This window comes from Stenotrophomonas sp. C3(2023), from assembly GCF_032911385.1.
Taxonomy (GTDB): Bacteria; Pseudomonadota; Gammaproteobacteria; order Xanthomonadales; family Xanthomonadaceae; genus Stenotrophomonas.
Window position 1 is genome coordinate 1,329,637 of the sequence record NZ_JAWJLO010000001.1, and the last position, 52,218, is coordinate 1,381,854.

Genomic DNA, 52,218 nt, shown 5'->3' on the forward strand with positions numbered 1-52,218 from the left:
CAGGAGGTGCCGGTATCGGTCGGGGTGGTGCAGGGCGAGCGCATGCGCGAATACACCGCTGGCGGTGACGACACGCTGCTGGCGCTGTCCGGCAAGGTGCCGGGTTTCTACGCAGAAACCACCACCGGTCGTATCTTCCCGCGGTTCTACATCCGTGGGCTGGGCAACATCGACTTCTACCTCGGCGCTTCGCAGCCAGTGTCGATCATCCAGGACGACGTGGTGCTCGAGCATGTGGTGCTCAAGTCGAACCCGGTCTACGACGTGGACCAGATCGAAGTGCTGCGCGGCCCGCAGGGTACGCTGTTCGGCCGCAACACCACCGCCGGCATCGTCAAGTTCGACAGCATCAAGCCGAGCCAGGACCCGGGTGGCCGGGTCAACGCCAGCTACGGCACTCACAACAGCGTGGCCATCGATGGTGGCATCGGCGGTCCGATCAACGACATCGCTGCCTTCCGTGTGTCGGCGCTGTACCAGCACCGCGACGACTACGTCGACAACACCTACGGCGGCCCCAGCGCCGACGGCACGCGCACCCCGCGCCGGAATGCGATGGGCGGCTTCAACGACCGCAATGTGCGTGCCCAGCTGCTGCTCACCCCCACCGAGCAGTTCTCGCTGCTGGCATCGGCACATGCGCGCGACTACGAAGGGACCTCGACCCTGTTCCTGCGCCAGGCGCTGCGCAAGGGCTCCAACCGCCCGACGGGCTCGCGTGACCAGGTGGCCTATGACGAGGCCAACGACAACCCGCAGGCGTATGAAACCTACGGTGGCTCGCTGAAGGCGACCTACGATTTCGGCGCCATTGAGCTGACCTCGATCACCGCCTACGAAACCACCAGCGGCTACAGCCGCGGCGATACCGACGGCGGCGCGGCGGCGAACTACCCGGTCAATGGCGTGGCCAACGGCTACGGGCAGTCGATGGGCCAGGTGCGTGATCTCGACCAGTGGACGCAGGAAGTGCGCCTGGCCAGCACCGGCGATGACCGTCTGAAATGGCAGGTGGGTGCCTTCTACTTTGACAGCCGCGACGTCACCGATTTCTACCAGCGCGCCTGGTTCCTGCAGGGCGCGGCGCGCAACCCGAACAACTGGGTCCGCCTGCGCAACACCAACACGTCCTGGGCTGGCTTTGGCCAGCTCAGCTACCAGCTCACCGACAAGCTCAGCCTCACCGCAGGCTTGCGCCAGACCCGCGATGAGAAGCGCACGCGGCTGCTCAAGACCGCCGATACCGCCGCTGGTGTGGTGACCTACCGCGGCCGCACCGACGTCACCCTGAGTGACACCACGCCGAGCTGGGACGTCAGCGCGATGTACCAGATCAACAGCCAGGTCGGCGTCTATGCCAAGGTCGCCCGCGGCTTCCGCGGCCCGACCATCCAGGGACGCTCGGCGGTGTTCAACGCCGACTTCACCACCGCCGATTCGGAAACCATCCTGTCCTGGGAAGCAGGCGTGAAGAGCAGCCTGTGGGACAACCGCCTGCGCCTGAACGCCACCGCGTTCACCTACACGGTCAATGACATCCAGCTCAACGGCAACGACTCTGACGGCAACGGCGTGCTGTTCAACGCCGACAAGGCGCGCGCCTACGGGCTGGAGGCGGACATGGAGCTGCGGCCGATCCCCAACCTCACCTTGAGCGCCGGTGTGAGCCTGCTGCACAGCGAGATCAAGGACGACCGGGTCTACGCCCAGGTCTGCGCGTTGAACGGCGTGGTGGTGTGCACGGTGAACGATCCGACCATCAAGGTCGGTGCCAATACCTTTGCCCGGATCAACGGCAACCCGCTGCCGAACGCGCCCCGATACAACCTCAACCTGGCCGCGCGCTATGACATCCCGCTCAGCGATGCGAACACCCTGTTCGTCTCCACAGACTGGAACAAGCAGGGCTACACCAGCTTCGTGCTGTATGACAGCGCCGAGTTCAACTCCAAGGGGGATTTCGAAGGCGGCCTGCGCGTGGGTTACTCGGGCAACTACGGCGCATATGAAGTGGCGCTGTTCGCGCGCAACATCACCAATGAGAAGAACCTCAAGGGTGCGATCGAGAACTACATGGCCGCGGTGTACAACGAACCGCGCACCGTGGGCGTCTCGCTCAACGTGAACTGGTAACGGCTGGCACCCGGCACCCGCAGCAGCGGGTATCGGCCGAAGGTCCGGGGGACGACCGTTGGTCGTCGCCCACCCGTTCCGCGCTGCGCACGCCGGGCCTGGCCCGGCGCCACCGCTGCTGCGGGCCGATCGTGTGATCAACGCGTCGGCAGCAGGGGCTGCAGCCGTGCTTCCAGCTCCTGCTGACGCCAACCGGCGAGCGCGGCCGGCCACTGGCCGCTTTCCAGATAGCTTTCCAGATGCCTGCGCGAGGCCAGCACGCCGTCGGCCAGCTCCAGCTCCCGGCTGCGCTGGGCTACCGCATCCTGAAGCTTCTTCAGCGCCTGCTTGTTGCTGTCGCTGGCCGGCAGCGCGAGCGGTGCCTGTCCTTCATCCTCAAGCGGCGTCACCAGCGCCTGCCACACCGCGCCAGCCAGCTTGCGCGGAGCCTTCGGGAACTGCTCGAACAGTTTGCCCAGTGCAACCTCGTCCGCAGGGGGAACGCGCGCCAGCGTGGCGGCCAGTTCGTTGTCCAGTATCCAGCTGCGCGGGCGATCGCTGCTGCGGGCCTGACCATCGCGCCAGCGCAGCAGGCGCAGCAGCCGGTGCTGGGCCGGGGCGTCGAGAAACTGGGCCGAACGCATGGACAGGTGCGGCCAGCGGTCGTCATCATTGGCCACGGCGCCGAGCAGGCGCTCGCCGTCATCATGCAGCCACTGCGTGCGACCGAGCGCCTCCAGTTTCGCGCCGATCGCATCGTGCAGCGCGAACAGGTGCTCCACATCGTCGGCGGCATAGCGCAGCTGCGCCTCGGAAAGCGGGCGGCGCATCCAGTCCGAGCGGGTTTCGCCCTTGGCCAGGGCCACGCCCGTGATCTCCTGCACCAGCTTCTGGTAGCCCATGCCGGCCCCGATGCCGGCCAGTGCCGCGCCGATCTGGGTATCGAACAAAGGGCGCGGCATCACGCCGCAGGTGTGCTTGAACGCCACCAGATCCTCGCTGGCGCTGTGCATCACCTTGACGATGCGTTCGTCGGTCAGCCACGGACACAGCGCCTCGGCCATGCCTGGCGCCAGCGGGTCGATCAGAAGGATGTCTTCGCCGACCGCCATCTGTACCAGCGCGAGCTGTGGCCAGAAGGTCCGCTCGCGGATGAATTCGGTGTCCAGGCCGACACGCGTCGGGCCCTGCTGGTAGTAAACGTCCAGCGCTGCGGGGGTGTTGATCCAGATAGCCACGTGGGTTCGGTCTGCTGCTCGTGATTGCTCAAGCAGGGGAGAATAGCCTAACGTCGGCCAGCACCTGTGTTGAAGGAGTCCGTTTTGCCACTGCCGCGCCCGTTCCTGCTGCTGCCCCTGCTGTGCGCGCTGGGCGTGGCTGGCTGTGACACCGAGCCGCCGGCGAAGGCCGTGGCCGCGCGGCCTCCCGCTGCGGCTGCGGCCGGCGCGTCCGACGCCGAGGCAACCGGTACGGTCACCATCGCCGGTGACGGCGAGGCTGAGACGGTACAGCGCTGGACGCCACCTGCGGTGGTGATCGACCCGCAGCAGCGCCGCCAGGCCCGGCGGCAGGCCGAGCTCGCCCAGCGCGAGGGACGCTTGTATGCCAGCGCCGAGGACGCCATTCCGATCTGGCTGGCGCTGCAGGCGCTTGACCCGGATGACCAGGCGGCACGTCGGGGGCTGCAACGCGCCCGGCAGACCCTGCTGCTGCAGGCACGTGCACTGCTGCAGCGCCCGCTGCAACAGCGGCAGGCGTTGGCCGAGGCCGCGCAGATCGCACTGGTACTGCTCACCCTGGCGCCGCAGGAAGAACAGGTGCGCGCCCTGCAGGCCGATGTCGAGCGCCGCCAGCGGGTGGTGGCGTTCAACCGGGCCGGCGAGGATGATCTGCGCGCCGGGCGCATCGGCGAAAACGGCGACGGCGCGCTGCAGAACTTCCGCGAGGCGCTGGCGCTGGAGCCGGACGACGTGCGCGCGCGACAGGGCCTTGCCGCTGCCGAGAGCGGCCTGATCGCGCGCGCCGAGGAGGCGGCCCGCGCCGCTGATTTTGCGGCCGCCGGGGTCTGGCTGGCCGAGGCCAGCAACGTGCGCAGTGCCTCGCCGACCATCGCCGATGCGTTCGAGCGGATCGAGGTGATCCGCAGGCAGATACTGGCGCGTCTGCGCGACCAGGGGTTGGCCGACCTGGCTACGCCACAGGGCCTCAAGCCGGCGCGGGAAAAACTGGCCGAGGCGATGCGCATCGCGCTGCCGGGCGATGAGGCTGTGGCGTTGCTGCGCGAACGTATCGACCTGGCGACCTACTACGGCAGCTTCCGCCCCGGGCAGGTGTTCAGCGACCCGCTGCGCGACGGCGGGCTCGGGCCGGCAATGGTGGTGGTACCTCATGGCGGGTTCCAGATGGGTGCCGGGCTGACCGAGCCGGGCGCCAGCGATGCCGAACGGCCTGCCCATTACGTACGCTTCGAGCGCGGCTTTGCGATGGCGGCGACCGAGGTGACCGTGGCCGACTTCGCGCGCTTCGTCAAAGCAACCAACGCGCGTCCGCGCGCTACCCGCCGCGGCCACTCGGTGGTCTACGACGAGCGCAGCGGCAACTTCATCCGTCGCAGTGGCGTGGACTGGCGCTCGGATTACGACGGCGGCGCGGCGTTGGCCAACCAGCCGGTGATGCACGTAAGCGTGCGCGATGCCGAAGGGTACGCAGCCTGGCTGTCCGATCAGACCGGCTTTGCCTATCGCCTGCCCAGCGAAGCCGAATTCGAATACGCGCTGCGTGCCGGTCGCTCGGGCCGCTACCCATGGGGCAATGAGGGGGTGCCACCCGCGGACACCGGCAATTTCACCGGCGGCGACGATGTCTCGCCCTCGGGCAGGCACTGGGCCAATGCTTTTGTGGGCTATGGCGACGGCTACTGGGGCGCGGCGCCGGTGCGCAGCTTCAAGCCGAACCCGTGGGGCCTGTATGACATGGCCGGCAATCTCAGCGAATGGGTGGCAGACTGCTGGCACGCCAGCTACCGTCGGGCGCCGGCCGATGGGGCCGCCTGGTTCAATCCGGGCTGCCGGGCACGGGTGATCCGCGGCGGCAACTGGGCCAACTCGCCGGAGCAGACCCGCGCGGCCTGGCGGCAGTCGCAGGATTCGGACACCACCAGCGCACGCATCGGCTTCCGTCTGGTGCGCGGAATCTGAGCTAGGATGAGCGCGCTGCCCGCCGCCGTTGGCGGGCTCTGAGGACGATGCGATGGCCAACGACCGCTATTCCCGTTCGCCGCAGCCGCGTCGTCGTGGCCTGTTCGGCAACGTGCGCTGGGGCATCCTGCTGCTGTTCATCGGCTACGGGGCCTGGTACTGGTTTTCCAACCGCTCGGTGGACCCCTATACCGGCGAGTCGGTGCTCATCGACAGCGGGCTCGATGCCAGCCAGGAAAAGGCGCTGGGCCTGCAGGCCTACCAGCAGATTCTTGCGCAGGAGCGGCCGGTGGATCCCAGCACGCCGGTTGCGCGCGATGTGCGCGACATCGCCCAGCGGCTGATCGCCAAGGTCGACGTGGTGGAAACCGCCCTCGCGCAGGAGCACGGGCAGCAGGCACAGCATTTCTCGCGCGATTTCGACTGGGAAGTCAATGTGATCGAGTCCGAGCAGGCCAATGCGTTCTGCCTGCCGGGCGGCAAGATGGCGGTGTACACCGGGCTGATCCCGGTGGCGCGCTCGCGCGATGCGATGGCCGTGGTGATGGGCCATGAAATCACCCACGCCTTGCTGCGGCATGGCGCCCAGCGCATGGCGCAGCAGAAACTGACCCAGATCGGGCAGATGGCCGGCGCCGCCAGTGGCATGGACCCGCAGCAGCAGCAGATGGTGATGGCGGCCATGGGCTATGGCTACCTGCTGCCTTACGCGCGCACCCATGAGACCCAGGCCGACGAGGTCGGGCTGATGCTGGCCGCTGCGGCGTGCTTTGACCCGCGCGAGGCGGTGCCGCTGTGGGAACGCATGGGGCAGGCCAGTGGTGGCCGTTCGCAGCCGGAGTTCGCCTCCACCCATCCCAACCCCGGCACCCGTATCCAGAACCTGCAGGCCCTGATCCCCAAGGCCATGGAGTACCGCCAGCGCTTCTGCGAAAGCGCGCGCTGACGCGTGGCATGGTCGCGGGCGTCAGCGCCCGCCGGCCCGCTCAGCGGGCCAGCAGATCGATCACGCCGTCGCTCACCTGCGCCTGCAGGGCGTCACCGGGTTTGACATCGCCGACACTGCGCACCAGCACACCGTCATCCTGCCGGGTCACGATGCTGTAGCCGCGGGCCACCGTGGCCAACGGGCTGACCGCCTCCATCGAGCGGGCCAGGCCACGCAGGCGCAGCTGCTCGCGTTGCAGCTGGCGCTGCACGGCCGCCAGCGGTCGGTTGCCGACGGCCTGCAGCCGCTGGCCCAGCGCGTCGAGCTGGCGCTGCGGGTGATGCCCGCGCAGCACAGCGGCCGCGTGCCGCAGGCGTGCCTGGCGGTGCTGTTGTTGCTGCTGGCTGGCGGCGTGCAGGCGGCGGCCCAGCTCGGCGTGCCGCTGGCGCAGGGCCTGCAGCCGCGCCTGCGGGCTGAGTGCGTTCAGGCGCAGCAGCAGGCGGTCGGCCTGCTGCATTGCCTGGCCGAGCGCGTGCCGCTGCAGCTGCACCAGACGCGCGGCGTCACGACGCAGGCGCCGCACAAGGTCCTGCTGGTCGGGAACCAGCAGTTCGGCGGCGACCGATGGCGTGGGTGCACGAAGATCGGCGGCGAAATCGCTGAGGCTGAAGTCGGTCTCATGGCCGACCGCCGAAACCACGGGCGTCAGGCTTGCGGCGATCGCCCGCGCCAGCGCTTCGTCGTTGAAGGCCCACAGGTCCTCCAGCGAGCCACCGCCACGCGTCAGCAGGATCACGTCATAGCGTCCGCTCGCATCGGCGGCCTGCAGCAGGCGGGTGATCTGCGCAGCGGCGCTTGCGCCCTGTACCAGGGTGGGCAACAGCTCCACTTCCAACAGCGGGAAGCGACGTGCCAGCACGCTCAACACGTCGCGCACGGCGGCGCCGGTCGGCGAGGTGATCACCGCCAGCCGCTGCACATGGGCGGGCAAGGCGCGTTTGCGGGTTTCGTCGAACAGACCTTCGGCCTGCAGCCGTGCCCTGAGCTCCTCGAACGCGCGGCGCAGCGCGCCTTCGCCGGCCTCCTCCATGTGTTCGAGGACCATCTGGTACTCGCCACGGGCGTCGTACAGGGTGACCCGGCCGCGCACCAGCACGCGCATGCCTTCGCGCGGCACGAAGCGCAGCGCCTGCGCCTTCATGCGGAACATCGCCGCGCGCAGCTGCGCCCGTGCATCCTTGAGGGTGAAATACAGGTGTCCCGAAGCGGGGCGCGCCACACTGCCCAGCTCCGCTTCGACCCAGATCGCCGGGAAACTGCTTTCCAGCAGATCACGGGCCAGTGTGTTGAGCTGGCTCGGCGTCAGGATGTCGGGGGCGGGCAGGGACATGGGCAGGCAGTGCGGCAAGGCGGAAACAGACGTGCAGCATCGCACGTTGCCGTTGATCGTTCACCCTGACGCGTGCTGCGCCAATGCCCACTGCACGTGCTCGCGCACCACCGGGGAGGCATGGTCGCTGCGGCTGTGCAGGGCCGTCAGCGTGGCCTCGCTGCTTTGAGCGTTGCCCAGCGCCACGGCGATGTTGCGCAGCCAGCGCTCATGGCCGCTGCGACGGATCGGGCTGCCTTCGGTACGCCGCATGAACTCGTCTTCGTCCCAGGCAAACAGCTGGTCCAGCCGCGCGGTGTCCAGCTCGTTGCGGGCACGGAAATCGGCTTCATCGGTGCGCTTGGCGAACTTGTTCCAGGGACAGATCAGCTGGCAGTCGTCGCAGCCATAGATGCGGTTGCCGATCAGCGGCCGCATCGGTTCGGGAATGCTGCCCTCGTGCTCGATCGTCAGGTAGGAGATGCAACGGCGCGCATCCAGCCGCTGCGGCGCGATGATGGCCTGGGTCGGGCAGATGTCGATGCAGCGGGTGCAGGTCCCGCAGTGGGCGGTCGCCGGGGCGTCCACGGGCAGCGGCAGGTCGATGTAGATCTCGCCGAGGAAGAACCAGGAGCCACCGTGGCGGTCGATCAGGCAGGTGTGCTTGCCGATCCAGCCAAGGCCGGCGTTGCGGCCCAGCGCACGTTCGAGTACCGGCGCCGAATCGACGAATACGCGGTAACCCAGCGGCGCGACTTCGCTGCTGATGCGCGACGCCAGTTTCTGCAGCCGGTTGCGCATCAGCTTGTGGTAGTCGCGGCCCAGCGCGTAGCGGGCGACGTAGGCGCGGCCGGGATCGGCCAGGGTGGCCCACGCTTCGGTATCGTCCTTGTGGCTGTAATCCATGCCAACCGAAATCACCCGCACGGTACCGGGCAGCAGCTCGGCCGGGCGCGCGCGCAGCGTGCCATGCCGGGCCATCCAGTCCATCGTGCCGTACAGCCCCTTGCCGAGCCAGTCGGCCAGATGGGCTTCGTCCTCGCCCAGTTCAATGCCGGCAATGCCGCAGCGCTGAAAGCCGTGGGCGCGCGCCAGTGCGCGGATGCGCTGCACGGCCTCGGCAGGGTCGGCAGCGATGGCGGGCGGCAAGGTGTGATCGTCGGACATCCTGCCAAGTATAGAATCCCCGCATGCCTGAGCTCTCCGATCTTTTTGATTCCGCCGCCGCGCGCACGCTCGACGCCCAGACCTCGGCCCTCCACGGTGACGACGGCTGGCGGCTGATGAGCGCTGCCGGCCTCGCGGCCTGGCGCTACCTGCTGCAGTACTGGCCGCGTGCGCAGCGGATATGCGTGGTGGTGGGGAGCGGCAACAACGGGGGCGACGGGCTGGTGCTGGCCAGCCATGCGCTGCGCGCCGGCCGCCAGGTCACCGTGCTGGGCGCGCCCGGCTGGACACCGGCCACGTCACTTGCGCAGCGTGCTGCGGAAGAACTGCTTGCCGCAGGCGGCAGTGTGCAGCAGCGCGCGCATGACCTGCCCGGTGCTGATCTGGTGGTCGACGCGCTGCTTGGGCTGGGCCTGCAACAGGCGCCGCGCCCTGCGGCGCAGCGCCTGATCGAGGCGATCAATGTGCACCCGGCACCGGTGCTGGCGCTGGATGTTCCCAGCGGCGTGGATGCCGATCGTGGCTCGATTGCCGGGGCGGCCGTGCGCGCGCAGCGCACGCTGCAGTTCATCGTGCGCCATCGGGGGCTGCATACCGGCGCAGCGCTGGAACACGGCGGCGTGCTGGACCTTGCACCGCTTGAGCTGCCGGCAGCAGCGTGGCAGGGCGTACAGGCAGCGGCCCGCCATTGGCAGGCCGAACGTCTCGCTGCGCACCTGCCGGCCCGCCGCCGCAACGCACACAAAGGCGATTCGGGCCACGTGCTGTGCGTGGGCGGCAACCATGGCAGCGGCGGCGCCGTCCTGCTGGCCGCCGAGGCCACGCTGCGCAGCGGGGCAGGGCTGACCAGTCTGGCCACCCGCGCGGCGCACGTGACGGCGGCGCTGGTGCGCGTGCCTGAGGCGATGGTGCATGCGCTGGACGATGCACCCTCTCTGCAGCCGTTGCTGGCCCGGGCCACCGTGCTGGCCATCGGACCGGGACTGGGCCAGGACGCGTGGGCCCATACCCTGTGGCAGCAGGCCCGCGACAGCGGTCTGCCGCTGGTCGTCGATGCCGATGCCTTGAACCTGCTCGCCGCTGCGCCACTGCCGCTGCCCGGGGCGATTCTGACGCCGCACCCGGGCGAGGCTGCACGCCTGCTCGGCTGCAGCACCGCGCAGGTGCAGGGTGATCGCTTCGGCGCCGCCGCAGCGCTGGCCGAGCGTTACAACGCCGTGGTGGTGCTCAAGGGCGCCGGCAGCGTAGTAGCCGGACCCGGCCGCACATGCGCGGTGATCGACGCGGGCAACCCCGGCATGGCGGTCGGTGGCATGGGTGACCTGCTGACGGGCATCATTGCCGCGCTGCGTGCGCAGCACCTGGAGGCGTTTGACGCCGCGGCCTGCGGCGCCCTGCTGCATGGCCTGGCCGGCGATGACGCCGCCCACGGCGGTGCGCGCGGCCTGCTTCCCACCGATCTGCTGGCGCCTCTGCGCCGGCGCTGCAACCCGGACCTGCACCATGCTTGAACTGTATCTGCCCACGCCCGACCACACCGACCTGCTGGGCCAGCTGCTGGCACGCACGCGCCCAGCGCAGGCGCTGGTGGAACTGCAGGGCGACCTGGGGGCCGGCAAGTCCACCACCGCACGCGCGCTGCTGCGTGCGCTGGGAGTGCAGGGCGCCGTGCGCAGCCCGACCTACACGCTCATCGAGCGCTATCCACTGGCCGATGGCAGCGAGGCGTGGCATCTGGACCTGTACCGCATCGGCGGCGCAGGCGAGCTGGACTTTCTCGGGCTGGATGAAGGCAGTGCCAGCCTCTGGCTGGTGGAGTGGCCCGAACGCGGGCAGGGTGTGCTGCCACCGACCGACCTGAGAGTGGAGCTGGCGATCGACGGTGAAGGACGCAGTGCGCGTCTCATCGCGCTGAGCGATAGCGGTGAAGCCTGGGTGAAGCAGCTGGCCGCCGTGGATGACTTGCGCGCTCTTTCTGCCAGCTGACCGCAACTTGCGTCGCAAAGTCACGGATTATTAAGGAAAAACGGGTTGCATTTCGTTCAGCGCGGTGATTGAATCCTGACCATGTCACTGGCTCATCGCACCCTTGCCGTCTGCTCCGCCGTCGGGCTCGCCCTGGCGAGTCTGAGCGCCTGGGCGGGCGAGATCCGCCAGGTCAATCTGGGCACCGGCGCCACCGGCACGCGTGCGGAGATCGCACTGTCCGGCGCGGGGGGCTACAAGACCCTGTCGTTGTCCGCGCCGAATCGTCTGGTCGTCGACTTCCCTGATTCAACCGCCGCGCGCAGCCTCAAGCTGCCGGCCGCCGCTGGTGTGGTCACCGCCGTGCGCACCGGGCAGCCGGTGCCCGGTACGTTCCGCGTGGTGTTCGAACTGGCCGACAACGTCGCCCCGTTCCGACCGCAGATGCAGCAGCAGGGCGCCGAGTCGCGGCTGGTGATCGAGTGGCCAGGCGACGGGCCGGCCACCGCGGCGAGCACGCCGGCCGCTATGGCGCCGGTGTCTACCGCTGCGGCAGCAGTACCCGTCCCATCGCCGGCGCAGGTGCGCAGTGATGCCGCGCGCGCGACGGCGCTGCTTACCGCGCAGGCCCAGCGCGCCAGCACCGCGCCGGCCTCCGGACCGACCAGTGTTCCGCCCGCCAATCCGCCTGTGGTGAGCAGCACGCCCGCTGGCGCCTCGGCAGGGGCCGGCAGCGCGCCGACGCCGGCGGCGATTCTGGCCGGGCAGAGCATGCCTCAGCAGGCCCCGCCACCTGCCTCAATGCCCACCCCGGCGCCTGCGCCGGCGGTCGCTGCGCGTACCGAAGCGGCGGCGCCCGCGCCGCGCCCGACCATGCCGAGCGAAGCCTCCCGGGTGCGCATGCAGCCGGGCATGCGCCCGCTGGTGGTGGCCATCGACGCCGGGCATGGTGGGCAGGATCCCGGTGCGATCGGACCCACCGGCAAGCGTGAGAAGGACATCACCTTGGCCGTTGCGCGTGAGCTCGCCCGCCAGGTCAACGCCACCCAGGGCCTGCGTGCCTACCTGACGCGTGACAGCGACGTCTTCATTCCGCTGCCGATGCGCGCCCAGCGTGCACGTGCGGCCAAGGCCGACATCTTCATCTCGATCCATGCCGACGCGGCTGAAAACCGCGCTGCGCGTGGCTCCTCCGTCTATGTGCTGTCGACCAAGGGCGCCTCCTCGCAGCGTGCGCGCTGGCTGGCGGACAAGGAAAACGCGGCCGACCTGATCGGCGGCGTGCGCCTGCAGCAGGCCGAGGGGACCCTCGCCAATGTGCTGCTGGACCTGGCGCAGAGCGGTTACATGAAGGCCTCCGAAGATGCGGCCACGCATGTGCTCGGTGGCCTCAAGCGCATCGGCAACAACCACAAGCCGAACATCGAGCGCGCGAATTTCGCGGTGCTGCGCACCTCGGACATGCCAGCGATGCTGGTGGAAACGGCCTTCATCTCCAATCCGGACGAAGAACGCCGGCTGATGGATCCGGCTTACCAGCGCAAGATCGCTGCGGCCGTGCTCGATGGAGTCGACGTCTTCTTTACCCGCCAGCCACCGCCGGGCACTCTGTACGCCGCCCGCGCCCAGGCCGAGATGGATGCGGCCAGCACCGTGGCAGGCGGCAGCAAGTAAGCGCCGCGCCACGGCGCAACTGCCCCGGGCCGTCACCCGATTCGTCACCCGGCGATGACCCCGTTATCATCGGGGGATGAATGTTGTCGCCCCCCGTGCTGCCGCTGCCCCTGTCGCCCCGTTGAGTCTGCGGAGGCGTCGATGAGTGCCCTGATCCGGCCGCTGCCGGAGATCCTGATCAACCAGATTGCTGCCGGTGAAGTGGTCGAGCGCCCGGCGTCGGTGGTCAAGGAACTGGTCGAAAATGCGATCGATGCAGGCGCAACGCGCGTGGACATCGATCTGGAAGAGGGCGGGGTCCGCCTGATCCGCATCCGCGACAACGGCATCGGCATCGCGCCGGAGCAGTTGCCGCTGGCGGTTTCGCGCCATGCCACCAGCAAGATCGCCAGCCTGGACGACCTTGAAGCGGTGGCGACGCTGGGATTCCGGGGCGAAGCGCTGCCGTCGATCGCCTCGGTCAGCCGTTTCACGCTGGCCTCGCGGCGCGCCGACGACGCGCACGGTTCGGCGCTGCAGATCGAAGGCGGCAAGGTGGGGGAGGTGACCCCGCGCGCGCATGCGCAGGGGACCACGGTGGAAGTGCGCGAGCTGTTCTACAACGTGCCGGCACGGCGCAAGTTCCTGCGCGCCGAGCGCACCGAGCTGGGCCACATCGAGGAATGGCTGCGCTCGTTGGCGCTGGCCCGTCCCGATGTCGAGCTGCGCGTCTCGCACAACGGCAAGGCCTCGCGGCGCTACAAGCCGGGCGATCTGTACTCGGACGAACGCATCGGCCAGACGCTGGGCGAGGATTTCGCCCGCCAGGCGGTGCGCGTGGACCACAGCGGGGCCGGGCTGCGCCTGCACGGCTGGATCGCGCAGCCGCATTACTCCCGCGCCAGTGCCGACCAGCAATACCTCTACGTCAATGGCCGCTCGGTCCGCGACCGCAGTGTCGCTCACGCGGTGAAGATGGCCTACGGCGATGTGCTCTTCCACGGTCGCCAGCCGGCCTACGTGCTGTTCCTCGAACTCGATCCGACGCGGGTGGATGTCAATGTGCATCCAGCCAAGCACGAGGTGCGGTTCCGTGACGCGCGGCTCATCCATGATTTTGTCTACCGCACCTTGAAGGATGCACTGGCCGACACGCGTGCCGGCGCCAGCGCGCAGGAGATCAGCGCCGTCCACGGCGGTGCACTGCCTGCGGACGCGGCGACCCTGCCTGCGCCGGGCTACGGACTGGCGCGTGGCACCCTGCCAGCGGCCGGCAGCGGTGGTGCGGGCGGTGCAGGTTACGGCAGCTGGCGTCCGCAGCAGTCGCCGCTGGGGCTGCAGGTAGCGGACGCGCCGTCGGCCTACGCGGCGCTGTACGCCAGCGCCGGTGGCGGCGAGCGCAGCACGGCATTGCCGCCGCTGCCGGGCGCGCAGGGCCTGCCGGAGACCAGCACCGAAGCCGGTGTGCCGCCGCTGGGCTATGCGATCGCCCAGCTGCACGGCATCTACATCCTTGCCGAGAATGCCGAAGGGCTGATCGTGGTGGACATGCACGCCGCACACGAGCGGATCGGCTACGAGCGCCTGAAGACCGCACACGATGGCATCGGCCTGCATGCACAACCGCTGCTGGTGCCGATCACCCTGGCCGTGGGCGAGCGCGATGCCGACACTGCCGAGCGTGAAGCAGACACCCTGGTGGCGCTCGGCTTTGAGATCACCCGCGCCGGCCCCGGGTCGCTGCATGTACGCAGCATCCCGGCGCTGCTGGCCAACGCCGAGCCCGAAGGCCTGCTGCGCGACGTGCTCACCGACCTGCGCGAACACGGGCAGAGTCGCCGCATCGCCAGCGCCCGGGACGAGCTGCTCTCGACCATGGCCTGCCATGGCGCGGTGCGCGCGAACCGTCGCCTGACGGTGACCGAAATGAACGCGCTGCTGCGTGACATGGAGATCACCGAACGCTCAGGACAGTGCAACCACGGCCGGCCGACATGGGCCCGCTTCTCGCTGGCGGAGATCGACCGCTGGTTCCTGCGCGGACGCTAGGCATGGGCCTGTTCTTCTGGCGCGCGGAAGTGCGGTGGCTCTGTGTCCTGGTTCTGCTGGCGGTGGCCGGTTGCACGCCATCAGCCCCGCCTCCGCCTGCGCCGACCGCGCCCGACCCGGCGTTCGAGCAGGCGCAACAGCAGTGGCGCGCTGAGCGACATGCAGCGCTGACCGCAGCCGATGGCTGGACCAGCCTGGTCGGCCTGCACTGGCTGGAACACAAGGCACATTACATCGGGCGCGGGCCCGGCAGCGGTATCCGCCTGGCGGTCGGGCCGGCCAGGCTGGGACTGGTCAGCCGACAGGGTGCAGGCTGGGTGTTCACCCCCGAACGCGGGGCCGGCGTGCAGGTGGCCGGCAGAGCCCTGCGCGGGCCCATCGCGTTTGCCAGTGACAGCGACCCGACACCCGTGAAGCTGCAGTTCGATGATGGGAAAGGCGAGCTCAGCCTCATTCATCGCGGTGAGCGCCATGCGCTGCGCGTCAAGCATGCAGACGCGCCGTCGCGACGCGGGTTCAAGGGCATCGACTACTGGCCCGGTGGGCCGCAGTGGCAGGTCAAGGCCCGTTTCCGCGCCCATCCTCCCGGCCGCACGCTGCCCATCGTGGACATCACCGGCCTGACCACCGCCATGCCCAATGCCGGGCGCGTGGAGTTCGAGCGCGATGGCCGCCTGTACCGGCTCGAAGCGGTTGCCGAACCGGGGCAGCCGCTGTTTCTGATCTTCGCCGACCGCACCAGCGGTCATGGCAGCTATCCGCCTGGCCGGTACCTGGACACCGCCGCGCCGGACGCGCGTGGTGAGGTGGTGCTGGACTTCAATCACGCCTACAACCCGCCCTGCGCGTTCACCCCCTACGCGACCTGCCCCCTGGCACCACCGGAAAACCGGCTGGACCTGGCGGTGCAGGCGGGCGAACGTACCTACCACCTTGCTGAAGGAGAAGCACCGTGATGCATCGAATGACCCGCTGCCTGCTGGCCCCGTTGCTGCTGGCTGTCACTGCGCTCGGCGTGCAGGCAGCGCCGGCGCGCGCGCCAGCAGCCGCACCCGCGCCCTCGGCCACGCCAGCAGCACCGGTGCCCCTGCTGTGGAAAGTCACCGGCAAGGGGGATGCCGCCCTTTACCTGCTGGGCTCGTTTCACCTGCTGCGGGCCGAGGACTATCCGCTGGCCAAGGTGACCGACCAGGCGTTTGCCGCCTCCCAGCGCGTGCTGTTCGAGCTGTCACCGGCCGACATGGCATCGCCGCAGATGGCCAGCACGCTGGTGCAGGCCGCCGTACGGACCGACGGCCGCCAGCTGCGTGATGAGCTGGATGAGCCGACCTGGACACGACTGCAGGCCTATGCGACCGCCAACAACCTGCCGCTGGCGCAACTGCAGGGTATGCAGGCATGGTTCGTTGGCCTGAGCATCAGCATCGGTCAGATGACCAAGCTCGGCCTGGACCCCAAGCTCGGCCTGGACCAGCATTTCATGCAGCGGGCGCAGCAGGCTGGCAAGCAGGTCGGTGGGCTTGAGGACATCCAGACCCAGGTTGCGGTACTGGCGGGCATGAGTGCCGACGAGCAGCGGCAGATGCTGGTGGAGGCGCTGGAGCAGGCCGACAAGGGCGATGCCGAAGTGCGTCAGCTGCACGATGCGTGGCGTCGCGGCGATGACGCGGTGCTGTGGAATGAGATGGCCGCTTCGATGCGGCAGAAGTACCCGGCGCTGTACAAGCGCATCAACAGCGATCGCAACGATGCGTGGGTGCCCAAGCTGGAACGCCATCTGCAGGCAGGGCAGGGCAGCAGTCTGGTGGTGGTCGGCACCCTGCATCTGCTGGGCAGCGACGGCGTTGTCGAGAAGCTGCGCGGCAAGGGCTACAAGGTCGAGCGGCTGCGCTGAGGGCCGGTCGGCGCAACCACGGAAAAGGCGCGCCATGAGCGCGCCTTTTTCATTGAGCGGCAGTCAGCGGTGCGGCGGTACTGCGCCGCAGAGGCCTCAGCGTCCGCGCCCCTTGGGCGGGGTGCCAGCGGCGTCGCCGCCCTTCGGGCCGCCGGTCCCGGTGCTCGTACCCCCCGGACGCGGACCGAAGCCGGCCCCCATGCTGCGCTGGAACTCCTGCCACAGCTCGAGGTTGCGCTCGGTCAGCTGGTTCATCATTGCCCACGGGGTCTGACCCAGCAGGTTGCCCATCTGCTGGCGGAACTGCTGCTGCTGGTCGAGGAAGACCTGCATGCTGCGCTCCAGGTAGTTGCCCATGAAGCCCTGCAGCGAATCGCCGTAGAAACGGATCAGCTGGCTCAGCAGCTGGGTGGAGAGCATCGGTTCGCCATCCTGTTCCTGGTCGGCGATGATCTGCAGCAGGACCGAGCGGGTGAGATCATCGCCACTCTTGGCGTCGCGGACCTCGAACTCCTCGCCGTCCAGGATCAGCTGGCGCACATCCTCGATGGTGATGTAGCTGGAAATCTCGGTGTCGTAGAGCCGGCGGTTGGGATACTTCTTGATGATGCGGGTCGCAGCCATGCAGCAATCACTCGTCAAGTCAGGCGTGCAGCATGGCGCAGTGCAGCAGCAGTTGCAACCGTTACAGCCTTGTCTTACCTGGCATTTTTCGGCGCACAATGCTGCGCAGCATGGGTCTTCATGCTGCGCAGCATGCGCGGCCGGGTCGTTACCAGCCCATGTGATGGCCGCCGTTGATGTCCAGGTTGCTGCCGGTGATCCACGCGGCCTCATCGGCCACCAGGAAGGACACGCCATAGGCGATCTCCTCCGGCTTGCCCAGCCGTCCGGTGGGGATGTCGGCGATGATCTTGGCGCGCACTTCCTCCGGTACCGCCATCACCATGTCGGTGGCCACGTAGCCGGGCGAGATGGTGTTGACGGTGATACCAAAGCCTGCATTTTCGCGTGCCAGCGAAATGGTGAACCCGTGCATGCCAGCCTTGGCTGCTGCGTAGTTGGCCTGGCCGTACTGGCCCTTCAGGCCGTTGATCGAGCTGATCTGGATGACCCGGCCCCATCCGCGCCGGCGCATGCCTTCGATGACCGGGCGGGTGACGTTGAACACCGAGTTCAGATTGGTGTTGATCACCTCGTGCCATTGCTCGGCACGCATGCGGTGGAAGGTGGTATCGCGGGTGATGCCGGCGTTGTTGACCAGGATCTCCACCGGGCCAAGCTCGGCTTCAACCGCCTGCACCAGCGCTTCGGAGCTGCCCGGGTCGGAGACATCGCCGGGGAACAGGGCGATGCGGTGGCCGCGCGCAGCCATCGCCTGCTGCCACGCCCGCGCCTTGGCTTCATCGCGGAAGTTGGTGGCGACCTTGTGTCCCTGCTCGGCCAGGCGCAGGCAGATCGCACTGCCGATTCCGCCGGTGCCACCGGTTACCAATGCGACGCGTGAAGTCATGCTGCAGTTCCGAAGATCAGGTGGGGGAAGGGGGATTCTGCAACAACATGGCCTGCAATGCGCTGCCTTCGTAGGCCAGATCGTGCACCGGCACCCGGCTCGGCACGAACGCGGCTGCCGCCGCCCGCAGTGCCGTGCCCACGTCCTTGTCCGGCGGCAAGGCCTGCGCAGGCTGCCCCAGCAGCTGCCACAGCGCGCCCAATGTGGGCATGACCGGCCAGTGCGCGACCGGCGCGCTGGCCAGCGACTTGGACAGCTTGCGGCCCTGCGCGTCCAGCAGCAGCGGCAGGTGGGCATAGGTCGGCGTGGGCAGCCCGAGCGCGCGCTGCAACAGGATCTGCCGTGCGGTGGAACCCAACAGATCCGCGCCGCGTACGACCTCGTCCACGCCCTGCGCATGATCGTCCACCACCACGGCGAGTTGATAGGCCCAGCAGCCATCGGCGCGGCGCAGCACCACATCGCCGACCTCGGCATGCACGTCCTGCACCTGCGGTCCCCGTATCCGGTCATTGAAGCGTACGACGCTGCCGGGTGGCACGCGCAGCCGCACCGCAGGGTCGGGGCGCGGCGCGCTGGCCACGCAACGATGATGCAGACCGCCGGTGGCCGCCAGATCGCTGCGGCTGCAATGGCAGACAAAGGCGTGTCCCTGCGCGAGCAGACGGTCGAGCGCCTGCTGGTACACCGCATCGCGGTGGCTCTGCTGCAGAATCGCACCGTCCGCGCTCAGTCCAAAGCGCAGCAGGGTGGCCAGCTGTGCCTGCGCCGCACCGGCCACGGTGCGCGGCGGGTCGACATCTTCGACCCGCACCTGCCAGCCGGCGCCGCGATGGCGCGCGAACAGCCAACTGCCAAACGCGGCCAGCAGCGAGCCGGCGTGCAGGGCACCGGTGGGTGAGGGGGCAAAGCGCCCGTTGCCGCCGGCGGCGTAGGGCAAAGGCGGGAGCGAGGGGGGGCTGTTCATGCTGGCTGAATCCTCGGTCAGCTTGGCGCTTGAATTCAAGCTGAAGTCACCGCACATTCGGGATCAACGCCAACTCAGAGCTTTCACTTCCCATGTTCAGTCGCATCGCCTTGTTCATGTTGACCAACCTCGCCGTCCTGGTACTGGCCAGCGTTGTGATGTCACTGATCGGTGTCGACCCGTCCAGAATGAGCGGCCTGCTGGTGATGGCCGGCCTGTTTGGGTTTGGTGGCTCACTGATCTCGCTGCTGCTGTCCAAGTGGATGGCCAAGCGCAGCACCGGGGCGGTGGTCATCACCACGCCGCGCAACGATACCGAACGCTGGCTGTTGCAGACGGTGGAGCGCCAGGCCCGCGCGGCCGGCATCGGCATGCCCGAAGTGGCGGTCTATGACGGCCCGGAAATCAACGCCTTCGCCACCGGCGCCAACCGCAACAACGCACTGGTGGCGGTATCGACCGGGCTGCTGCACAACATGAGCGAGGACGAAGCCGAGGCTGTGCTCGGCCATGAAATCGCGCACGTGGCCAACGGGGACATGGTGACCATGGCCCTGCTGCAGGGCGTGGTGAACACCTTCGTGATCGTGCTGGCACGGGTGGTCGGTGGGTTCATCGACAGCGCGATCTCCGGCAACCGCGAAGGTGGGCGCGGCCTTGCTTACTTCGGCATCGTGCTGGTCCTGGAAATGGTGTTCGGCATCTTCGCCACCATGATCACGATGTGGTTCTCGCGTCATCGCGAGTACCGCGCGGACGCCGGCGGCGCCCAGCTTGCCGGCCGTCAGAAGATGATTGCCGCCCTGGAGCGCCTGAAGCTCAACCATGGTCAGAGCACCCTGCCGACCCAGGTCGCTGCCTTCGGCATCGCTGGCTCCACCGCCCGCAAGCTGTTCATGAGCCACCCGCCGCTGGAAGAGCGTATCGCCGCGCTGCGTGCCTCGACCGCCGTATAAGCGTTGCGCCTGCTGCATGTGACCCACGCACCCGGCCTCGCGCCGGGTGTTCTTTTTGTGTGGGGAAGCAGGCGCGCGTGGGACATCGGCGAACGCTGAAGCGCAGAACAGCGCGGAGCCGGGGCTCTGCGGTGTTGCGGGTTGCCGGGCGTGCCTGGCGGTAAATGAGCTGCCGGGCAGAGCCCGGCACTACCTGCCGGGTCCCACGCGGATGCGGCCTTGGTAGGTGACGACCGTTGGTCGTCACGCCCAGCGGCGCGGCACCGTGTTTCGGCCGGGAGCTGCCGGGCAGAGCCCGGCACTACGTCAGAACCTGGCGTCGAACTCTGCGGCGTATGCGGTATTGACCAGCACCTTCTGCAGCGACTCGGCCACCTTGATGTTGCCTGCCACCACCTGCTGGGTCTCCGGGCCACGGTTGTCCATGCGCGCCAGCGTGCCGCCCTTGAAGTCGCTGACCTTGCCACCGGCCTCGCGTACCAGCAGTACACCGGCGGCGATGTCCCACGCCTTCACGCCGGCCTCGAAGTAGGCATCGGCGCGGCCGCAGGCCACATAGGCCAGGTCAAGTGCCGCCGAGCCTGTGCGGCGCACATCCTCGGCGTGCACGAGCAGTGCGTCGACCGCCTTCAGCTGCGCACTGGCGCGGCTGCGCTCGCGCGGCGCAAAGCCGGTATGGATCATCGTGCCTTCCAGGTCCTTGCGGTCGGCCACGCGGATGCGGCGGTCATTGAGCACTGCGCCGCCACCGCGGCTGGCGGTGAACAGCTCGTTGCGCAGCGGGTCGAAGATCACGGCATCGGTCGGCTCACCGTTTTCAACCAGCGCGATGGACACGCAGTAGTGCGGGAAGCCGCGCAGGTAGTTGCTGGTGCCGTCGAGCGGGTCGATGACCCACATCTGGCGATGGCCGCCCTGCAGCCCGCCTTCCTCGCCGAAGATGCCGTAGTCGGGGTAGGCGCGCTTGAGTTCCTTGACGATCACCTTTTCCGCATCCGCATCGACTTCGCTGGCGTAGTCCATCCGGCCCTTCTGCACGACGTTGAGCGCCTCGAGCTTGTTGATGTTGCGCAACAGGACGTTGCCGGCGAGGCGGGCGGCCTTGACCATGACGGTGACGGCGGGTTTCTGCATGGCGTGAGCTCCCGTAAAGGCAGAATGAAGGGCTGGCGGGGGAAAAGAGCGGGTCCGGCGCATTGGCCGGTCGCGCAGTTTACCATTGCAGGCCGTCCTGCTCGACTAATTTGTGTTCATGTCCGATCAAACTGCCGCTGTCCGCATCCGTTTCGTCCTGGTCGGGACCCAGCATCCCGGCAACATGGGCGCTGCCGCGCGTGCGCTGAAGACCATGGGCCTGGCCCGCTTGGTGCTGGTGGCGCCGGAAAAGCCGCTGGATGAAGAGGCGTTCCGCCGCTCGGCCGGGGCCGAGGACGTGCTGGGCGATGCGCCGGTGGTGGCCACGCTGGCCGAGGCCGTGGCCGACTGCACCCTGGTGCTTGGCTGTACCGCGCGCGCGCGCCGGGTGCAGCTGGAGGAGCTGCTGCCGGCGGTCGCCGCTGCCCGCCTGGCCGACAAGGCGGGCGAGGGCGCCGAAGTGGCGCTGGTGTTCGGCCGCGAACGCACCGGCCTGACCAACGAGGAACTTCAGCTGTGCCACGCGGCCGTGCATATTCCCTCCGACCCGGCCTTCAGCTCGTTGAACCTGGCCGCGGCCGTGCAGGTGCTGGCCTACGAGGTGCGCATGCGCCTGCTGCAGGCCACGCCCGTGCCCGCTTTGCCGAGCGCCGATGGCGGTGCCCGCGAGCAGCCGGCCAGTCACGAGCAGATGGAGAGTTTCTTCGGTCAGCTGGGCCAGACCCTGGACGAAATCGACTTCCACAAAGGGCGCGCACCTGATTCGGCGATGCGCAAGCTGCGGCGTCTGTTCCTGCGCGCCGAGCCGAGCGAGCAGGAAGTGCGCCTGCTGCGCGGCATCCTGGCCGATGCCCAGCGCATGGCGAAGCTGGCCAGGTAAACCGGCCAGCGCCCGGAGGGGGCGGGCATCGACCCTGGGCACGCTGCGCCTGCAGAAAACAACCTGACGCAGTTCACGTTTTTTCAGGTACGCTGGGGCCATCACCAGGGGGCAGTCGTGATGGGTTGGCGCGGAACGCAGTGGGGACTGCTTGGCCTGGCGTGTCTGCTGCTGGCAGGCCTGCCAGCGTCGTCGGGGGCGACGCCGCCGCCTGCGCAGAGCGTGCTGGTGCTGGGCCGCATCAGCAACGACCCGCAGTCGCATTACCAGCAGTTGCAGCCGCTGCTGGACTACGTGGTCGAGCGCATGCACGACGTCGGTATCCGTGAAGGAAGGGTGCTGATGGCGCGCGATACCCAGCAGATGGCCAGTTACCTGCGCCGCGGGCGTGTCGACTGGGTCACAGAAACGGCCGGTACTGCGGTTGCGCTGGGCCAGCGCGCCGGTGCCCGTCCGCTGCTGCTGACCGAGCGCAGCGGCGTACGTGATTACCATACGGTGTTCTTCGCGCGCCGGGACGGCGCGGTCGCCCAGTTGTCCGACCTGCGCGGACACACCGTGGCCCTGCAGAGTGTGGGCTCCACCAGCGCTTACCTGGTACCGGTGATGACCCTGCTGCAGCAGGGCCTGCGCCCGCAGATCCTGCAGGCGGCCGAGGACACGCCGCCGCGCGACGGGGTGGGCTACGTGTTCGCGCGCAGCGAACTGAACATTGCTACTTTCGTGCACAAGGGCGTGGTCGACGCCGGAGCGGTCAGCAGCGTCGACTGGGACGACCCGGCCCGGGTGCCGCCGATGTTCAAGCCGGACCTGCGGGTGATCCTGCGCACCGATCCCTACCCGCGGGCGGTGGAGGTGGTACGCGCCGACCTGGACCGTCGCGTGCGTGAGCGCCTGCAGCAGGTGCTGCTGGAGGCTGCGGCCGACCCGCAGGCGGGACCGGCATTGAAACGGTTTTTCGGGACGTCCGGCTTCCATCGCGTCGATGGCCGGATGCAGCAGCGGCTGGATGAACTGGAACGCGGCCTGGTCCGCGTGCGGATGGAAGTGGAATGAAACTGCCGGGTTCGGGGATGCAGGCGCGCTTCGTGCTCGCCATGGGTGGGGCGATGCTGGTGGTGCTGGCGATCCTGGCGGTGCTGCTGGCGCGCCAGGGCGCCATGCAGCGCGAAGTGAGAGAGCTCAGCGGCGATGTGATCCACGAGCTGTTCGAACGCAGTCTGCGCAGTCGCGGCGAGGGCCTGGCGCGCGAACTGTCCGACAGCCTGGCCAACCCGATGTACTACAACGATCTGGAGCAGATCGGCACGCTGGTGCGCAATGCATCGCGGCAGCGGGTAGTGAGCTACGTGCTGGTGTTCGATGCGCGCGGCAATCTGCTGCACGATGGCTCGGTGACCGTGCCGGCGTTCGGGCGGCCCATGACCGACCCGCTGGCGGCCCAGGCGGTGACGGCCAAGGGGCTGCAGCTGCAGCAGTCACCGCAGGTGCTGGAAGCCAGCATGCCGGTGCAGGTCGGCAACCAGCGCCTGGGCGGCGTGCGGGTGGGCATGTCGCTGGGGGAAGTGCAGGCCCTCGAGCGCCGGGCCAACGCTGGCCTGGCCGAGCGGCTGGAGCAGGTCGGCAGTCGTCACCTGGGCTGGATGTGGTTGATGCTGGGCCTGCTGGTGGCCATCGGGATCGCGGTGGTGATCTTCGTGCAGCGCACCCTGGTGACGCCGGTGCGCGAACTGGCAGCGGCTGCGCGCCGCATCGAGGCCGGTGATTACCAGGCGCCGGTACGCGAGAGTCTGCGCCACGATGAGGTCGGCGAACTGGTCAGGGCGTTCGCGCGGATGCGTGAGTCCATCGCCCGGCACGACCGGGAAGTCCGGCAGATGGCCTATACCGATGCGCTCACCGGGCTGACCAATCGCCTGGCGTTCCGCGAGGCACTGGATCACCGGCTGATGGCCGCGCGCGCCTCCGGCCACCGCCTGGCGCTGCTGTTTGCCGACATGGACGACTTCAAGCGGGTCAATGACACCCTCGGCCATGAAGCGGGCGATGAGGCCCTGCTGCAGTTCGCCCAGCGCATCAGCGAGGCGGTGCGGCAGGCCGGCGGCGACGACGCCCTGCTGGCACGCTTTGGCGGCGACGAGTTCGTCATCCTGGTCGGAGAGGGCGATGTGGCCGCGCAGGCGCGGCTGCTGGCCGAGCAGCTGGTGGAGGCGCTGGGCCGGCCGCTGCGGGTCCAGGACCGCGAGCTGTTCCTCGGCGCTTCGATCGGCGTGACCCTGTTCCCCGATGATGCGGCCGATGCCACCTCGCTACTGAAGAACGGCGACATCGCCATGTACCAGGCCAAGGTGGCCGGCAAACACTGTTACCGCTACTACAGCCGCGCCATGGACCACGCGGTCGAGCGGCGTGTGCACATGGAGCAGGAGCTGCGCGGCGCATGGGAGCGCGGCGAGCTGCGGCTGGCCTATCAGCCGATTTTCCGCACGCGCGACCGACGCATGGTCGGTGTGGAGGTGCTGCTGCGCTGGCAGCATCCCACGCTGGGCACCATCCCGCCCTCGGTCTTCATCGAGGTGGCCGAGCAGAGCGGGCTGATCGAGCAGATTGGACCGAAGGTGCTGCGTGCGGCCTGCATGGAGGCCGCGCAGTGGCCTGCCGGTGCGGCCGGCGACGAAATGTTCGTCTCGGTCAATGTCTCGCCGCGTCAGCTGCGCGGCGGTGAGCTGCCTGAACTGGTAGCCAGCTGCCTGCACGAGTCCGGGCTGCCGGCCTCGCGCCTGCATCTGGAGCTGACCGAGACCGCCGTGATCGGCGATGAGATGGTCGCCGCGCAGCTGCTGGACAAACTGCACCGCGCTGGGGTCAAGGTCTGGCTGGACGACTTCGGCACCGGTTTCTCGGGCCTGAGCCACCTGCGCCAGGTGCCCGTGGACGGGGTGAAGATCGACAAGAGTTTCGTGGCCGACATGCAGCGCGACCCGGACGATCTGGCCCTGACCACGGCCATCATCGCGATGGCACATGCACTGGGCATTACCGTGGTTGCCGAGGGCATCGAGCAGGAGGCCCAGTTCGACCTGCTGTGCCAGCGCGGTTGCGACCTGGGGCAGGGCTACTGGTTGAGCCGCCCGGTCACCGCCACGGCGGTGGTCCAGCTGATCGAAGCAGGGACCTGAGTCAGGAACCTGGGCCCGGTTCAGAGGGCGCGCTTGCTCGGGTCGCCGGGCAGTTCGCGCACCAGCTTGGGCACAAGGTAGCCGGACAGCCGGGCGGTAAGGCCGGCCACCAGCGCGCGGGCCTGCTCGTCATCAACCTCGAAATGTGCCACGCCTTCGACCCGGTCGAGCTGGTGCAGGTAGTAAGGCAGCACGCCGGCGGCGAAGCTGCGTTCGCTCAGGTCCTGCAGCGCCTGCACACTGTCGTTGACGCCACGCAGCAGCACGGCCTGGTTGAGCAGCTGCGCACCGGTGCCGCGCAGGGCGGCCACGGCGGCGTCCACGTTGGCGTCAAACTCGTTGGCATGGTTGGCATGCACCACGATGGCCAGCGGCCAGGGCAGGCTGCGCAGCCAGGTGAGCAGTTCTCCGTCCACGCGTTCGGGCAGCACGATCGGCAGCCGGGTGTGGATGCGCAGGCGGCGCACGTGCGGAATCCGGCGCAGCGCATCGGTCAGCTCGACCAGCTTGTGGGTGGCGAGCGAGAGGGGATCGCCTCCCGAGAGGATGACCTCGTCGATGTCCGGATCGGCGGCAATGGCCGCCACGGCCTCCTGCCAGGCGCCCTTGGCGGCATTCTCGCTGCCATAGTCGAAGTGGCGACGGAAACAGTATCTGCAGTTGATGGCGCAGCTGCCGGTAGCCACCAGCAGCGCGCGACCCCGGTATTTCTGGATCACCCCGGTGGCCTTGCGGGCCAGCCCGTCGCCGACCGCGTCGAAACTGAAGCCCGCCACCTGGCGCATTTCCTCGTTCACCGGGAGTACCTGGCGCAGCAGGGGGTCGCTGGGGTCGCCCCGGCGCATGCGGGCCACGAAGCCTTCCGGAACGCGCAGGGCAAACTGCTGCAGCGCCTGGTCCGAAACGCCCAGCGCGGCCGGGTCCAGCTGCAGGTGCTGCAGCAGAGCCTGCGGATCGCGGATCGACTCGCGCCAGAGCTGCTGCCAGCGCGCAGGGCGCGGCGCGACATCGGGCCGGGGAAGGGCGGAAGGCTGCATGGAGACGGGGCCTGCGGTTATCATGTGGGACAGAAAAACAGTGCCCCACCGGTGTTCGGTGGGGTTTTCCATTCTACCGGCTCGCCGCACCCGCGGCGCTTTTGCCAATCAGGAGTTTACCCATGGCCAGCTACGGCATGAACGACGTCAAGAACGGGATGAAGATCCTGGTCAACAACCAACCGGCCGTCATCATCGATACCGAGTACGTCAAGCCGGGCAAGGGCCAGGCCTTCACCCGCGTGAAGTACCGCCTGATCAAGGATGGTCGTACCCAGGAAGTGACCATGAAGTCGACCGACTCGCTGGAAGCCGCCGACGTGGTCGACACCGACATGAACTTCATGTACGCCGATGGCGAGTACTGGCACTTCATGGACCCTGAATCCTTCGAGCAGGTCCAGGCCACCAAGGCCGGCATGGGCGGCGCCGAGAAGTGGCTCAAGGGCGAAGAGTCCTGCGTGGTGACCCTGTGGAACGGCGAGCCGATCTTCGTGCAGCCGCCGAACTTCGTCGAGCTGAAGATCACCGAGACCGACCCGGGCGTGCGCGGTGACACCTCCGGCGGCGGCGGCAAGCCGGCCACGCTGGAAACCGGCGCGGTGGTGCGCGTGCCGCTGTTCGTCAACCAGGACGAAATCATCAAGGTCGACACCCGCTCGGGCGAGTACTCGGCCCGCGTGAAGTAATCCGGCGTTGCCGGATGGCGCCGGGCCCTGCCCGGCTGCCCGACCCGGTCGCGCACCCACGTAGAGCCGGGCTCTGCCCGGCTGCCCGACCCGGTCGCGCCCCACGTAGAGCCGGGCTCTGCCCGGCTGCCGTACCCGGTCGCGCACCCACGTAGAGCCGGGCTCTGCCCGGCTGCCCGACCCGGTCGCGCCCCACGTAGAGCCGGGCTCTGCCCGGCGCCGGGCAGAGCCCGGCACTACGGGCCACGAAGCCGTCCGGTGCAGCGAAGAGCGGGGCTCTGCCCCGCTGGGGTGATGCAGCACGGCGCGAGGTGCCGGGCAGAGCCCGGCACTACGGGCCACGAAGCCGTCCGGTGCAGCGAAGAGCGGGGCTCTGCCCCGCTGGGGTGATGCAGCACAGCGCGAGGTGCCGGGCAGAGCCCGGCACTACGGTCCACGAAGCCGTCCGGTGCAGCGTAGAGCGGGGCTCTGCCCCGCTGGGCTTCCACGTGCCGGGCAACGCCGGCACGTGGCAGGGGTTGGTCAGAACTTGTAGTTCACGCCGATCTGGAAGCTGCGGCCCCATTCCACCGTCTCCAGCGGACGATCCTTGCTGCCGGCATAGGTCTCGTACTTGGAGTTGGTGAGGTTGCTGCCCTGCAGGAACAGGCTCAGACCGGCCATCGGGGTGCTGTCGCCAAAGCTGTACCCGATCTGCGCATCCAGCACGTCCTCACCCTTGACGTAACGCAGGGTGCGGGCGCCATTGAAGTTGCCGATCTCGCCGATGAAGTCCGACCGCTTGCGCTGGTTGAGGCGCACTTCAAAGCCACTGTTCTCGTAGTACACCGTGAAGTTGTACACGCGCTTTGACAGGCCCGGCAGCATGATCGGGCCGGTGCCCACGCTGGAAGTGGTGGCCGGATCCGGCGGGATGGAGATGTCGCTGTCGTTGAAGCCGGCGCTGGCCACCACGCCGAACCCGCGCAGTGCGTCGGTGAACAGGTCCAGCGGCAACGAGGCGGTCAGTTCCGCACCGCGCAGCACGCCGCCCTTGCCGTTGAACGGCGCGGTGTAGGTGCCGGTCTTGTCCACCACGACACCCGGCGGCAGGCTGATCGCGTTGGCTTCCAGCCAGGCGTCCACCTGCTGGGTGAAATCATAGCCGTCGCGCTTTTCGGTGTAGATGTAGGTCTTGAGGTCCTTGTAGAACAGGGCCGCCGACACATAGGCCTTGTTGCCGAAGTACTTTTCCCACGACAGGTCGATGGCGTTGGCCTTCCATGGGTCCAGGTTCGGATTGCCGCCGCTGGCGCCCGGAATGCCGGTGCCGGTGTCCACGCCGAACTCCATCGAGGCGCGCAGTTCGTCCACGCGCGGGCGCGCCACCTGACGGGCCATGGCGAAACGCACGGTGTTCTCGGCGGGCAGTTCGAAGGCCAGGTTGAGGCTGGGCAGGATGTCGATGTAGCTCTTGCCGAGCTCGATCGGAATGACCTGGCTGCCCACCGGCTGGCCACCGTCCCAGTAGTTGGAGCGCGAGGACTGGTCCACGTGCTGGGCCTGGATGCCGATGTTGCCGCGTACCGGCACCGAGCCGATCTCGGTGTTGATGTTGAAACGCAGCCAACTGGTGGTGATCTTCTCGTCCACCGTCCACTGTTTGGGAATCAGATAGCTCTCGGTATAGGTGGGATTGAACACCATGTACCGGGCGACCGCGGCGGGCACGTTCCAGGCGGGAATCGAGCCGAGGCCGGCGAATCCGAGGTTGACCGGCGCGTACTGCAGGTCATCGGCGATGCTGCTGATGCCCTGTGCGCCGAGGTTGATGTTGCCCTCGGCCTGGCGCTTGTTCTTGCTGCGGTCGGCGCGGTTGACGCCCAGGTCCACATCGGAGAACCAGGTCAGACCTTCCGGTGCCGGCAGGGTGGCGGCCAGCTTGAATGCCTTCAGTTCGTCGTCCACGTGTGGGGTCTTGCCGTAGCCCGAACCGTAGATGGTGTTGGCCAGGAACAGCTGGCTCGGGTCGGAATAGTCCCGCCCGGGGGTGAAGGTGGGGAACTTGCCGCCGAAGTTGAAGGCGACCGAGTCCAGCTGCGGCGCCGGCAGGCGCTGCAGGTTGCTCTCCAGATTGGTCTCGTCGCGCTCGGCCTTGGACCAGCTGACATCGGCCACCAGCTTGACCTCACCAACGGTGAACTCGTTGTTCCAGCCAAACGCCTTGATGCTGTCCTCGCGGTGGTTGTACATGCCGCGTACCAGCGGATAGACGTTATGCGCCACGCCGCTGACGATGCTGCCATTGGGATTGACCACCACGTCGGTCAGGTACAGCGGATCGTAACCGCCGTTGAAGCCGCCCAGATGGATTTCCAGCTGGTTGGCGGTATCGTATTCCTTGGCCTTGGTGTAGAAGGTGTCCAGCGTGCTGGTCCAGGCGTTGTTGGGCCGGAACTGCAGGGTGGCCATCACACCGTCGCGCTTGGCATTGCCGGTGCGGCGCAGGGCTTTGATGCCGTCGGAGTAGTAGGTGCCAGCGGCTACACCCGGGCGCCAGTTGTCGCCCAGCTGCTGCCAGGGCTCGTACAGACCCACCTGGTTTTCCTGCTTGGACATGTCCGAATGGGCGTAGCCAATCGCCAGGCCCAGGGTGCCGTCGGCGAATTTGTCGACGTAGCTGAAGTTGATGCGGTTGCCGTAGGCATCCTCACCGGCTGCTTTGCCCAGCGAGTTTTTCTGATAGCGACCGCTGAGCGAGATCACGCGATCGGAAAAACTCAGCGGGCGCACGGTCTGCATGTCCAGCGTGCCCGACAGGCCCTGGCCGACGAGTCCGGCATCCGGGGTCTTGTAGACGGTGACGCCACTGATCAGTTCAGACGGGTACTGGTCGAACTCGACGCTGCGGTTGTCACCGGTGCTGACCATCTCGCGGCCATTGAGCAGCGTGGTGGCGAAGTCCGGGGACAGGCCGCGCACACTGATGACCTGGGCGCGACCGGCAACACGCTGGGCGGCAAGACCCGGAAGACGGGCAATCGACTCGGCGATGCTCACGTCCGGCAGCTTGCCGATGTCCTCGGCCGAAACGGCTTCGACGATGGAGGTGGCGTCGCGCTTGACCGAGATGGCGCTCTCGATGCCACGTCGGATGCCGGTGACCTGGACGGTGTCCAGTTCAGTGGCACGGGCCTTGGCGGCGTCCTCATCGGTGCGGGTGCTGGCCGTCTGGGCCGAGGCCAGCACAGGCGACATCGCAACGGCCAGCGCAAGACTCAGCGCGCTGCGCTTGTGGTTCAACATATCCCCTCCCAGGCAATGTTGCCGGTCTGATTGTGGTCCGCATCGCGGTGATGCGGGTCGCGGCGCGGTGGCCGCTGACTGCGTGGCTATGGTAGGCAGCGCGTCATCGGTGCAAACGGTCCTGCATACGTATTCAATGGCGTTACAGGCGCTGGAATCGTTTCCAATCTGCGGAAGGATCAGGGCAGGGCGACAAAACGGATGGCCTGGCCACCGCCGGGTGCCAACTGCAGCGTCAGCGCATCTGCCGAGGTCACCTCCCGCGTTTCGCGCACGAACGCAAACGGGTTGTCCTGGTAGTGTGCGCCGGGGCCATCGCGGTAGATCTCCGCGCGGTAACGCACACCCGGTTCAAGGAAGCCCAGCGACACCGGCAGCACCCGTCCGTTCTCATCGGTGATGCTGCCCAGATACCAGTCACGGCTGTTGCGATCGCGGCGCGCGAAGGTCACGTAGTCGCCGATCTCGCCGTTGAGCACGTGGCTCTGCTCCCAGTCCACCGCCACATCCTCGATGAAGCCGAACGCCTCGCGATGGGCCATGTAGTGCTCGGGCAGGTCGGCCGCCATCTGGATCGGGCTGTACAGCACCACATACAGCGCCAACTGGCGCGCCAGGGTGCTGGGAATGGGCTGGCCGTGGCGGCCCTTGAGGCTGAGGATGCCGGGGGTATAGTCCATCGGCCCGGACAGCATGCGGGTGAACACCAGGTTCACCTCGTGCTCGGGCGGATTGGGCGGCTGGCCCCAGGCGTTGTACTCCATGCCACGCGCGCCTTCGCGGCTGATCCAGTTGGGATAGGTGCGGCGCAGCCCGGTGTCCTTGATCGGCTCGTGCGGGTTCACCGAGAGCTGGCGACGCGCGGCTTCGCGCACCACCTTCAGATGGTGGCGGGCCATGAACTGGCCGTCGTGCCACTCGCGCAGCAGTGGGCCGCCGGCCGGGTTGCGGCGGTCGACCTGACCATCATCGCAGACATAGCCGGTCTTGAACTGGTCAATGCCCAGCCGCTGGTACAGATCCAGCGCAGCGGCGAGCTGGTCTTCATAATGCTCCACCGCACAGCCGGTCTCGTGGTGACCGACCAGCCGCACGCCCTTGCCCGCAGCATGGCGGGCCAACGCCTCGATGTCGAAATCAGCGGTCGGCCGGGTGAAATCGAAGTCGTACCCGTGGCCGACCCAGTTGCCGTCCCAGCCGGGATTCCAGCCCTCCACCAGCACACCGGCAAACCCGTGCGCGGCGGCAAAGTCGATGACCCTGCGGGTTTTGGCAGTGGTGGCGGCATGGCGCGGGCCGGTCGCCCAGCTCTCCTGGTCCAGATGCATCGACCACCACACGCCGAGATACTTGCCCGGCCGCACCCAGCTCACATCCCCCAGTGCGTTGGGTTCGTTGAGGTTGAGAATCAGGTCCGACTCGACCAGGTCACCGGCGCGGTCGGCGATCTGCACGGTGCGCCACGGCGTGGCAAACGGCAGGCTGCGGCGCACCTTCCAGCCCAGCGACGAGGGCGACAGCTGGGCGCGCAGGCGCTGCCCCTCCACCCGCCGCAGCCACATGCCGGCGTAGTCCACCAGCGCGGCCTCATGCAGCGCGATGTGCAGGCCATCGGTGCTGCGCAGGGTGATGGGGGTATGCACCTGTGGCACTTCGGCCAGCGGCGTGCGCTGGTAAAGGTATTCGTAGTGGATGGCCTCGCCGGCTGGAATCCACCAGGCGGTGGAGTCGGGCGCGATGGCGAACTCGGTCAGTTCCTCGTCGATGATCGCTTCGTCCATGCCGGGTTGGGCCGGAAACACGTAGCGCAGCCCGATGCCATCGTCGTAGGCGCGCACGACCACATCGAGCCGGCGCCTGCCGCCCGTGGCCTGCACCAGCTGGACGGTCAGCTCGTTGAAATGATTGCGGCTGTGCCGACGCTCACCCCAGGGCTGCTCCCAGGCTTCGTCTACCGTGCGCGTCTGCTGCCCAAGCAGCTGGAAGTCGCGGTCCAGCCGGCCATCGCGCAGTTCAAAGCCGAGTTTCGAATCGTCCACCACGGTCTGTCCCAGCCGCTGCACGCGGTAGCGCGCGGTGCCGCCTTCCACCTGCACCCGCACGCTGAGCACACCCGAAGGCGAACTCACCGTCGCCTGCTGCGGCGCGGCGGCAAGCAGCAGCGAGGGCCAGCTGGCGAGCAGCGCCAACAAGGCCCATACGCCGGCCCGCCGTGGAAAACACACAGATGCCATGGTCCCCTCCCAGGGTGATGCGATGGGCCGACCATAGCCGAGCGATCCGGCCCGGGGGCCGCCCTGGCGATGAATACGTATGCAGTTGCCGGTGCGGTGGCCTGCGCCGTCTACCATGTCGGGCAAGGTGGCTTGAGGGAGCCGCCGCGCCCCGTCAGCCGCACCGGCGGAGTCCTGCAAACGTGCATAGAGGGAGGGAGGCGTACGGGCGCGAGCCGGTCCGCCGCTTCGATGCTGAAGATCATCTGCCTGTCGGCCGCCATCGCGACCGCTCTGTTGGCGCCTGCGAAGGCGGCCGAACCTGATTTCAAGGCCCGCACCGCGTCGGCCCGCCCCACCGCCGAAGGGGGCTTTGTGCTGCACAGTGCCCAGGGCGATGTACGTATCGCCGCACAGTCACGCCGCACGCAGACCGCCAGCGTGCTGTTCGATGCATTGTTCGCGCTGGCCCAGCAGGAGATGCGGCAAGGGCAGGTGACCGCCATCGTCGATCCTGCGTTCAATCACGGTCAGCCGGTGCCTTGTGACTGCTATGACACCGGCGCGCGCTGGCCGTATGTGTGGACCCGTGACCTGAGCTTTGCCGCCGACCTGGCGCTGGCTGGTCTGGACCCGCAGCGCGTGCGCCAGGCCCTGCAGTTCAAGCTCTCCACCGCGCGCGATGGCAGCCCGGGGGTGTTTGTTGCCCAGGACACCGGCTCCGGTGGCAGCTGGCCGATCAGCACCGATCGTGTGGTGTGGTTCCTGGCGGCGGCCCACCTGCTCGACGACCATGCCTTCGCCGCGCAGACCTGGCAGGCACTGCAGGGCACGCTGGAACAGGACCGACGCAACGTGTTCGACGCGGACATGGGCCTGTACCGCGGTGAGACCTCGTTCCTGGACTGGCGCGAGCAGACCTATCCCGAGTGGACCCGGGAGGATGTGCGCTTCATCGGCGAGTCCTACGCACTGTCCACCAACGTGCTGCACTACCAGGCGCTGCGCCTGGCTGCCGCCCAGGCCCGCGCGCGCGGTGACGCTGGCGCGGCCCGCTATGAGAGCTGGGCCGACGCCCTGGCCACCCGCATCGATGCTGCCTTCTGGCGCGAGGACGCCGGCCAGTACATGAGTTACATCGGCGAAGCTGCGCATCCGGTGCCTTACGCCAAGTACGACCTGCTGGGCCTGTCGCTGGGCGTGCTGGCCGGCGTGCTGCCCGAGCCGCGTGCGCGCCGCGCCTTGGCTGCCTATCCGGTCGGCGAGGCGGGCAGTCCGGTGGTCTGGCCGCAGGAGGCGCAGCAGCCGATCTACCACAACCGTGCGATCTGGCCGTTCGTCAGCGCCTACGCGCTGCGCGCTGCGCGGAAACTCGATGACGCCCCGCGTATCGCCGCTGAAGTGCGTTCGCTGATGCGCGGCGCCGCGCTGGCCGGCTCCAACATGGAGAACTACGAGCTGGCCACCCAGGCGGTGCATGTCGATGAGGGCACGCTCAGCGGGCCGGTGGTCAATTCCAGACGCCAGCTGTGGTCGGTGGCGGGCTATCTGGCGATGGTGCGCGAAGGCATCTTCGGTCTGCAGGCCGACGGTTCGCTGCAGCCCAAGCTGCCGGTGGCACTGGTAGAGGAGCTGTTTGGTGCTGCTGACAGCATCACGCTGGAGGAGGAGGGTGGCGCGCGCTACGTGCTGTTGCGTCCGTCCACACTTGAGGGTGAGCTGCTGGTAGCCGGGTCGGTAACCCGAAACGGCCGCCAGACCACCGTACAGCTGGTTGCCGCGCCAATGTCGGACTCGCCGCTGGCGCGGCCGGCTGCTGCGCTGGCCCAGGCGCGTGCACCGCGCACGCCGCAGGCGCCGCAGCCCCTGCGCGTGGACGGTGCCTGGCAGGTCACGGTGCCCGAGGACCACGTGCTGTGGCAGGACGGCCGCGCGCTGCAGGCGCAGGGCGGTACGGTGCGTGTTGCCGACGACGGGATGCAGCACTGCCTCAGCCTGACCCGCCGCGAAGGCGCACTTGAATCCCTGCACAGCCCAACGCACTGCGTGGGTCCGCTGCAGCGCATGGCCGGCAGTCAGCGTTGGCAGTACGTGGCATCGGCCCCCATGCGCGTGCGCGTGCGCCTGGAGTACGAGAACCCGGTCGGGCCGATCAACACCGGCATCACTGCGGCGGTGAAACAGCTGCAGGTGAGCTGCGCAGGCAGGCCAGTGGTCGCGCACATGGTAACCATGCCGCACAGCGTGGCCGCCCAGCTTTCCACGGCTGTCGAGTTCGCCTTGCCCGCCGGGCGCTGTGAGATCGAACTGCGGCCCGGTTTCAACATGAGCGCCTTGACCCACTTTGCCCAGTACACCGGCGGCAAGGGGGGGGCGGACGGTGTCTACAACCAGGCCCAGGTGCACGCACTGCTGCTGGCACCGGTAGCCGCCGCGCAGGAGGTTCAATGAGCACTGTACCGATGCAGCGCGCTGCCAAGCCGCAGCTGTCGTTCTGGCAGATATGGAACATGTGCTTCGGCTTCATGGGCATCCAGTTCGGCTTTGCCCTGCAGAACGCCAATGCCAGCCGGATCTTCGAGACCCTGGGCGCGACGATGGAGGACGTGCCGGGGCTGTGGATCGCCGCGCCGCTGACCGGGTTGCTGGTGCAGCCGATCGTGGGCTATCTGTCCGACCGCACCTGGACGCGCTGGGGCCGGCGCCGTCCGTTTTTCATGATCGGCGCGGTGCTGACCACGCTGGCCCTGCTGGTGATGCCCAACTCGCCCACGTTGTGGATCGCGGCGGGCACCCTATGGGTGCTCGATGCTTCGATCAACGTCTCGATGGAGCCATTCCGCGCCTTCGTCGGTGACCAGCTGGCCCCCCGCCAGCGGCCCACCGGCTATGCGATGCAGAGCTTCTTCATCGGGGTGGGCGCCATCATCGCCAGCCTGCTGCCGTATCTGCTCGCCCACTTTGGGGTGGCCAACACCGCCGCCGCCGGGCAGGTGCCGGACACCGTGCGATACGCGTTCTATTTCGGCGCGGTCGTGCTGCTGGCCGCCATTACCTGGACGGTGTTGAGCACGCGCGAGTACTCGCCGCAGCAGCTTGCCAGCTTTGACGATGCAGAACCGGCCGCCGGCCACACGACCGAGCAGATCGCTTCGCTGCCCGCGCGCATGGCCGCCCTGACGTGGGTGATCGGCGGCCTGCTGCTGGCCGCGCTGATCGCGTGGCGGCAGGGTGACAGAATGCTGTACGTGCTGGCCGGTCTGTGCACGGCCTACGGCCTGCTGCTCGGCTTGGCACGCGTGCTGCCCGCCACCCACATGCTGGCCAGCATCGTGGGCGACCTGCGGCGCATGCCACTGACCATGCGGCGGCTGGCATGGGTGCAGTTCTTCTCGTGGTTCGCGTTGTTCGCGATGTGGATCTACACCACCGCAGCGGTAGCCGGCACGCATTTTGGTTCCAGCGATCCACAATCGGCCGCCTACAACGAGGGCGCCAACTGGGCCGGCGTGCTGTTTGGCGCCTACAACGGATTCGCCGCGCTGGCCGCCCTGCTCATTCCGTTGCTGGTGCGCGCCATTGGCCTGCGCTGGAGCCATCTGGTCAACCTGTGGCTGGGCGGCGCGGGTTTGATCTCGATGATGTTCATCGACGATCCACGCTGGCTGCTGCTGTCGATGCTGGGCGTGGGCTTCGCCTGGGCCTCGATCCTGTCACTGCCCTATGCGCTGCTTTCCGACAGCGTGCCTGCACGCAAGATGGGCGTGTACATGGGCATCTTCAATTTCTTCATCGTGATCCCGCAGCTGGTGGCCGCCAGCGCGCTCGGCTTTGCCCTGCGCGTCTGGCTGGGCGGCCAGCCGATGCACGTGCTGGTGCTGGGCGGCTGCAGCCTGCTGCTGGCCGGGCTGTGCGTGCTGCGGGTTCCGACCCGACCGGAGGTGGTGTGATGCGTGCGTGCCTGGCTGTGAGTGTCTCCCTCGCGTTGCTGGCAACGCCCGCGCTGGCCGCCGAGCGCGCCGAGTACATCGGCACGCGCGAGCCGTTCGCCAGCGATGCGGTGTATTTCGTGGTCACCGATCGTTTCGTCAACGGCGACACGCGCAATGACCATCGTGACCAGGGCGGCGCGCACCCCACCTTCGATATCCCGGTGCCATGCCCGGACAAGGTGGACGGCAACATCGGCTACCTCGGCGGCGACTTCCGCGGCGTGCTCGACAACGCTGCCTACATGCGCGCGCTCGGCTTCGGCGCGGTGTGGATCACGCCGATCGTCGACAACCCCGACCAGGCGTTCACCGGCAGCCGCCCGATCAGCTGCACCAGCACGCTGACCGACCGCGGCAAGACCGGCTACCACGGCTACTGGGGCGTCAATTTCTACAAGGTGGACGAGCACCTGCCCAGCGAGGACCTGCAGTTCGCCGATCTCACCGCTGGCCTGCATGCAGCCGGTTTGAAGGTGGTGCTGGATATCGTGGGCAACCATGGCTCGCCGGCGTGGACCATGCCGCAGGCGCAGCCGCAGTTTGGCCAGGTGTTCGATGCGCAGGGCCGTCTGCTGGCCGACCACCAGAACCTGCCACCGCAGCAGCTTGACCCCCAGCACAACCCGCTGCACGCGTTCTACAACAACGTGGGCCCGGTGGATGGCAAGGACGGCTCGATCTTCGACGGCAACCTGGCCGAGCTGGGCGACTTCAACCAGGACAATCCGGCCGTGATGGAGTACCTGGTCGGGGCGTACCTGCAGTGGGCCGGGCAGGGCGTGGATGCGCTGCGCATCGACACCATCGGCTGGATGCCGCACCGCTGGTGGCATGAGTTCGTGCGCCGCATGCGCGCTGAGCATCCGGGCATGTTCATGTTCGGCGAGGCCTTCGACTACGACGCGGGCACCATCGCTGAACATACCTGGCCGGCCAATGCCAACGTCAGCGTGCTCGATTTCCCGCTGCGCGGCGCGCTGGAACAGGTGTTCGGCACGGCCGGCAAGGGCTTTGAAACGCTGGGCGAACCGCTGCACCTGCAGGGCGGGCCCTATGCCAATCCATACGAGCTGATGAGCTTCTACGACAACCACGACATGCCGCGCCTGCAGGCCAGCGATGCCGGCTTCATCGACGCGCACAACTGGCTGTTCACCGCACGCGGCATTCCGGTGCTCTACTACGGCTCGGAGACCGGCTTCATGCGCGGGCGCGCCGAGCATGCCGGCAACCGCGCCTACTTCGGCCAGCAGCGCGTGGACGCTGCCCCGACCAGCCCGATCTTCGGCCCGCTCAAGCGCATTGCCACGCTGCGCCAGCGCACCCCTGCGCTGCAGCGCGGCCTGCAGGTCAATGAACGCCTGCAGGGCGACCAGGCCGTGTTTCTGCGCGTTCTGCAGCACGGTGATATCCAGCAGACCGCGCTGGTGCTGTTGAACAAGGGGGATGCGCCGGCCCGGATGCGCGTGCAGCGTTATCTGCAGGCCGGCCGCTGGCAGGACGCGCTTGATGGCGGCAGTCAGCAGGTGCGCAACCAGCTGGAGACGGAGGTGCCGGCGCACGGCGTGAAGGTATTCGTGCTCGATGCGCCGGTGAAGCAGCCTGCATTGCAGCGCGTACTGGATGCGGCCATGCAGGACCAGCGCGCCCGCGACGTCCGCCTGGGCCGCTGAGCGCCTGCTGTAGCCGGGCTGGCCGGTGACGTTCGTGGGTCGTCACCGGTCCCGCCACCGGCCCGGTCATGGGATCACCCTGCGCAGGTAGAATGGGCCGCCACACCCTGCCTGGACCTGCCTGATGAACGAACTGCCGCCGCAATCCCCGCTGGAAATCCTGCTGGGCAAGGCCATGGCAGGCGAACTGCCGATCAAGGCCTTCATGCAGGCCTTCGTCGCCTCCGAAGTCGTGCTGCTCACCGGCAGCCTGGTCACGCCCGACGGCACTGGCTTTGATCCGTTGCTGTTCGACAAGCAGGGCACACTGCACGTGGCCGTCTTCACCGACCCGGCGCGCGTGGGCATCCACGCCCAGCAGGCGCCGCACCAGCTGCGCTGGCAGATGATCGACGTGCTGCACCGGGTGCCGGCCGGGTACGGCGTGGTGGTCAATCCCGGTACCTCGCTGGGTTTTGAGATTTCCCCCGGTGGCGTCGGCGAGATACTGCGTGACTTCGCCGGCTGAGCGTAGTGCCGGGCTCTGCCCGGCAACGTGCGCCAGTTTGGGCATCTGAGTCTGCACCTGCACAAGCTGACACGTGTCACTTGTCGCAAGGCGTCATATCGCCAGAATCATCAGCACGGACCGGCAATGACTGACCGGCCTCCCGCGCACAAGGATTCCCGCTCATGCTTTCGCAACTGCTTGCGCAGACCCCGATCTGGGTCTGGGTGCTTCTTGTCTTCCTGATCACCCGCGGCATCGCCGCGATGAAACCCGGCGAAACCGCGCTCGGCAAGCTGCTCATCGTGCCGGCGCTGTTCACCGTGTGGGGCATCTGGTCGCTCAGCACCCGCTACGGCGCGGCGCCAACTGCGTGGGGCGAATGGCTGGCCGGCATCGCCGTCGGCATGGGGCTGGGCTGGGCGCTGCTGCGCCGCGCCACGCTGCGGATCAATCCGTCCACCGGTGCGCTCTGGCGCAGCGCCGATTACAGCCAGCTGCCCCTGCTGCTGGTCACCTTCCTGGTCAAGTACGGTTTCGAAGTGGCCTTCGCCGTATCGCCCGCACTGGCTGGCAGCGGCGGCTTCAGCGCCGCCTACCTGCTGTCCTCGGGCCTGTTGACCGGCATCTTCATCGGCAAGTACTGCCGCTACCTTGCGGCGTCGCGCCAGGCAGCGGTGCCTTCGGCCGAGGGCATGTCACTCTGAAACGGGCTCGACACAGCGCTGCGGTGCGGTGCCGCCGACGACGAATGCCTGCACGGACGTGCTGAAGCAGTGCGGTGCCACCAGCGGAAGCAGGTGCGCACCGCGCTCGACGGTATGGAACTGCACACTCCCCGCCCGGGCCAGGATCGCTGCATGTTGCCGGGCACTGGCGTAGCCGGTGTTCGGGTCCAGCGTACCGTGCACGACCAGCGTGCGCGGCAGGCGCTGAGGGCTTTTGCCGAACCAGGCATCGCGCGGATAGCGCGGAACGGTGCCGCCGACCAGCAGGCCGGGAATCGGGCTGACGAACAGCGCGTCCCGGGCTTCCTCATCGACCATGGCCTGGGTCAGCGCTGGCCGCGCGTTGTTCTCCGAGGCTGAAACCAGCATCACCAAGGGCAGCGCGGGCTGGTTGTCGCCGCTCTGGCCCAGTGCCGCCAGTGCCGCGTGCCAATCGCCGACGGTAGCGGTCAAGGCGGTGGTATCGCCGTCGCCCAGGCCCGCTATGATCTGCGGCATGCGCTCGCGCAGTGCGGGAAAACTGAGCAGTGCGGCGAAGAAGCGCCGCAGGTCACCGCCGGGCACGTCCTTCTGCCACGCTGCATCCTTGACCGTAAGCAGCGTCCGGTAACGGGACAGGCTGGCGGCATCCAGACTCTGGCGGCCAACGTCATCGACCAGCGCCGTGCGTCGGCTCAGGTCCCAGATGTCGGTGGCTTCCGGCGGTACCAGACCATCGAGGATCAGACCGTCCACCGCCAACTCGTTGACCTGCAGCGCACGCAGGGCAAGCTGGGTGCCGTAGGACACGCCGTACAGCAGCACCTGTCCGCGTTCGTGCGCGCCGGCCATCAGTACGCCCAGATCGTGCGCGGCCTCGGTAATGGAGAAGGCCGAGGTGCGCGGCAGATTTGCGTACATCGAGCCGATGCACGAGCTCCACTCGCTCCCGGCCAGGCCGGTGCCCTCCGGGCTCTGAGGGGCTTCCTCGGCCGGGCAGATCCGCGTTGACCGGCCCGTACCACGGTGGTCGGGGATCACCAGGTCGTAACCGGGAAACGCCTTCTGGTAGGTCGGGATGGAAGGGTACAGCGATGCGCCGGCCTCACCCGGACCGCCGGAGAGCAGCCAGACTTCGCCGCGGTGGGCGACGGCGGTGTCGGCCGGAATGCGCCGCACGAACAACGTGATTGCCTCGCCGTCCGCTTCGGCATGGCGCAGCGGCACCTCCACCGTCGCGCAGTGCGCGCCGCGCAGCAGCGGCGATGGGTCGTCGGGGCAGGCCATCACCTGCGGCCTGGCGGCCAGCGCCATCATCGGAGAAAGCAGAAGTATCATCGCCCACAACGCTTTACGACCCATCTGCCATCCCCTGGCGTTCATGAGCCGCTACGATGATCGCAGCAGGGACTGCTGGCGCATGCCGGAAGTCACCCGGCAGCCGCGGGCCGATTGAATGTCCTCACGCATTTCACCCGGCAGCGGCCACACTGCACGGCCGGGCACCCTCCAGGCGTGCCGCTTGCAGCCGGCAGGAGCGCACGCATGTCCAACCCGTCCTTTGGTGAAGCCTCATGTGCTGCCGCAGCCCTTGGCTGCGTTGAAGTGCGCGGCGCGCGCGAGCACAACCTGAAAAACGTCGATGTCTCCATTCCGCGCAATGCGCTGGTGGTGTTCTCCGGCGTGTCCGGTTCGGGCAAGTCATCGCTGGCCTTTGGCACGATCTACGCCGAGGCGCAGCGGCGCTACTTCGAGTCGGTGGCGCCCTACGCGCGACGGCTGATCGACCAGGCCGGCGTACCCGACGTGGATGCCATCGATGGCCTGCCGCCGGCGGTGGCGCTGCAGCAGCAGCGCGGTGCCAGCAATGCGCGTTCCTCGGTGGGCAGTGTCACCACGCTCTCCAGCCTGGTGCGGATGATGTACTCGCGCGCAGGGGCCTATCCGGCGGGACAGCCGATGCTCTACGCCGAGGACTTTTCGCCCAACACCCCGCAAGGGGCGTGCGGCACCTGCCACGGGCTGGGCCATGTATACGAGGTCACCGAGGCGCTGATGGTGCCCGATCCCTCGCTGAGCATCCGCGAGCGTGCCATCGCCTCCTGGCCGCCGGCGTGGCATGGCCAGAACCTGCGCGACATCCTGGTCACGCTGGGCTACGACATCGACATTCCCTGGGAAAAGCTGCCAAAGAAGGACCGTGACTGGATTCTGTTCACCGAGGAGTCGCCCAGCGTGCCGGTCTATGCAGGCTTCACCCCTGCCGAAACCCGCGCCGCGCTCAAGCGCAAGCTCGAACCCAGCTACATGGGCACCTACACCGGCGCGCGCCGTTATGTGCTGCACACCTTCGCCAACACCCAGAGCGCGCTGATGCGCAAGCGCGTGGCGCGCTACATGCAGGGCCAGCTGTGCCCGACCTGCCATGGCAAACGCCTCAAGCCCGAGGCGCTGTCGGTAACGTTTGCCGGCATCGACATAGGGCAGTTCCTGCGCTTGCCGCTCGATCAGCTGGCCGCGCTGCTGGAGCCCATCGCGCGTGGTGATTTCAGCGCGCACCACAGCGGCGCGAAAGGCAGAAAACGCGCTACCGGCGATGACCGGGCCAGGCGCGCGGCCAGTGGCCGCCCGACCCACGCCGGTGCGCCGGATGTGCGGCTCACCTCGGCCCTTTCAGAAGAAAAACGCGTTGCCGCGCAGCGCCTGGCCAGTGGCGTAATGGCGCGCATCGAACAGCTGCGTGGTCTGGGGCTGGGCTATCTTTCATTGGACCGTGCCACGCCCACACTCTCTGCTGGCGAGCTGCAGCGACTGCGGCTGGCCACCCAGCTGAGCTCGTTGCTGTTCGGCGTGCTGTATGTGCTCGACGAGCCCTCGGCCGGGCTGCACCCGGCTGACAGCCAGGCGTTGTACGACGCGCTGGAGCGGCTGCGCGACGGTGGCAACTCGGTGTTTGTGGTCGAGCACGACCTGGAGCTGATGCGCCGTGCGCAGTGGTTGGTGGACGTGGGGCCCGACGCCGGCCAGCACGGCGGCCGCGTGCTCTTCAGCGGCAGGCCGGAAGGTCTGCGCAGCGTGCCGGAGTCACGCACGGCCGCCTATCTGTTCGACCAGGTGCCCGCACCGGCCAGCCGCCAGCGCAGTGCGACGCGCTGGCTGGAACTGCGCGGCATTCATCGCCACAACCTGCGTGGGGTCGACGTCCAGGTGCCGCTGGGGCTGCTGACCGCCGTGACCGGCATCTCCGGTTCTGGCAAATCCAGCCTGATGGCGCAGGCATTGCCCGAACTGATGCTGCTGCACCTGGGGCATGAGCCGGTGGAGGAGGCCAACGAGGGCGCGCAGGCCGAGGGTCCTGCGATGGTCGAGCTGACGCAGGGGCGGCTGGCCGGTGAGGTGGAGGCTATCCAGCGGGTGGTACAGGTCGACCAGAAACCCATCGGACGCACGCCGCGTTCCAACCTGGCCACCTATACCGGTCTGTTCGACCATGTGCGCAAGCTGTTTGCCGCCACCCCGGCGGCACGCCGCCGCCGCTTCGATGCAGGCCGCTTCTCGTTCAACGTGGCCAAGGGCCGCTGCGACACCTGCGAGGGCGAGGGCTTTGTCAGCGTGGAGCTGCTGTTCATGCCCAGCGTTTACGCGCCGTGCCCTGCCTGCCATGGCGCGCGCTACAACGAGGCCACCCTGAAGGTGCAGTGGCAGGGGCGCAACATTGCCGAGGTGCTGCAGATGACGGTGGACGAGGCCAGCGCCTTCTTCGACGCGCAGGAGCCCATCGCGCGCCCGCTGCAGCTGCTGCAGGAGATCGGTCTGGGCTATCTGCGCCTGGGCCAGCCGGCCACCGAGCTGTCAGGCGGCGAGGCGCAGCGCATCAAGCTGGCCACCGAACTGCAGCGCAGCCAGCGCGGCCGCAGCCTGTACGTGCTCGATGAGCCGACCACCGGCCTGCACGCCTCCGATGCCGACCGGCTGCTGGTGCAGCTGCAGCGGCTGGTGGAGGCAGGCAATACGGTGGTGATGATCGAGCACGACATGCGCGCGGTGGCGCAGGCCGATTGGGTGATCGATGTCGGCCCGGGTGCGGGCGGCGCGGGCGGCACCATCGTGGCCAGCGGCACGCCGCAGCAGGTGGCCGCTGCCAAGGACAGCCGCACGGCGCCCTATCTGGCGCGGGAGCTGTCGCGCAGCGCCTGAAGCGGGCAGGGGCGTGGGCGGTGCGGCCGAGTGCATCTGGCCACGCCGGCTCAGCCGGTACGTAACGAAGACTCCCGCACCACCACCTTCACCGCGATGCTGCGCCCTTCGACCGGCTCGCCGCTGATCTGCGCCAGCAGGGTTTCCACCAGCAGCTGACCGGCCTGCTTGGTGTCCTGCTGCACGGTGGTCAGTGCAGGGGAAACCGAAGCGGCCAGCGGAATGTCATCAAAGCCGGTCACCGCGATGTCCTGCGGCACGCGCAGACCGGTGCGCTCGCGCGCGGCGGCGCGCAGGGCACGCAGCGCCCCGATGGCGATCAGGTCGCTGGCCGCGCAGATGGCATCAAAGCGTGCGCCGCTGGCCAACAGCGCCTCGCACGCCGCGTGGCCTGAATCCTCGGTGGTGATGGCATCGACCTGCAGCGACGGCTCGGCCGCCAGGCCGTGTTCGGCCAGTGCGTGCACATGGCCGCGGTAGCGTTCCTGGAACTCGGGATAGTGGCTGGAGGCATGCCCGAGGAAGGCGATGCGGCGGCAGCCCTGCGCAAGCAGGTGGGTGGTGATGTCCGCACCGCCCTGGAAGTTGTCACTGCCGATCGAGACGCCGGGCTGGTCGGGCAGCGAGGCGCCCCAGCGCACGAAATGCGTGCCTTGTTCCACCAGCCGCTGCAGGCGTGCCAGCGCCAGGTGGTAATCACCGTAGCCGAGCAGGATGAGCCCGTCGGCCTTGTTGGCATCTTCGTAATCGGTATGCCAGTCGGTGGACAGCTGCTGGAAGGACACCAGCAGGTCGCGCCCATGCAGGGCGCACGCGCGGGTGATCGAGCCCAGCATCGAATGGAAGAACGGGTTGATCAGCGAGTCGTCCGGGGTCGGGTCCTCGAACAGCAGCAGCGCCAGCGTGCCGGCATTGCGCAGGCGCAGGCTGGAGGCACTCTTGTCGACCTTGTAGTTCAGCTCGCGGGCAATGCGCAGAATGCGCGCGCGTGTTTCCGGGTTGACCATCGGGCTGCCACGCAGGGCGCGCGACACCGTGGGCTGGGAGACCCCGGCCAGGTGAGCGATATCCAGCGAAGTGGCCTTGCCTTTGATGGTCATGGAGCGGAACGCGCGCGGTGCAGTGTGCGCATGATGCCATGGCCGTCGGTGGGGCCGGCCGTGTCGGCGGGCAGCGATGACCCACACGGCACTGCCCGATGCGCCGGAACACCTCAGCCGCCGGGCGCGGGTCAGTGACCGGGGTGGCGTCGGCGGCCACCTGGACATGCAGCGGGACAGGTCGTTCTGCCGTCTGGCTCGCCTGCCGCGTCGGCCGCAGCACGCGTGGCGCTGGACGGCGCTCGGGCCGGGGCGTGCAATGCTAGACTGACCCGTTCTGGCATTCCCCCATCAGCGGGGCAGCCGGGCCTCCAGCGGTCACCACGCCGCTGTAGTATGGCCGGGACTGCCCTTGGACAACGGACGAACACACCTATGGCGCGCGGCATCAACAAAGTCATCCTGGTCGGCAACCTCGGCAACGACCCGGACGTGAAGTACACCCAGGGCGGCATGGCGATCACCCGCATCAGCCTGGCCACCACCAGCGTCCGCAAGGACAAGGATGGCAACCAGCAGGAGCGCACCGAATGGCACCGCGTGGTGTTCTTCGGCAAGCTCGGCGAGATCGCCGGCGAGTACCTGCGCAAGGGCAGCTCGGTCTACGTCGAAGGCAGCATCCGCTACGACAAGTACACCGGCCAGGACGGCGTGGAGAAGTACTCCACCGACATCATCGCCGATGAAATGCAGATGCTGGGCGGTCGTGGTGAAGGCGGCGGCGGTGGTGGTGGCAACTACGGCGGCGATCGTCCGCAGCGCCAGTCGGCCCCGCGCCAGGAGTACGGCGGTGGCGGCGGCCAGCAGCGTGGTGGCGGCCAGGGCGGCGGCTACAACCAGGGCGGCAACCAGGGCGGCGGCTACGGCCAGCAGCGCCAGCAGCCGCAGCAGCAACAGTCCGCGCCGCCGATGGACGATTTTGCTGACGACGATATTCCGTTCTGATCGCCTGCGGGCAGAGCGAACAAAGACAGAGAACCCCGGCCAGCCGCGCGCTTGCCGGGGTTTTTCTCAAGCGCTGTCTGACAGGCGGGCGCAGCGGTGCCGTACAGCTGTGCGCACGGGGCAACGCTGTGACGACCAGGGGTCGTCACCTGCCGAAGCCGGGCGCGTCGCGCGTGGCATCGGGCACGGGCGGCTTCGACAGGGGTAGGTGACGACCGTTGGTCGTCACGCTCCAGCGCCCGGTCCAGTTCCCGGGCTCGTACGCGCTATCATCAGTGTCGTAAATGACAAGACTGTTCCAGCCAGCAAAGCCGCGCCTGATCATGGTTGTGGGCTTCAACGGCGAGTACGGCGTTCGGTTTTGACGCTGGTGGAGGGTTTTACGTAGCGTTGCCGCCGTTGCCGACGTATCGGTAACCGGGTTTAGCGGCCCGAAGCAGCAAGACACCCGTCCGCCTTGGCTTCCAGGGTGGCCCCTTCGGCTGCCTTCGAGGAATGCACATGCATGCAGCGCCTGTCTCTTCCCGTTCTGCGGTTTCTCCTCTGACTGATCCCGACCTGCATCGCGCGCTGGACCGGTGCGCACAGGTCGCCTCGGCGCTGCGTGCGCTGGCCGAACTGCTGGCGCCCGCCGAAGCCATCACGGCGGTCGGCCGCGACGATCTGGCGATGCTGCTTGCCCTCGTGGGCGAATCGCAGTGGCCCTTGCGCGAACAGAGCGCCGATCTGGTGGCGGCGCGCAGTGCGGTGGTCGATCTGATCGGCTGTCGACAGGAACTGGAGGGCTTGACCCGGCGCGACCTGCGTGCGCTGGTGGGTGCGCTGGCGCAGGTGCAGGCCGAGTCGGTGGTTGCCTTGTCACGCGCAGCGCAATAACGGTCGTGGTTTCACAGCGCGCTGATGTGCCACAACGAAGCAGTACTCGTGTTCATGCGTTGCGCGAAACCGAACGCTGCACTGCGGCATAATTCTGATTCTGTCTATTGCAAGAAATGGAGCTGTACATCCATGAGGAACGTTGGGAAGAAATACGCCGGGGCCCTGCTCGGGGCGACCCTGGCACTGGCCGCACTGGCCGCAAACGCAGCAGACAAGCCTGCTGCGGGCGAAGCGACCGGCGGCAAGTCCAATGCGCGCTGGTATTACCTGGGAACCGACGGTGAGGCCGAAACCTATATTGACCGTCAGCAGCGCCCGCAGCGCAATGGCGACACGGTGACCGTGTGGATCCGCACCACGCTCGACCGTATTCCGGATGATCTGAAGGTTCACCCCCATACCCGCTACATGGACGTGCAGTCGCGCTATGACTGCCGCCAGCACACGGTGGCGCATCTGAAGAGCAATGAGATCAGTGCGGACAATGTGTATCTGGGCGGGGAGATGACGCCGCTGGCGCCGGTGCCGGTGAACCCCGGTACGCGCAATGCTGCGGTGATGAGCGCGGTCTGCGAGAGTCAATGATCGCGTGACAGTGCTGATGGCTTGACTGGCCCTGTCACCAGAACCCCGGCTGGCCGCCCGCCTGCCGGGGTTTTTGTTTCCGCGTCCAAGGTGTCGGGTGGCGTGTAGAGCGGGGCTCTGCACCGCTGCCGAGGTCCAGCGAAGGCGTGAGGTGCCGGGCAGAGCCCGGCACTACATGGGTGCGCGATGATGAGGTGCCCGGCAGCGCCCAGCCCGATGCGGGTTCAGCCGAGGTCGCCCAGGCGTGCCTGCAGGGCGGCAATGGCGGCCAGGCCGGCCGTTTCGGTGCGCAGCACGCGCGGGCCCAACTGCAGCCCCTGAAAGCCGGCCGCGGCGAGCTGGTCGCGGTCGCGGGGGGACCAGCCGCCCTCCGGCCCGATGGCAATCACGATGCCACCGGCCGGGGCGGGCTGCAGGGTGGACAAACGGTGCTGCCCCTGCGGGTCCAGCGTCAGGCGCAGGGTGTCCGCAGGCAACGCTGCGCTTGCCGCTGCCAGCGACTGCGGTGCGTGCACGGCAGGAATGCGCGCACGCCCGGATTGGCCGCAGGCCGACTGCACCACGTTGTTCCAGTGCGCGACGCGTTTTTCCGCCCGCGCCGCATCCAGCTTCACCTCGGTACGTTCGGCGTTGACCGGCAGGATCTGCGCCACGCCCAGTTCGGTGGCCTTCTGCAGGATCAGGTCCATCTTCTCGCCACGGGCGATGCCCTGCAGCAGCAGGATCGGCAGCGGCGACTCGTTTTGCAGCGCTTCGGCACGTTCGATGCGCACGCTCACCTCCCGCTTGCCCGCCGACAGCAGGGTGGCGTGGTAGTCGTGACCGTCGCCGTTGAACAACACGCAGGCATCGCCTTCGCGCAGGCGCAGCACGCGGGCGAGGTGATTGGCCGCCTCTTCGGGCAGCAGCAGGGTCTGGCCGGGTTGCAGCGGAACGTCGATGGGGCAGCGGGTGATGCGCATGCGGAGCCTCAGGGTGCGGGCCGGCGCAGTGACCGGCAACAGGTTCAGAAATCATCGGGCAGCGCCTGCCCTTGTTGAAGACGCTGCAGTATGGACAGCGGCGCGCGTGCCGGTGCAGCCCAACCGCAGCCGTCTCTGCTAGCATTTCCCGTTCATGAACAAGATGCTGCCTGTGATCATTCTATCGGTCCTGACGGGAGTTGCCGCGTGACGCGCCCGCTGCCGATCATCCATCGCATCGAGGACGAGGAGAACGGCCCGTTCCAGCGCCAACACCTGGACCTGGAGTTCTCCAATGGCGCGCAGCGCCGCTTCGAGCGTCTGGTCAGCCGCGGCCATGGCGCGGTGGTGGTGGTACCGATGCTCGACGCCGAGACGGTGCTGCTGGTGCGCGAGTACGCCGCTGGCGTGCACCGTTATGAGTTGGGGCTGGTCAAGGGGCGCATCGACGCAGGCGAAAGCCCGGTGCAGGCTGCCGACCGCGAACTCAAGGAAGAGGCTGGCTACGGCGCGCGCCGACTGGATGTGCTGCGCGCCATGACCCTGGCCCCCACCTACATGAGCCATCAGTCGTGGCTGGTGGTGGCGCGCGACCTGTACCCGGAGAAGCTGGTCGGCGATGAGCCCGAAGAGCTGGAAGTGGTGCCGTGGAAGATCGCCGAACTGGACAGGCTGATGCTGCGCGAGGATTTCTCCGAAGGGCGTTCGTTGGCCGCGCTGTTCATCGCGCGCCAGTGGCTGGAAGGTGGTGCGTGAGCCTCCTGCGGACACACGCACGATGACTCACGCTCGCCTGACCACCGACCTGCGGGAAACGGTGATCGCCATCGCCCACGAAGCGGCGGCGGCCATCATGCAGGTCTACGCCAGCGGTTTTGACGTCACGATCAAGGACGACGACAGCCCGGTCACCGCGGCCGACCTGGCCGCGCATGCGTGCATCGCGCGCGGTCTTGCGCAGTTGACCCCGGACCTGCCGATCCTCTCGGAGGAGTCCGAGCATGCCGACTGGGAAACGCGGCGTCATTGGGGCGCCTATTGGCTGGTCGATCCGCTCGACGGCACCCGTGAGTTCATCAAGCGCAACGGCGAGTTCAGTGTGAACATCGCGCTGATCTACCAGGGCGCACCGACCTTCGGCGTGGTGCTGGCGCCGGTGACCGGCCTGGTCTGGCACGCCATGCGCGGTGAGCAGGCCTACCGGCGGCAGGGGCTGCATGACACCGTGCTGCGCACGCGGGCACCGGCGGCGGCGCCGCTGCGGGTGGCCGCCAGCCGCTCGCACCGCTCGGCGCGCACTACCGCGCTGCTGGAGCGCATGGGGCCGATTGAAACCGTGGCGCAGGGCTCGTCACTGAAGTTCTGCCGGATTGCCGAGGGCGATCTGGATGTCTATCCCCGACTGGGGCCGACGTCCGAATGGGACACCGCGGCCGGCCAGTGCGTGCTGCACGCTGCCGGCGGCGCGGTGCTCTCGGCGGCCAGCGGCAAGCCGTTCCGCTATAACCGGCGGCCCACCCTGTTGAACGAAGATTTCATCGCCCTGGGCGATACCCACCTGCCGTGGCGTGACTGGTTGCCACCGGCCGCAACCGACGAGGAACCGGCGTGATCGACGAGTGCACCGGCACGGAGAGGGAAGACGCGAGCGCGCAGCTCGGGCGCCTGCTGGCGATCATGGCGCAGCTGCGCACGCCCGGCAGCGGCTGCCCGTGGGACCTGCAGCAGGATTTCTCCACCATCGCGCCCTACACCATCGAGGAAGCCTACGAGGTGGCCGATGCCATCGACCGCGGCGACCTCGATGACCTGTGCGATGAGCTGGGCGACCTGCTGCTGCAGGTGGTGTTTCATGCGCGCATGGCTGAAGAGCAGGGTGCGTTCGCGTTCGCCGATGTGGCGCGCGCGATCAGTGACAAGATGATCCGCCGCCACCCGCATGTCTTTGCCCAGCTCGACGTGGATGGCGCCGACGGGGTGATGCGCAACTGGGATGCGATCAAGAAAGCCGAGCGCGCAGCCAAGGGCGAGCGGGACACCTCGGCACTGGCCGGCATCTCCGCCGGCCTGCCCGAATGGCAGCGGGCGGTGAAGCTGCAATCGCGCGCGGCGCGCGTCGGCTTCGACTGGCCCGGCCCGCTGCCGGTGCTGGACAAGGCGGCCGAAGAGCTGGCCGAGCTGCGCACCGAGTTCGAGCGCGGCGCGGTGGCCGACAACAAGGCACGGCTGCAGGAAGAGCTGGGAGACCTGCTGTTCGTCTGCGCCAACCTGGCCCGGCACGCGCAGGTGGACCTGGGTGCCGCGCTGCGTGGCGCCAATCTAAAATTCGAGCAGCGCTTCCGCGACATGGAAGCACAGGCTGCCACTGCGGGCACGGCGCTGGAGACGCTGGGCCTGGAGGCGCAGGAAGCGCTGTGGCAGCAGGCCAAGGCCCGCCTGCGGTGAAAACCTTCGGTTTGTTCCTGCTGACCGCGCTGGCCGAAATCGTCGGCTGCTACCTGCCCTGGCTGTGGCTGCGCCGCGACGGCAGTGCGTGGTTGCTGCTGCCGGCCGCCGCCAGTCTGGCGTTGTTTGCGTGGCTGCTGACCCTGCACCCCACGGCCAGCGGTCGTGTCTACGCCGCCTACGGCGGTGTCTACATCGGCTCGGCGCTGATGTGGCTGTGGCTGGTCGACGGCATCCGCCCCAGCCGCTGGGACCTGATGGGCGTAGGCCTTTGCCTGGCCGGGATGATGGTGATCATGTTCGGCCCGCGCACGGCCTGACCACCTGCGGCACAGGCGGGGTATGCTGCGGACTGGACGTCTGCAGATAAGGAAAGCCTGTGTTCCCGACCATGTTCTTCACCGTGGTACTGGCCTTTGTGGCCATCGTGATCCTGTTCAAGGCCGTGCGCATGGTGCCGCAGGGCTACGAGTGGACGGTCGAACGTTTCGGCCGTTACACCCACACCATGGGCCCCGGCCTGCATTTCCTCATCCCCATCGTCTACGGGGTAGGGCGCAAGGTGAACATGATGGAGCAGGTACTGGACGTGCCCAGCCAGGAAGTGATCACCAAGGACAACGCGGCCGTGCGCGTGGACGGGGTGGTGTTCTTCCAGGTACTCGATGCGTCCAAGGCTGCCTATGAGGTGGCCAACCTGGAAGTGGCGATGATCGCGCTGGTGCAGACCAACATCCGCACCGTGATCGGCTCGATGGATCTGGACGAGTCGCTGAGCCAGCGCGAGGTGATCAATGCGCAGCTGCTGAGCGTGGTGGACCATGCCACCAACCCGTGGGGGGTGAAGGTCAACCGCATCGAGATCCGTGACATCCAGCCGCCGCGCGATCTGCTTGATGCAATGGCGCGGCAGATGAAGGCCGAGCGCGAGAAGCGCGCGCAGATTCTGGAAGCCGAGGGGTCGCGTCAGTCCGAGATTCTGCGGGCCGATGGCGAGAAGCAGGCCACGGTGCTGGAAGCCGAGGGCCGTCGCGAGGCGGCATTCCGCGATGCCGAAGCGCGCGAGCGTCTTGCCGAGGCCGAGGCCAAGGCAACCCAGGTGGTGTCGGCGGCCATTGCCGAAGGCGACGTGCAGGCGATCAATTACTTCATCGCGCAAAAGTACGTTGAAGCGTTCAAGGAGCTGGCGACTTCGCCGAACCAGAAGCTGGTGCTGATGCCGATGGAGGCCAGTGGCGTGATCGGTTCGATTGCCGGTGTGGCCGAGCTGGCCAAGCAGGCGCTGGCCAGCCAGGAGGAGAAATCCACCCGCACGCCGCCGCGGCTGGGAGGCTGACATGCGCTGGGAGGTCGTCGGCTGGGGGGCGTTGGCGTTGTTGCTGTTCGCGGCCGAGGCGCTGGCGCCGGGTGCATTCATGCTGTGGATCGGCATCGGGGCGGCGGCGGTCTTCCTGATCGTGGCGCTGGTACCGGGCATCGATCTGCTGTGGCAGGTGGTGGCGTTTGTGGTGCTGAGCGTGGTGGCGATCCAGTGTTACCGCACGTGGTGGCGTCCGCGTGCGCGGGCCAGTGATGCGCCGCTGCTGAACCGGCGCGCCGAGCAGCTGGTCGGGCGGGTGGTGCCGCTGACGCGCGGCAGCGAGAACGGGCAGGGTCGGGTGAGCATCGATGATGCGTCCTGGCAGGTGCAGGGGCCGGTGTTGCCGGTGGGCACGCTGGTGAGGGTGGTGGCGGTGCAGGGCACGGTGCTGGTGGTGGAGGCGGCGAGCGGCTGAGCCCCTCGTGGCACCGGCTACAGCTACGCAACAGCTACAGCAACAGCTACAGCAACAGCAACAGCAACAGCAACAGCAACAGCAACAGCAACAGCAACAGCTACAGCGGTTCGTGGGGAGGCCGGGCGGGATGGGTTCGCGGGGGACGCCGTAAATCCGTCCATGGAGGCTTGTGTCCGCCCATCCAGGGCTCCCACACCCCCGCAACCCCAAACCCCCCCCCCCTGGTTAACTCGGCGCGAGTGCGGGGCACCGTAAAAAATTAAATTAAAAACCGATAGGGA

General features: G+C 68.0%; 42 protein-coding genes (1 of these 42 only partly in view). 29 read left to right on the plus strand and 13 right to left on the minus strand.

The window, feature by feature from the left end; all coding sequences use genetic code 11:
• Positions 1–2,133, plus strand: the 3' portion of a protein-coding gene (locus RZA67_RS05830; protein WP_317211688.1) for a TonB-dependent receptor. Its footprint begins 168 nt before the window's first position; the window shows 2,133 of its 2,301 coding nt (coding positions 169–2,301); the start codon falls outside the window, past its left edge; the stop codon is at positions 2,131–2,133.
• A 137-nt stretch (positions 2,134–2,270) separates the two neighbouring features.
• On the opposite strand, the gene rnd is transcribed toward RZA67_RS05830, so the two are convergent.
• The gene (gene rnd, locus RZA67_RS05835) at positions 2,271–3,350 is read right to left on the minus strand and encodes a ribonuclease D (protein ID WP_317211689.1); all 1,080 of its coding nucleotides are present in this window, start codon (positions 3,348–3,350) and stop codon (positions 2,271–2,273) included.
• Positions 3,351–3,521: 171 nt separating this feature from the next.
• Between rnd and RZA67_RS05840 the strand changes: the two genes are divergently transcribed.
• Both RZA67_RS05840 and RZA67_RS05845 read left to right on the plus strand, forming a co-directional pair.
• Positions 3,522–5,309: a formylglycine-generating enzyme family protein gene (locus tag RZA67_RS05840; RefSeq protein WP_317213914.1), complete on the plus strand. Its 1,788-nt coding sequence runs from the start codon at positions 3,522–3,524 to the stop codon at positions 5,307–5,309.
• A 52-nt stretch (positions 5,310–5,361) separates the two neighbouring features.
• The gene (locus RZA67_RS05845; RefSeq protein ID WP_317211690.1) at positions 5,362–6,255 is read left to right on the plus strand and encodes a M48 family metallopeptidase; all 894 of its coding nucleotides are present in this window, start codon (positions 5,362–5,364) and stop codon (positions 6,253–6,255) included.
• Positions 6,256–6,295: 40 nt separating this feature from the next.
• On the opposite strand, the gene xseA is transcribed toward RZA67_RS05845, so the two are convergent.
• Positions 6,296–7,627, minus strand: coding sequence for an exodeoxyribonuclease VII large subunit (gene xseA, locus RZA67_RS05850; RefSeq protein WP_317211691.1), 1,332 nt, complete (start codon positions 7,625–7,627; stop codon positions 6,296–6,298).
• A 60-nt stretch (positions 7,628–7,687) separates the two neighbouring features.
• Positions 7,688–8,773, minus strand: a complete 1,086-nt coding sequence (gene queG, locus RZA67_RS05855) for a tRNA epoxyqueuosine(34) reductase QueG (RefSeq protein WP_317211692.1) — start codon at positions 8,771–8,773, stop codon at positions 7,688–7,690.
• A gap of 23 nt (positions 8,774–8,796) precedes the next feature.
• Here queG and RZA67_RS05860 point away from each other — a divergent pair, with 23 nt between their 5' ends.
• The 6 genes from RZA67_RS05860 (at position 8,797) to RZA67_RS05885 (ending at position 16,334) form a co-directional block, all read left to right on the plus strand.
• Positions 8,797–10,284: an NAD(P)H-hydrate dehydratase gene (locus tag RZA67_RS05860; protein ID WP_317211693.1), complete on the plus strand. Its 1,488-nt coding sequence runs from the start codon at positions 8,797–8,799 to the stop codon at positions 10,282–10,284.
• Positions 10,277–10,759, plus strand: coding sequence for a tRNA (adenosine(37)-N6)-threonylcarbamoyltransferase complex ATPase subunit type 1 TsaE (gene tsaE, locus RZA67_RS05865; protein WP_317211694.1), 483 nt, complete (start codon positions 10,277–10,279; stop codon positions 10,757–10,759). The genes RZA67_RS05860 and tsaE overlap by 8 nt, the downstream gene beginning before the upstream one ends.
• 81 nt (positions 10,760–10,840) lie before the next feature.
• A complete protein-coding gene (locus RZA67_RS05870) occupies positions 10,841–12,412 on the plus strand; it encodes an N-acetylmuramoyl-L-alanine amidase (RefSeq protein ID WP_317211695.1) in 1,572 nt (523 codons plus the stop codon).
• A gap of 141 nt (positions 12,413–12,553) precedes the next feature.
• The gene (gene mutL, locus RZA67_RS05875) at positions 12,554–14,440 is read left to right on the plus strand and encodes a DNA mismatch repair endonuclease MutL (RefSeq protein WP_317211697.1); all 1,887 of its coding nucleotides are present in this window, start codon (positions 12,554–12,556) and stop codon (positions 14,438–14,440) included.
• A 2-nt stretch (positions 14,441–14,442) separates the two neighbouring features.
• The gene (locus RZA67_RS05880) at positions 14,443–15,396 is read left to right on the plus strand and encodes a DUF1684 domain-containing protein (protein WP_317211699.1); all 954 of its coding nucleotides are present in this window, start codon (positions 14,443–14,445) and stop codon (positions 15,394–15,396) included.
• The gene (locus RZA67_RS05885; RefSeq protein ID WP_317213915.1) at positions 15,396–16,334 is read left to right on the plus strand and encodes a TraB/GumN family protein; all 939 of its coding nucleotides are present in this window, start codon (positions 15,396–15,398) and stop codon (positions 16,332–16,334) included. Before RZA67_RS05880 ends, RZA67_RS05885 begins: the two co-directional genes overlap by 1 nt.
• Positions 16,335–16,430: 96 nt before the next feature.
• On the opposite strand, the gene phaR is transcribed toward RZA67_RS05885, so the two are convergent.
• From phaR to gluQRS, 3 genes are all read right to left on the minus strand, one after another.
• Positions 16,431–16,958, minus strand: coding sequence for a polyhydroxyalkanoate synthesis repressor PhaR (gene phaR / locus RZA67_RS05890; protein ID WP_317211700.1), 528 nt, complete (start codon positions 16,956–16,958; stop codon positions 16,431–16,433).
• A gap of 148 nt (positions 16,959–17,106) precedes the next feature.
• A complete protein-coding gene (locus RZA67_RS05895; protein WP_317211702.1) occupies positions 17,107–17,847 on the minus strand; it encodes a beta-ketoacyl-ACP reductase in 741 nt (246 codons plus the stop codon).
• Positions 17,848–17,863: 16 nt separating this feature from the next.
• On the minus strand, positions 17,864–18,814 hold the full coding sequence (gluQRS, locus tag RZA67_RS05900; protein ID WP_317211704.1) for a tRNA glutamyl-Q(34) synthetase GluQRS: 951 nt from the start codon (positions 18,812–18,814) through the stop codon (positions 17,864–17,866).
• A 92-nt stretch (positions 18,815–18,906) separates the two neighbouring features.
• Between gluQRS and htpX the strand changes: the two genes are divergently transcribed.
• Positions 18,907–19,770, plus strand: a complete 864-nt coding sequence (gene htpX, locus RZA67_RS05905; protein WP_317211705.1) for a protease HtpX — start codon at positions 18,907–18,909, stop codon at positions 19,768–19,770.
• A gap of 306 nt (positions 19,771–20,076) precedes the next feature.
• Here the strand turns inward: htpX and RZA67_RS05910 are convergent, their stop codons facing one another.
• Positions 20,077–20,904: an inositol monophosphatase family protein gene (locus RZA67_RS05910; RefSeq protein ID WP_317211706.1), complete on the minus strand. Its 828-nt coding sequence runs from the start codon at positions 20,902–20,904 to the stop codon at positions 20,077–20,079.
• Positions 20,905–21,022: 118 nt separating this feature from the next.
• Between RZA67_RS05910 and RZA67_RS05915 the strand changes: the two genes are divergently transcribed.
• The 3 genes from RZA67_RS05915 to RZA67_RS05925 all read left to right on the plus strand — a co-directional run bounded on the left by RZA67_RS05915 (position 21,023) and on the right by RZA67_RS05925 (position 24,963).
• The gene (locus RZA67_RS05915) at positions 21,023–21,784 is read left to right on the plus strand and encodes an RNA methyltransferase (protein ID WP_317211709.1); all 762 of its coding nucleotides are present in this window, start codon (positions 21,023–21,025) and stop codon (positions 21,782–21,784) included.
• Between the two features lie 120 nt (positions 21,785–21,904).
• Positions 21,905–22,840: a phosphate/phosphite/phosphonate ABC transporter substrate-binding protein gene (locus tag RZA67_RS05920; RefSeq protein WP_317213916.1), complete on the plus strand. Its 936-nt coding sequence runs from the start codon at positions 21,905–21,907 to the stop codon at positions 22,838–22,840.
• Positions 22,837–24,963 (plus strand): EAL domain-containing protein, encoded by a 2,127-nt coding sequence (locus RZA67_RS05925; RefSeq protein WP_317211710.1) that lies wholly within the window; start codon positions 22,837–22,839, stop codon positions 24,961–24,963. Before RZA67_RS05920 ends, RZA67_RS05925 begins: the two co-directional genes overlap by 4 nt.
• 20 nt (positions 24,964–24,983) lie before the next feature.
• On the opposite strand, the gene epmB is transcribed toward RZA67_RS05925, so the two are convergent.
• Positions 24,984–26,000: an EF-P beta-lysylation protein EpmB gene (gene epmB, locus RZA67_RS05930; protein WP_317211711.1), complete on the minus strand. Its 1,017-nt coding sequence runs from the start codon at positions 25,998–26,000 to the stop codon at positions 24,984–24,986.
• 122 nt (positions 26,001–26,122) lie between these two features.
• Here epmB and efp point away from each other — a divergent pair, with 122 nt between their 5' ends.
• Positions 26,123–26,689: an elongation factor P gene (gene efp / locus RZA67_RS05935; protein WP_317211712.1), complete on the plus strand. Its 567-nt coding sequence runs from the start codon at positions 26,123–26,125 to the stop codon at positions 26,687–26,689.
• Between the two features lie 522 nt (positions 26,690–27,211).
• Here efp and RZA67_RS05940 read toward each other — a convergent pair.
• Positions 27,212–29,974 carry a TonB-dependent receptor gene (locus RZA67_RS05940; RefSeq protein WP_317211713.1) on the minus strand — a complete coding sequence of 921 codons (2,763 nt, stop codon included), beginning with the start codon at positions 29,972–29,974 and terminating at the stop codon, positions 27,212–27,214.
• A gap of 179 nt (positions 29,975–30,153) precedes the next feature.
• Complete coding sequence (locus tag RZA67_RS05945) at positions 30,154–32,208, minus strand: glycoside hydrolase family 97 protein (protein ID WP_317211715.1); 2,055 nt, start codon at positions 32,206–32,208, stop codon at positions 30,154–30,156.
• A gap of 231 nt (positions 32,209–32,439) precedes the next feature.
• Between RZA67_RS05945 and RZA67_RS05950 the strand changes: the two genes are divergently transcribed.
• The 5 genes from RZA67_RS05950 to RZA67_RS05970 all read left to right on the plus strand — a co-directional run bounded on the left by RZA67_RS05950 (position 32,440) and on the right by RZA67_RS05970 (position 39,046).
• Positions 32,440–34,638: a Six-hairpin glycosidase-like protein gene (locus tag RZA67_RS05950; RefSeq protein WP_317211716.1), complete on the plus strand. Its 2,199-nt coding sequence runs from the start codon at positions 32,440–32,442 to the stop codon at positions 34,636–34,638.
• Between the two features lie 11 nt (positions 34,639–34,649).
• Positions 34,650–36,137, plus strand: a complete 1,488-nt coding sequence (locus RZA67_RS05955) for an MFS transporter (RefSeq protein WP_317213918.1) — start codon at positions 34,650–34,652, stop codon at positions 36,135–36,137.
• Positions 36,137–37,852, plus strand: a complete 1,716-nt coding sequence (locus RZA67_RS05960) for an alpha-amylase family glycosyl hydrolase (protein WP_317211717.1) — start codon at positions 36,137–36,139, stop codon at positions 37,850–37,852. Before RZA67_RS05955 ends, RZA67_RS05960 begins: the two co-directional genes overlap by 1 nt.
• 124 nt (positions 37,853–37,976) lie before the next feature.
• Positions 37,977–38,360, plus strand: coding sequence for an SseB family protein (locus RZA67_RS05965; RefSeq protein ID WP_317211718.1), 384 nt, complete (start codon positions 37,977–37,979; stop codon positions 38,358–38,360).
• Between the two features lie 164 nt (positions 38,361–38,524).
• The gene (locus RZA67_RS05970) at positions 38,525–39,046 is read left to right on the plus strand and encodes a DUF6622 family protein (RefSeq protein WP_317211719.1); all 522 of its coding nucleotides are present in this window, start codon (positions 38,525–38,527) and stop codon (positions 39,044–39,046) included.
• Here the strand turns inward: RZA67_RS05970 and RZA67_RS05975 are convergent.
• Positions 39,038–40,429 carry an alpha/beta fold hydrolase gene (locus tag RZA67_RS05975; protein ID WP_317211720.1) on the minus strand — a complete coding sequence of 464 codons (1,392 nt, stop codon included), beginning with the start codon at positions 40,427–40,429 and terminating at the stop codon, positions 39,038–39,040. The genes RZA67_RS05970 and RZA67_RS05975 overlap by 9 nt on opposite strands.
• 162 nt (positions 40,430–40,591) lie before the next feature.
• On the opposite strand from RZA67_RS05975, the gene RZA67_RS05980 reads away from it, so the two are divergent.
• The gene (locus tag RZA67_RS05980) at positions 40,592–43,243 is read left to right on the plus strand and encodes an excinuclease ABC subunit UvrA (protein WP_317211721.1); all 2,652 of its coding nucleotides are present in this window, start codon (positions 40,592–40,594) and stop codon (positions 43,241–43,243) included.
• A 50-nt stretch (positions 43,244–43,293) separates the two neighbouring features.
• Here the strand turns inward: RZA67_RS05980 and RZA67_RS05985 are convergent, their stop codons facing one another.
• Complete coding sequence (locus RZA67_RS05985; protein WP_317211722.1) at positions 43,294–44,343, minus strand: LacI family DNA-binding transcriptional regulator; 1,050 nt, start codon at positions 44,341–44,343, stop codon at positions 43,294–43,296.
• A 375-nt stretch (positions 44,344–44,718) separates the two neighbouring features.
• Here RZA67_RS05985 and RZA67_RS05990 point away from each other — a divergent pair, with 375 nt between their 5' ends.
• The 3 genes from RZA67_RS05990 to RZA67_RS06000 all read left to right on the plus strand — a co-directional run bounded on the left by RZA67_RS05990 (position 44,719) and on the right by RZA67_RS06000 (position 46,752).
• Entirely contained in the window at positions 44,719–45,288 is a 570-nt protein-coding gene (locus tag RZA67_RS05990; protein WP_317211723.1) for a single-stranded DNA-binding protein, read from the plus strand.
• A gap of 501 nt (positions 45,289–45,789) precedes the next feature.
• Positions 45,790–46,164 carry a hypothetical protein gene (locus tag RZA67_RS05995; protein ID WP_317211724.1) on the plus strand — a complete coding sequence of 125 codons (375 nt, stop codon included), beginning with the start codon at positions 45,790–45,792 and terminating at the stop codon, positions 46,162–46,164.
• Positions 46,165–46,296: 132 nt separating this feature from the next.
• Complete coding sequence (locus RZA67_RS06000; RefSeq protein WP_317211725.1) at positions 46,297–46,752, plus strand: surface-adhesin E family protein; 456 nt, start codon at positions 46,297–46,299, stop codon at positions 46,750–46,752.
• Between the two features lie 224 nt (positions 46,753–46,976).
• On the opposite strand, the gene RZA67_RS06005 is transcribed toward RZA67_RS06000, so the two are convergent.
• Positions 46,977–47,714 (minus strand): 16S rRNA (uracil(1498)-N(3))-methyltransferase, encoded by a 738-nt coding sequence (locus RZA67_RS06005; RefSeq protein ID WP_317211726.1) that lies wholly within the window; start codon positions 47,712–47,714, stop codon positions 46,977–46,979.
• A 207-nt stretch (positions 47,715–47,921) separates the two neighbouring features.
• Here RZA67_RS06005 and nudE point away from each other — a divergent pair, with 207 nt between their 5' ends.
• The 6 genes from nudE (at position 47,922) to RZA67_RS06035 (ending at position 51,934) form a co-directional block, all read left to right on the plus strand.
• Positions 47,922–48,470, plus strand: coding sequence for an ADP compounds hydrolase NudE (nudE, locus tag RZA67_RS06010; RefSeq protein WP_317211727.1), 549 nt, complete (start codon positions 47,922–47,924; stop codon positions 48,468–48,470).
• Between the two features lie 22 nt (positions 48,471–48,492).
• The gene (gene cysQ, locus RZA67_RS06015; RefSeq protein WP_317211728.1) at positions 48,493–49,326 is read left to right on the plus strand and encodes a 3'(2'),5'-bisphosphate nucleotidase CysQ; all 834 of its coding nucleotides are present in this window, start codon (positions 48,493–48,495) and stop codon (positions 49,324–49,326) included.
• Between the two features lie 65 nt (positions 49,327–49,391).
• Positions 49,392–50,159, plus strand: a complete 768-nt coding sequence (gene mazG / locus RZA67_RS06020) for a nucleoside triphosphate pyrophosphohydrolase (RefSeq protein WP_317213919.1) — start codon at positions 49,392–49,394, stop codon at positions 50,157–50,159.
• Complete coding sequence (locus tag RZA67_RS06025) at positions 50,156–50,479, plus strand: YnfA family protein (protein ID WP_317211729.1); 324 nt, start codon at positions 50,156–50,158, stop codon at positions 50,477–50,479. The genes mazG and RZA67_RS06025 overlap by 4 nt, the downstream gene beginning before the upstream one ends.
• Positions 50,480–50,550: 71 nt before the next feature.
• Entirely contained in the window at positions 50,551–51,495 is a 945-nt protein-coding gene (locus RZA67_RS06030; protein WP_317213920.1) for an SPFH domain-containing protein, read from the plus strand.
• Position 51,496: 1 nt separating this feature from the next.
• Positions 51,497–51,934 carry an NfeD family protein gene (locus RZA67_RS06035; RefSeq protein WP_317211731.1) on the plus strand — a complete coding sequence of 146 codons (438 nt, stop codon included), beginning with the start codon at positions 51,497–51,499 and terminating at the stop codon, positions 51,932–51,934.
• Positions 51,935–52,218 lie beyond the last annotated feature (284 nt).

Coding starts and splice junctions, on each gene's coding strand:
- RZA67_RS05970 (WP_317211719.1), top strand. CDS start 38,525: ATGCTTTCGCAACTGCTTGCGCAGACCCCGATCTGGGTCTGGGTGCTT.
- RZA67_RS05990 (WP_317211723.1), top strand. CDS start 44,719: ATGGCGCGCGGCATCAACAAAGTCATCCTGGTCGGCAACCTCGGCAAC.
- RZA67_RS05975 (WP_317211720.1), bottom strand. CDS start 40,429: ATGAACGCCAGGGGATGGCAGATGGGTCGTAAAGCGTTGTGGGCGATG.
- xseA (WP_317211691.1), bottom strand. CDS start 7,627: ATGTCCCTGCCCGCCCCCGACATCCTGACGCCGAGCCAGCTCAACACA.
- RZA67_RS05910 (WP_317211706.1), bottom strand. CDS start 20,904: ATGCAGAAACCCGCCGTCACCGTCATGGTCAAGGCCGCCCGCCTCGCC.
- tsaE (WP_317211694.1), top strand. CDS start 10,277: ATGCTTGAACTGTATCTGCCCACGCCCGACCACACCGACCTGCTGGGC.
- RZA67_RS05860 (WP_317211693.1), top strand. CDS start 8,797: ATGCCTGAGCTCTCCGATCTTTTTGATTCCGCCGCCGCGCGCACGCTC.
- RZA67_RS05945 (WP_317211715.1), bottom strand. CDS start 32,208: ATGGCATCTGTGTGTTTTCCACGGCGGGCCGGCGTATGGGCCTTGTTG.
- htpX (WP_317211705.1), top strand. CDS start 18,907: ATGTTCAGTCGCATCGCCTTGTTCATGTTGACCAACCTCGCCGTCCTG.
- RZA67_RS06005 (WP_317211726.1), bottom strand. CDS start 47,714: ATGCGCATCACCCGCTGCCCCATCGACGTTCCGCTGCAACCCGGCCAG.
- RZA67_RS05920 (WP_317213916.1), top strand. CDS start 21,905: ATGGGTTGGCGCGGAACGCAGTGGGGACTGCTTGGCCTGGCGTGTCTG.
- queG (WP_317211692.1), bottom strand. CDS start 8,773: ATGTCCGACGATCACACCTTGCCGCCCGCCATCGCTGCCGACCCTGCC.
- RZA67_RS05915 (WP_317211709.1), top strand. CDS start 21,023: ATGTCCGATCAAACTGCCGCTGTCCGCATCCGTTTCGTCCTGGTCGGG.
- mazG (WP_317213919.1), top strand. CDS start 49,392: ATGGCGCAGCTGCGCACGCCCGGCAGCGGCTGCCCGTGGGACCTGCAG.
- RZA67_RS05880 (WP_317211699.1), top strand. CDS start 14,443: ATGGGCCTGTTCTTCTGGCGCGCGGAAGTGCGGTGGCTCTGTGTCCTG.
- gluQRS (WP_317211704.1), bottom strand. CDS start 18,814: ATGAACAGCCCCCCCTCGCTCCCGCCTTTGCCCTACGCCGCCGGCGGC.
- RZA67_RS05885 (WP_317213915.1), top strand. CDS start 15,396: ATGCATCGAATGACCCGCTGCCTGCTGGCCCCGTTGCTGCTGGCTGTC.
- RZA67_RS05940 (WP_317211713.1), bottom strand. CDS start 29,974: ATGTTGAACCACAAGCGCAGCGCGCTGAGTCTTGCGCTGGCCGTTGCG.
- cysQ (WP_317211728.1), top strand. CDS start 48,493: ATGACTCACGCTCGCCTGACCACCGACCTGCGGGAAACGGTGATCGCC.
- RZA67_RS06035 (WP_317211731.1), top strand. CDS start 51,497: ATGCGCTGGGAGGTCGTCGGCTGGGGGGCGTTGGCGTTGTTGCTGTTC.
- RZA67_RS05965 (WP_317211718.1), top strand. CDS start 37,977: ATGAACGAACTGCCGCCGCAATCCCCGCTGGAAATCCTGCTGGGCAAG.
- RZA67_RS05845 (WP_317211690.1), top strand. CDS start 5,362: ATGGCCAACGACCGCTATTCCCGTTCGCCGCAGCCGCGTCGTCGTGGC.
- RZA67_RS05955 (WP_317213918.1), top strand. CDS start 34,650: ATGCAGCGCGCTGCCAAGCCGCAGCTGTCGTTCTGGCAGATATGGAAC.
- efp (WP_317211712.1), top strand. CDS start 26,123: ATGGCCAGCTACGGCATGAACGACGTCAAGAACGGGATGAAGATCCTG.
- RZA67_RS05925 (WP_317211710.1), top strand. CDS start 22,837: ATGAAACTGCCGGGTTCGGGGATGCAGGCGCGCTTCGTGCTCGCCATG.
- RZA67_RS05895 (WP_317211702.1), bottom strand. CDS start 17,847: ATGACTTCACGCGTCGCATTGGTAACCGGTGGCACCGGCGGAATCGGC.
- RZA67_RS06000 (WP_317211725.1), top strand. CDS start 46,297: ATGAGGAACGTTGGGAAGAAATACGCCGGGGCCCTGCTCGGGGCGACC.
- RZA67_RS05985 (WP_317211722.1), bottom strand. CDS start 44,343: ATGACCATCAAAGGCAAGGCCACTTCGCTGGATATCGCTCACCTGGCC.
- RZA67_RS05950 (WP_317211716.1), top strand. CDS start 32,440: ATGCTGAAGATCATCTGCCTGTCGGCCGCCATCGCGACCGCTCTGTTG.
- RZA67_RS05995 (WP_317211724.1), top strand. CDS start 45,790: ATGCATGCAGCGCCTGTCTCTTCCCGTTCTGCGGTTTCTCCTCTGACT.
- phaR (WP_317211700.1), bottom strand. CDS start 16,958: ATGGCTGCGACCCGCATCATCAAGAAGTATCCCAACCGCCGGCTCTAC.
- RZA67_RS05980 (WP_317211721.1), top strand. CDS start 40,592: ATGTCCAACCCGTCCTTTGGTGAAGCCTCATGTGCTGCCGCAGCCCTT.
- RZA67_RS05960 (WP_317211717.1), top strand. CDS start 36,137: ATGCGTGCGTGCCTGGCTGTGAGTGTCTCCCTCGCGTTGCTGGCAACG.
- epmB (WP_317211711.1), bottom strand. CDS start 26,000: ATGCAGCCTTCCGCCCTTCCCCGGCCCGATGTCGCGCCGCGCCCTGCG.
- mutL (WP_317211697.1), top strand. CDS start 12,554: ATGAGTGCCCTGATCCGGCCGCTGCCGGAGATCCTGATCAACCAGATT.
- RZA67_RS06030 (WP_317213920.1), top strand. CDS start 50,551: ATGTTCTTCACCGTGGTACTGGCCTTTGTGGCCATCGTGATCCTGTTC.
- RZA67_RS05870 (WP_317211695.1), top strand. CDS start 10,841: ATGTCACTGGCTCATCGCACCCTTGCCGTCTGCTCCGCCGTCGGGCTC.